Below are 57,671 nucleotides of genomic sequence, written 5' to 3'. Positions count from 1 at the left end.
TGCGGTCGCGGCCCATCAACTTTTCTTTCTGCCATTTGGCACAAGAGCTTTTTCCTCCTGTGGAGGCAAACAAATCCCAGCAGGCAACACCTTCCTCGCGGGCCACTCCCATGATTGTTTTTGCGGCAAGCTGAGTGTTCGCATTGCGGACATACGTCCGTTTCTTGTTGACATACGTCCGTTTGTAACATTCCGGCGGAGTGGTAAGCAAGATAGCCGTATCAGGCATATATTTCTTGACGAGAGAGACGAACGCGCGTACTTGCCCGCCAAACTCTTCCGAGTTAAAACGGCGACCGAAAGTTTCGTTCGTACCCATCGAGATGATCAGCAAGGAAGGCTTCAGCAAAGCCAACTGGCGCACGTAGGACTCATCCGTGTAATTGACATACATCGCCCCGTTCACACCGACCGAATGATAGAGGACGCCCGGATGGCCGTTTGTCAGGCTGAAACCGTAATAGACATTCTTGAAGGAAGAGGCTGGAAGCAACTGATCCGTTCCCTGTTTACGCCGGGTACTATGAAGTTGCAACGTGTCCACCTGATAAGCGATACGAAACGTATCGGCCAGGACACCACCGACAGCCGGAGCCGTAGCTAACGAGGTCTTTACGGAATCTTTTATCGAACCGGCCGGCAACATCGGCATGGACTTTTCCCCCCGGTACAAGATCGCTTGGTTGAACGAATAGCCGGCCCCGTTGTTCGGTGCAATCCGGACATCTAAATTGATAGAGGGGGAAACAGACTGGATGCCGATTCCTCCGATCCCGACCGGGCATTTTTTATTACTCTGGATGCAACGTCCCGTCACCCATTCACGGACAGAAGAAGAGATGAAATAGTCATCCGGCTCATTCGTTTTACTCAATTTGAACGGAGCGATCCATCCGCGTCCGGCATTCCCGAACTGTTCCTGCAAAAGACGCATCACCTGGCCGGAATAATAACCGGCCTGTATGTGGGAGTCGCCTAAATGGACGATTGTCAATACGGTATCTTTCCCCGCCCTGAGCGAATCCAATCCGGCGAAGAAGGGCTGCAACAAAGAGGGTGACTGGATCGAATCGACCTCTCGCCCGATCGAATAAGAACGGGAAGGGAGCGGGATCGTGTCGCTCCCCCCCATTTCCTGCGCTTGACGCGGGATCGCCAAAGAGCTGGCAGGATAAGGATCGTTCTTTTGCGATCCCGCGTCAAGCGCGGGAAATGGAAGTTTTCCTTTTGCACCGGCGGCGCTGACGGCCATTAACACCAGGCAAGCCGATAGGCTAACGAGCCACTTTGTCTGCTTCATCATAAAACTCTTTTTCTAATAATATTGCTTTCAACAAGGCAGAAGCGATCTCTTTTCCTCCCCTGAAACTCAAATGCGTATAATCTTTGCTGGCCCAGTTGTTCTCCACAAAACGAACCATGCTGTTCTCTCCTCCCATCGCCCCGAAGACATTCCAGAAAGCGACACCCGAACGACGGGCTGCCTGCCGCTGTGCGTGCAACAAGGCCAGTACGGCGGGCATCGTCTCGAATGTCCCGTCCACCTGCCGGCTCCTGTCCGAAACGCCCAACATCAGGATATCGGCATCGGGGAAACAGACGCGCACGTGGCGTACGGCTTCTTCCATCCGCTTGGCGTACCAGCCATACTGCAAGATGCTGTCGCTGACGATATTCAACCCGTACTGCAAAACGACCAGGTCGTACGGGCGAATCGCATTCAACTCCCGGCAACGGGCACTGTCCAGCCTCGAAAGGATCATGCCCGAATTGCCACGCAACGAATAATTGTCTACTGTCACCCCTGAATTATCTTCCAGTGCGACTCCGAGAACCCGGAAACCTGCCGTATCGGTAAAACTGAAAGAGGCTTCCGTAAAAGTCCCTGTTTGTTCGTATTGCGTGATAACGGATGTCGGTTCCAAGGTTTCGCGGATCGTATCCTGCGTACCGTTGCAAACCAAAGCCATCCGTGTGCGGGTATTCTTTTCATACAAGAGCTTGAGGGAAGAAACAGTTTTCAGTTCCGGGAAGCGGTCTGTCGTCTTGACCGAGATAGACGGCTTCTCTCCTTTCGGTTCGAACGTCATTCCGGAAAGCGTATACCGGTGATGGTGGTCTGTCAGCATGGACCGGGTGGTCCAGCCTTCCGCTTTTTGCTCGATCGTCGGACGGAACTGGGCGGCTACCGATGTAACCGGGACGAAACCGACTCCGCGACCTCCGAACTTCTCCTGCATTCCCGAACGGAAATCAGCCACCACGATATCTCCTTCGATAAACGAATCGCCCAAAAAGGCGACACGCACCGGGTGACCCGCCTGCCTGCTATTTCTTAAAGCGGCAAAGAACCGTTTCAGGCCGATGTGGCCGACGGAGTAATCCTCGATGCGCGTTCCCAGCGAATCGGCCCCCTTATCCGCGTACATAACCTTGTAGAGCGAATCGCGCAGTTCGAGGGCGACAGAATCGATACCGGTCGTTTTCAGGATCGAATCGCGTACGGCAGCCGAATCTATCCGGATCGTATCCGGTTGTTCAAGCTGCATACGCAAGGAATCCATAGACAGGGATTCAGGCTTTACCCTGAGATCGGAGAGCAAATCAACCTTTTTTATCTTCATCCCGAACAGCTGGTCCGGTAAATAATATAGCCCTAAACAGATACCTAATGAAATAAGAAGCAGGAGCAAAAGCCTGCCGAAATTATTATCTTTATTCATCTAACCTTTTCTTTTCGAAGGTACAAAGATAAGAAACAAACGCAATTTATTACTAATTCGCCCGTTTCATAAATATTCATTCATATTAAAATGATGATTTATTTTAGGCACGGATTACACGGATTAACACGGTTTTTGTTTTAAATCCATATATTATCCGCGAAATCCGTGTAATCCGCGCCTAATTATTGTACGATAAATCAACATTTTACAATGAATGGCTATTTAACAACAATAAAATAACGATAGAATGGAAACACCGAAAAACAAAAGTTGGAAAGTGCTGAAAAGTGAATACCTGTCCCGCCAACCTTGGTTTACCGTACGCAGGGAAGAAGTGGAATTACCGAACGGGAACAAAATTCCCGAATATTATATTTACGAGTATCCGGAATGGATCAACGTGATCGCAATCACCAAAGAGCAGAAATTCGTATTTGTAAGACAATACCGTCATGGCCTGGGTATCACGGCCTACGAACTTTGCGCCGGTGTCTGCGAAAAAGAAGACGCTTCCCCACTCGTCTCCGCCCAGCGGGAATTGCTCGAAGAGACCGGCTACGGCAACGGGAATTGGAGCGAACTGATGGTAATAGGCGTCAATCCGAGCACCCACACCAACCTGACTTATTGCTATCTCGCCACAGATGTCGAACCGGTCACGGCCCAGCACCTTGAAGCGACAGAAGACCTGAGCGTCCATCTCCTGACTCTCGACGAAGTAAAAGAATTACTCCTGAACGACCGGATCAAACAAGCGCTCCATGCCGCCCCGCTCTGGAAATACATGGCGATAAACCATTTGATTTGAGAAATCAGAGCGGCTGGCATTCCGGACAATAATAAACCGAACCTCCCATATAGGCTTCCTTTGTGATGATCCCTCCGCAACACGGGCAGGGAGAAGTGTACGTGTTTTTGGACAAGACGGACCGGTAACGGCCTTTGTCCCCTAAAAAATCGGTTTCCGTATCACGCCCTCCTCCATCGACCATTGCCTGCAAGGTATTTTTAAGGGATTGGAACAAGGTTGCCTTTTCGGGATCGGATAAAGAGAATATTTTCCGTTTCGGATGCAGTTTCGCATGAAAGAGAATATCCTGCAATACGCCGTTCCCAAGACCGGGAATCCGCTGTTCCGTCGCCAGAAACGCTTTCGCCGATATGTTCTTCTTTTCAGCGGCAAACATCTGTTCGAAACAGGCTTCATCGAACTGCTCGCTCAACGGAGAAACACTGTTCAGGCTCAAAGTCCGGTATTTGTTATCCAGCGTATGGCGGAAAACATAAATACCCCCGTACATACTGGTCGTGAAACTGACGAACGACTCGTCATCGAACGTGAGCAGCATCTGATACTTGGGCGGAACCGGATCGCCCGGACGCCCATAGCGCATGTTGATTCCGTCGAAAATGCTCAGAAAGACATCTTCATCCAAACTGACATCCACAAAAATACCTTTTCCTGTGGCCGACTTCACTTCCCTGCCAGCCAACAGATCCCTGTATTCATCCGGATTCCCATTGAAAAAGGTAAACTTGTGCAGATGGGTAGCGCCATACACATTTGTCACTTTGCGCCCGGCAAGAGTTTGCTCCACCTGACGGCCAATCGTAATCGCTTCGGGTAATTCAATCATAATCCCTCATTTTTAATGACGCTAAATATAAGACTATTTTCTTATCCGAAGCGAACATACGCGGACAAACCGTAAAAATAGTGATTAATCCGAGTTCTTATTGTTCATTTTTCAAAAAATACCCATTCGTCCAAATCGAAACACATGGGCATGAAAATAGATTTTCATACCTGTGAAAATAGAATTTCCCGCAAGGGTAATATTTTTTAATAATCTTATACAAGCTATAACGCTGATTTTCAACAGATGTCAAAATAACGTTTTCCAGGGGGATATTGTCATATTTTTCTAATTCTGCATAACGGCGTATTGCATAATCCCGAAAAAGCATTATTTTTGTTCGCATTAGCAACATATCACCAATGAAGTTCAAACTTAGTATCATATTCGCGTTATTTCTTACCATATTTTGCGCCAACCGGTTACAGGCCCAGGAGAAAGCATTTCCAAAGAAAGGAGAAGGCGTCACCCTGTTCCTCAAACGCCACAACCGTACAGGCGCCGCATATCAGACACAGTTCATCGAGCTGAACAAAAACAAGTTAGGCAAAGGAAACGCCCTTCGGATGGGAGTCAAATATACGCTTCCCCCCTTGCAGGGAAAAGAAGCTGCCGCAGCCGCCTCCAAACGGGCGAACTATGAACCGTTGTTCGGCAAAGAACTGGCATCCTATAAAGTGACATCGTCCGAACTGAAAGGAGCCTGTTTCTACCTGGTCAGCGGACATGGAGGCCCCGATCCCGGAGCAATCGGACGGATTGGCAAAATCGAGTTGCACGAAGACGAATATGCCTACGACATCGTGCTCCGCCTGGCACGCAACCTGATGATGAAAGGAGCCAAAGTCCATATTATCATACAGGATGCCAAAGACGGAATCCGGGACGATAAATATCTGAAGAACAGTAAGCGCGAGACCTGCATGGGCAGCCCGATCCCCTTCAACCAGGTTCGCCGGCTGAAACAACGGAGCGACAAGATAAACGCCCTGTTCAAACAAGACAGATACGCCTACAAGCGGGCTATCTTCGTACATGTGGACAGCCGGAACAAAGGCCATCAAACCGACGTTTTCTTCTACCACCAGGACAAGAATTCCGAAAGCAAGCATCTGGCAAAAACCATGCGGACGACTTTTACACATAAATATAAGAAGCACCAGCCGGGACGCGGATTTACCGGGACGGTGGACGGGCGCAATCTGTATGTGCTGCGACATACGACACCGGCCTCCGTTTTCGTCGAGTTAGGTAATATCCAGAACAGTTTCGACCAGCAACGGATCATCCTGAGCGATAACCGTCAGGCACTCGCAAACTGGCTTTGCGAAGGATTTGTCACCGATTACAACCGTTATAGGAAAAAAACACGGTAAAAAATGACATCCAATCGTTAAATAGATTACATTTGCATAAGAAACTAAATAAAACATCGTTTTAAACATACCATGAGTAATCCGTATATATCCCCGTTCGCGAAACCCGTATATGTAATGTTGAAGCCCGTCGGTTCGGTTTGCAACCTGGCGTGCGAATACTGCTATTACCTTGAGAAAGGGAAACTTTATCCTGAGGTGAAGAATCATATCATGAGCGAACAGTTACTGGAAAAATTCATCAAAGAATATCTGGAATGTCAGACGATGCCGCAGGTTCTCTTTACCTGGCACGGGGGTGAAACGCTGATGCGTCCGATCAGTTTCTACAAAAAAGCGCTCGAATTGCAACGCCGGTATGGCCGCGGACGCCAGATCGACAACTGCATCCAGACAAACGGGACGCTGCTGAATGATGACTGGTGCCGTTTCTTCAAGGAGAATAATTTTCTTGTGGGAGTTTCGATAGACGGCCCGCAGGAGTTTCATGACGAATACCGCCGCAACAAGCAGGGACTTCCCTCCTTCTATAAAGTGATGAAGGGAATCGAACTGATGAAAAAACATGGTGTGGAATACAATGCGATGGCAGTCGTCAATGACTACAATGTGGATTATCCGCTGGAATTCTATCACTTTTTCAAGGAAATAGATTGCCACTATATCCAGTTCGCACCGATTGTGGAACGCCTCGGATTCCATCAGGACGGGACATTACTCACCTCGCCGGAACAGCAGGATGCAAATATCAAACTGGCTCCTTTTACGGTCGATGCCGGGAAATGGGGAGATTTCCTCTGCGCGGTCTTCGATGAATGGCTGAAAGAAGATGTCGGTAATTATTATATCCAGCTTTTCGATTCCACGCTGGCAAATTGGGTGGGCGAACAACCGGGTGTTTGTACGTTAGCACGCACTTGCGGACATGCCGGAGTGATGGAGTTCAATGGGGATGTATATGCCTGTGACCACTTTGTATTCCCGGAATATAAGTTGGGAAACATCCATACCCAGACGCTTACCGAAATGATGTACAGCCAGCGCCAATTGAAGTTCGGGGCGGACAAATATGAAAAGCTCCCTACCCAGTGCAAGGAGTGTGATTACCTGTTTGCCTGCAACGGCGAATGCCCCAAGAACCGTTTCCTCCATGCGGCAAACGGCGAACCCGGATTGAATTATCTATGTAAAGGTTACAAGAAATTTTTCAAACACGTGGCTCCTTACATGGATTTCATGAAAAAAGAATTGTTGGCCGAGCGCCCGCCTGCGAATGTGATGCAATGGGCGAAGGGAGTTGATAATTAAAAATTAAGAATTAAGAATTAAAAAATAAGTTACAACGTGAAAATCAATAGACGTGATTTTATCAAAACAGGAGGTATGGTTATGCTTGGATCATTAGCGGCTCCCTCATTCCTGGGAAGTTGTGCCGGAAATGGAGCAGATCAGGCTACCGGTATCTCATTCGCCCAGAACCATTTTGGTGTCAGTGAAAGCGACATGAAGAAAGTGCTGACAGCAGCACTTGAAAAAGGCGGCGACTATGCCGATCTTTTCTTTGAACATTCCTACCGGAATAACATCGGATTGCAGGACGGAGCCGTAAACCGCGCTTCCTCCAATATCGATTTCGGTATGGGCGTACGCGTATTGGCCGGCGACCAGACCGGTTATGCGTATGTAGAAAACGTAACTCTCGACGAGATGCTGAAAGCAGCCCGCACGGCAGCCCGTATCGCAACCGGCTCGGCAGGAAAAGCTCCGGCGGGCCTGACGGAGGAACCGATCCTGAATAATTATTACGGCGTACAGACTCCCTGGGACGAACTCGCCGTAAACGCAAAGACTCCGTATCTTCAGAAACTGAACGACCAGATTTTTGCGCTCGACAAACGGGTACACAAAGTGATGGCTTCGTTGGGAGACACGACTTCCCACATCTTGTTCTGCAATTCCGAAGGACAGATGTACTACGACTATCGCCCGATGGTGACGCTCAGCGCAGTCTGCATCATGGAGGACAACGGGAAGATCGAAAATTCGTACGCATCCCGCGCTTTCCGTATGGGAGCGGAATTTCTGACAGACGATATCATTGCCGAAGTTGCCAAGGAGGCGGTGGAGAAGACCTCCATCCTGTTCCAGGCCATCAAGCCTAAAGGAGGCGAAATGCCGGTCGTAATGGGCGCCGGAGGTTCCGGTATCTTGTTGCACGAAGCAATCGGCCATGCTTTCGAAGCCGACTTCAACCGCAAGAATACGTCTATCTTCTCCGACCAACTGAACAAGAAGGTTTGTAACGAACATATCAATGTGGTGGACGACGGTACGATTCCTTTCAACCGCGGCTCTGTCAATATCGACGACGAAGGCATTGCCGGACAGAAGACCTACATCGTGAAAGAAGGCATCCTGACCAGCTATCTGCACGACCGTATCAGTGCCAAGCATTACGGTATTCCGTCAACGGGCAACGGCCGCCGCGAATCATTCCGCCAGATGCCGATCCCGCGTATGCGCGCTACCTATATGGAAGCCGGAAACGTGACGGAAGAAGAAATGATCTCGACCGTGAAGAAAGGTATCTATGCCTCCAGCTTCACCAACGGACAGGTACAGATCGGTGCGGGTGACTTCACCTTCTTCGTGAAAGACGGTTACCTGATCGAGAACGGCAAACTGACACAGCCGATCAAGGATATCAATATCATCGGTAACGGCCCGCGCGCATTGGCCGATATCACGATGGTCGGAAACAATTATAAGATGGATAACGGAACCTGGACATGCGGCAAGGACGGACAATCCTGCCCGGTAACCTGCGGTATGCCGTCAGCCTTAGTTAGTAAACTTACAGTAGGAGGAGAAAATTGATATGATAACAAACGAAAATAAAAAGCTGGCTCAGTGGGCCATGGAATTTGCCCTGAAAAACGGCTGCCAGGCTTCACGTGTAAGTATCTATAACGGATCGAGCAGTTCTTTCGAAATACGCGACATGAAAATGGACCGTTTGCAACAGGCATCGGAAAACAGCTTGGTGATCCATTTGTATGTCGACGGACGTTTCGGTTCCTTCTCTACCAACCGCTTGGATAAAAAGGAACTGGAAGGTTTCATCCGTAACGGTATCGCCTCCACTCGCTTTTTAGCGGAAGACAAGGCGCGTACGTTGCCCGATGCTTCCCTCTATTATAAAGGAGGAGGCGCCGACCTGAAGCTGATCGATCCGAAGTTCGACTCGATCCAGCCGGACGATAAAGTGGCGCTGGCTATGAACGTCTGCAACGAAATGATGGGAAAAGACGCCCGTATCATCTCTGCCAATTCATCCTACAGCGACGAAAAAGATTTCAAATATATGGTCGCCAGCAACGGTTTCGAAGGGGAAGCATCCGGTTCTTCTTTCAGCCTGGTTGCCAGCGTAAGCATCAAAGGCGAAGGGGACGCCCGTCCGGAATCTTATTGGTTCGATTCTTCTCTTTACTACGATACGCTGGTTAAGGAAGGTTTGGGAACAAAGGCTCTGGAACGCGTAATGCGTAAATTAGGACAGAAAAAGGTTGCCTCCGGCAAGTATCAGATGGTTGTGGACAATATGAATTCCTCCCGCCTGCTCTCTCCGGTAATCGATGCACTGTACGGTTCTTCCATCCAGCAGAAAAACTCTTTCCTGTTGGATAAAATCGACCAGAAAGTCTTAGGCGATAAACTGACGATCATCGACGAGCCGCACATGGTGGGTGCATCCGGCGCCCGTTATTTCGACGGCGAAGGTGTAGCGACAAAGCGTATGCCGGTGTTTGAAAACGGTGTCCTGAAAACCTATTATATCGATACCTATTCAGCCAACAAGATGAATATGAAACAAACGATCGCCTCCCCTTCTATCCTGACCATGCAGATGGGAAATAAAGATACGGAGGGTCTGATCGCTTCTGTCGATAAAGGTATTCTGGTAACGGGCTTCAACGGCGGTAACAGCAACAGTACGACCGGTGACTTCTCCTACGGCGTGGAAGGCTTCCTGATTGAAAAAGGCAAACTGACACAACCCATCTCCGAAATGAACGCAACAGGCAATATGATCTCCTTGTGGGGCAATTTAGCCGAAGTCGGCAACGACCCGCGCACATTCTCCAGTTGGCGTGTCCCTTCGTTAATATTCGACGGAGTGGATTTTAGCGGACTATAAGAAACAAAATATATCGTAAAAAGGCGGGCTAATGAAAGTCCGCCTTTTATTTTTCCTGATTATTTGTTTCTTTCGATATATTACTTATATTTGTATCATTATTAATCAATAAACGAATTAACTATGAAGCGTAAAACGGGACAAGTATCGGTAACTCCGATAATCATCAATGAGAAACTTGGTGATTTCTTTATCGATATTGCCAAATTGGTCTTTGCAGGAGTTGTATTAAGTACGTTGTTGGACATAACAAGTGATAAACTGTTAGTTTTGCTTTTAGGCATCGGAGCAACAATTGGTTTAATGTTGTTAGGTTTTAAATTTTATAAAAATAAAGGAGGTAAATAATGGAAGCAATATATTTATTCAGCGGTCTGATATTATTTAGTATAATAGGAATTGCTATTCTTTCCTATCGGGAACGAAAGTATAAAAAAGAGCATCCGGAAGAATGTAATTAATAAAAAAAGGAGAAAGTGGCAATCGCTTTCTCCTTTTTCTCTATACTAACAGGTATATCGAGATAAAATGGCAGATGCTGCCTCCCAATACGAAGAAATGCCACACGGGATGCATATATTTATATTTGTCTAAAAAGAAAAACAGGCTGCCTACCGTATAAAACAGACCTCCTCCGATCAACCAATACAGGACATCCATCGAATCGGTTTCACGAAAGACATGCAACAAGGGTTTAAAGGCAATTACAACTACCCACCCCATAGCCAGATAACAAACCGTTTTCAGATGGTCTTTCTTTCTCATCTTCCGGAAACTCAGCCAGACGCCTACCACTGCCGCAATCCATACGATAGCGAATAGTGACCAGCCCCAATAACCTTCCTGCCGGAGAGCTACCAATGTAAAGGGCGTATAAGTTCCCGCAATATGCAGATAAATCGCACTGTGGTCGAACCGCCGCAAGAGCCTTTTCTGACGTGCGCGGTTCGAAGCATGGTAAAATGTAGATGTCACATACGAAAGTGTCATACAAACGGAATAGACAGCAAAACTGCCGACCGCCCAGGGATTGCCGCTTCGAATAGCCGCCATCATCAGAACAACGATAGCGGTTATACCGAAGAGCATCCCGGCGCCATGTGTCAAGACATTGGCTACCTCTTCACCGTATGTTTGTCGTTTCCGGGCAATCATCCGCTTATAATTGTTCAGCCTTGAACCCGGCCTCTTTTACTGCTGCAATCACTGTAGCAGGAGCAATATCGACTTTCACTTCCAATACCTTATTCGGATCGGCCAGATCGATCGACCAGTCATCCGAAGCCATTACCGTATTGAGCTTTGCACCTATTGCCGCTACACATCCGCCACACTTTGCATTTGTTTTAAATTTTGTTGTTGCCATAATCATTCTAATTTTAAATTGTTATTTCATGAATTTTAATCGTAAACTATTCAATACCACCGATACGGAACTGAAAGCCATTGCAGCACTCGCCAGCATCGGATTCAACAGCAGTCCGTTTATCGGGAACAAAACGCCCGCAGCCAACGGAATGCCGATCACATTATATATAAATGCCCAGAACAAGTTCTGATAAATCAGGCGGACCGTCTGTTTGGACAAACGGATCGCATCGGGGAGCAGCAACAGGTCGGACGTGATAAGCGTGACCATAGCCACATCCATTGCAATATCGGTTCCTTTTCCCATCGCGATACTGACATCGGCCCGTGCAAGCGCCTGCGAGTCGTTAATGCCATCGCCGACCATCGCCACCTTCTTTCCTTGTTGCTGTAAAGATACGATATATTCCTCTTTATCGTTCGGCATTACCTCCGCCTTATAATGATCGATACCCAATGTTGCGGCAACCCGTTCGGCAGTCCGTACACCATCGCCAGTGAGAAGATGTATTTCTATTCCCTGTTTTTTCAGCTCTTTTACAGCTTCGGCAGACGTCGGCTTGATACGGTCCGAGATTGCCAGCACAGCCAACAGGCGGGCATCCTGACCATAAAAGACAACACTTTGCCCCTCTTCCTGCCATTGCTCGATTTGTTTTCGCCCCTTTTCCGGAATACCGGCCTGGAATATTTCAAGTAATCCCTGGCTCCCTACCCAGTAGGTGCTCCCTTCGACCTGAATGCGTACGCCCCGACCCGTCAGGCTCTCGAAATTTTCAGTCTCACAGACCTTTGCCCCGGAGTCTTCCAACCAACGGATAATAGCGGAGGCCAAAGGATGTTCGGACTTTTGTTCAGCCGTGTACAGGATATCTAAATAACGGGTATTATCGTCTGAAATCCAGTATGAATCCGTGACAACCGGTACACCTTCCGTCAATGTCCCGGTCTTATCCAAAACAACCGTATCGACCTTGCATAGATTTTCCAGTGCAAAGGCATCCTTTATCAGGATATGCCGTTCGGCTCCTTTTCCCATTCCGACCATCAAGGCTGTCGGCGTAGCCAATCCCAACGCACACGGGCAAGCAATAACCAGAACCGAGACGGCAGATAGCAAGGCATACGAAAAATAGCCCGCTCCCCCTATCACCAGCCAACAAACGAAAGTGACCAGCGAAAGCAATACGACGACAGGGACAAATATACCACTTATTTTATCTACAATCCGCTGAACGGGAGCCTTACTCCCCTGTGCCGACTGTACCATCTGCACGATTTGGGCCAATACGGTCGTACCTCCGACACCTGTCGCCTCCATCGTAAAAGCACCCTTCTGGTTGATCGTTCCGGCCAACACCCGGTCGCCGGCATTTTTCTCCACCGGAATCGGTTCTCCGCTCAGCATACTTTCGTCCACTGAAGAACTCCCCTGCAAAAGCGTACCGTCCACCGGTATTTTTTCACCCGGCCGTACACTGACTACATTTCCGACCTGAAGAGTCGAAATAGGCACTTCCTCTTCTTTCCCGTCCGTTACCAAACGGGCTGTTTTAGGCTGCAATCCCATCAGCCCTTTTATAGCTGAAGATGTACTGTTCTTAGCACGCTCCTCCATCAGTTTGCCCAGCAAGACAAACGCTATGATCACACCTGAAGCCTCATAATAAACATGCGGCTCCAACCCTTTTTCCAGCCAAAATCCGGGACATAAAGTATTGAAAAGGCTGAACAGGAAAGCGATCGAAGTACTGAGCGCAACCAGTGTATCCATATTGGCCTTTCCCTTGAGTGCATGCCGCACGCCGCTCACATAAAACGAGCGTCCGAAAAACACCATAATAGCCAATGCCAACACCATCATGATCCAATTGCCAAACGGCATGTGCATGAACACCATTCCTAAAAGAGCCAGAGGGATGGACAAGGCCCATGCTCCTATGGTATTCCTCCTCAATATCTTATAATGCTTTCGAGCCATCTCCTCCTGCATAGCAACAGGATCTTCCGCTTCAACTATCAGATCATATCCGGCAGCCTGCACAGCTGCTTGCATAGCCTCCAAGGTGATAACAGACGGATTATAAGTTACCGCCAACGTACCCGCGGCGAAATTCACGGCTGCCTTCTCCACACCGGGCAATGCCTGCACCGTACTCTCCACGTTGCCCGCACAAACGGCACAACTCATTTCAAGAACAGGCAATACCTTTGTTTCTGTTTCTCTCATATCGCGTTTAAATGTCAAATTTATTTCATTAGTATAACAAAGATACGGTTTATTCGGTTATTTCGTAACCAAATAAATATTCTTTGATTTTAATAGAATTATTTGCAGAAAGGGGCTATTATTTAACATTCGAATATGCGACCTTTGTCCGTTGATCAAACGATTGACCGAATTAAAAAATTAAGACGTATGATACTTGATTCATTGAACAACACAGAAAAGATCGAATGCCTGCATCCTCTATTCAAAAAAGCATTCGACTACCTAAAATCGACGGACTTCTCTAAAATGGAAGATGGTAAGTATGAACTGGAAGGTTCTCGTTTATACGTAAGCGTTGTCAGTATCTTTGGTAAGGAAAAGAAAGATGCCGCTATCGAAACACATAAAAAATACATCGACATCCAGATGCCTTTGTTAGGTGTGGAGAAAATCGGTTGGAAACCGGGATGTGAGCTACAGGAAGAGTCAACCCCTTATAACGAGCAAAAAGACATTGCTTTCTATATCGACCGTCCTACAGCCCACACTAAGATCTATCCGGGGCAATTCGCCATTTATTTCCCCGAAGACGGACATGCTCCAGGCATCGGCCAGGGTAATATCCGCAAGGTGATTGTAAAGGTGCAAGTTGAAGAATAAAAATAAAGGGGGTGTATCATAATTCACAATAGAGCACGCAGATGACGCATCCCCTTCATTTTTTATACGCGAAACAGGCGAAAAAGCATTGACTATACATCAACTAAAGGAACAACGAACCGGGAAAACCTTGAACAAACCACGGTTCCTGCAAAAATATTCTTCAATATACTTTAATTTTCAAAAGTTTTCTCTATTTTTGCATTGACATATTCACAAAGGCACATATTATTCCAATGAATTTATAAAATCTAACTCTACCCAAATTCCAAGATGGGTTAGAGTTTTTATATTTTATATATTCTTCAATGATAAAGCCAAAAGTGAAGAAGTCTAACGAGTTTTAAAGTCAAAAAATTGTAGGGTAACGCAAAATTGCCAATAATGAAGTCGATTCTAATTGTTGATGACAAACCGGAGATAGCAAAGATCATCATGATCTATTTATCCAGTTCTTATCAAGTGGTGTATATGGAAAATCCTGTAAAAGCCATTTCATGGATGAACGAGGGGAATATCCCGGACGGTATAATTTCTGATTTGAATATGCCGGAGATGAGTGGTGAAGAATTCGTATGTTATTTGAAAAGGAATAATCTTTTCAATAACATCCCGATTTTAGTATTATCGAGCGAAGAAAGCAGTTCAACTCGAATACGCCTACTGGAAGAAGGTGCTGAAGATTTTATAATAAAACCATTCAATCCCGAAGAGTTAAGGATCAGGATTAAAAGACTTGTAAAATAACAGATATGGAATATATCTTCTTTGGAAATCACTCTTCACTACCTGGCAGACTGGAGAGAGCCTTAAGTCAACACGTAGTAGAATGTCCGACGCTTACACAGTTTTGCCAGGCTATGATACATGTGAATCCTGTCAACTTTTGCGTATTTTTAGAAAAGGACGACGTTAAGGAAGACTTGGATACAATCCAAAAACTACGGCAACTTTATTCTGCCGCCTACATTATTTTATTTGCAAATTCTTTGGATAAAGAAGAAAAGATCGCATACATAAAAGTAGGTGTAAATTGTGTTATCACAGAAAGCATAACAAAAGAAGAGTTGCTTCGTTTACTTGCGATAGCCGAAGACTTCCTGTGCAAAAAAACAATATGTAATAAGAAAGACAAAGAACCGGACAGATTATACTCTTTCCACCTCCCTCTTTGGAAACGGGCTTTTGATATCGCTGCATCCTTAGGAGCCATACTGTGCTTATCTCCTATTTTCGTCATAACGGCTGTTGCTATAGAGTTGGAAAGTAAAGGTCCTATTGTCTATAAATCCAAGCGGGTAGGCAGCAACTATAAAATATTCGATTTTTACAAATTCAGATCCATGTATCCCGATGCGGATAAGAGATTGGCAGAATATAAAGCGCAAAATCAGTATAACGTAGAAGTAGAAGGGTTAATTAACCCTTCTACTTCTGCAGCACTGCAGAATCCATTAGTTAATGATCGGTCAACAGGTTCTCTTTTATATTCCGATAACTTTAGCACGACAGAACATGATTATTTAAAAAACAAATCGACAGAGCGCGCCAATACATTCTTTAAAATGGAAAACGACCCGCGTGTCACCCGTGTAGGCCGGATTCTAAGAAAATACAGCATCGATGAGCTTCCACAATTATTCAATATCTTAAAAGGAGACATGTCTGTCGTTGGTAACCGTCCCCTACCCATTTACGAAGCGGAACAATTGACCTCAGACAATTACATAGAACGCTTCATGGCCCCCTCCGGGTTAACCGGTCTTTGGCAGGTAGAAAAACGGGGAAATGGAGGCAACTTATCTCCTGAAGAACGTAAACAACTTGATATAAAATACGCACGGACTTTTTCATTCGGCTTGGATATGAAAATTATCTTCCGCACTTTCACGGCTTTTATCCAAGAAGAAAATGTTTAAATCCTAAGGAAAAACGACATGAAAACAACACTTATATTATTATTGATATTCAGCTCTATACACAGTATGGCACAAAAACGTAAAAGTTATACGGACAATGCCACAGTTGTAGAAGTCGGTGCCAAGTCCGACTCCGACTCCATACAAGCTATGCTGGATGATTACGAACGTGTCCAATTGCCTCCCCTTTCAGTGTTTCTCCAATCTGTCTATGACCATCCTTCCGTCAAAATATACGAAGCTAAGCGGGATGAGGCAAATGCGGAAAGGGAAATTACCCAACGGGAATGGCTTAGCTACCTAAGGCTACAAGGTACATATCAATACGGGCGAAATAATCTCTATTCCACATCTTCTACAGACGGGGATCCCATAATCAGTAATGTGGGAAACAATCAGAATTTATATAATGCAGGTGTATCCGTTAGTATCCCGATCGGCGACCTGGTGAGTAGAAAACAAAAAAACAAAGTAAAGAAAGCGCGATATGCTCAACTGCAATCTCAATATGAAATGTCGGTAGAAGAACGAAAATTGATGATTTTACAAGCATATAATAATGTACTCCAGCAATTGGCAACGCTAAAGGCCAAATCTGACGCCGCCGCGCTGTACAATGCCCAAATGAAAATTTCCGAACAGGATTTCATTAACGGGAAAATAAATATTACCACTCTTTCTCTTGAAAGAGGACGCCGTTCAAGCGCAGTAATTACCTATCAAGAAGGGCGTGCAGCCTTGCATAACGCTGTCACATTATTGGAAATGCTTACGAATGTAAAGATTATCAACAGAAGTAGCCAGGAAGAATAATGAACATCACATTATACATAATACGTTTTCTTTACCGGATTCGATATCAACTGATATTTGGTACTGCTATTGTCACAGGGTTAGTTATCTATTTTTCCCGTTTCATTCCTAAAACATATACCGTAAAGGCTACAATTTATACAGGTATTGTCTCCGATACCGGTCTAAATAGCGACCAACAACCGGCTAACTGGAAATCTGTAGAGAATATGTTCGATAACCTTGTCAAATTGACTCAGGAAAAAGGTATACAAAAAAACATTGCAATCAAATTACTCGCTATAAATCTCGTCCACGGCGATCTCGATCAAGATAACGTTTATATAAGAGCTAAGAATTACCAAGCCCTAATCAAAATTATACCGGAGGACTTATTACATTTGGTTGACAAAACCTCCGAAGAAAAAACGATCGATAATTTCATGAAATACATGAAAAATGATCCGGAAAATTTTTTGTACGGCTTGCTGAATGGTGACGGACCGTTTTATAGCTATAACAAACTATCGTCTCTTGAGGCAAAAAGGTTGGGTAATAGCGATCTTATAGAGATTTCTTACCAGACTACGGATCCTGGTATCACCTTAAATACAATCAAATTCATATATAACGAATTACGTGCCGCCTATGAAGACATACGCTATAAAACGACCAATGATATTGTAGCCTATTACGAAAAAGAACTCAAAAGGCAACAGACAAAACTATCAAGCCTGGAAGACAAATTGGTTAATTATAATATAGAAAACAGCATCATTAACTACTCGGAACAAACAAAAGCTATCGCTAATTCATATTCTAATTTTGAAAACCGATACGAAGCTACCCGAAGAGATTACGAAAGTGCAGACAAAATCGTTCAGGAAATGGAACAATATATGGATATTCGGAGTAAACTGGTAAAAACTAACGATGATTTTATTAAAGTTTTGAATGAGATTTCTACCATCAATGGAAAAATAACCGAAATCGAGACGTTCAGTTCAGAAGAAATGCAGGCTAAAAATACGGAGCTTCAAGAATACAAAGAACAATTAAAAAATGCCGAACAGAAAATCGCCTCTTTGACAACCATGATAAATAGCTACAAAGAAAGTAAAGAAGGAATTGCAATTAACGGACTTGTTGATGAATGGTTAAAACAAACGATCGTGAAGACAAAAGCGAAAGCAGAATTGGACGTTTTGGATCAAAGAAGAGAGGTTTACAATGAGCAATATAAGATTTATTCTCCTATCGGAACGCAGATAGACAGGCAGCAACGTGAAATTAAGGTATTGGAGCAATCCTATTTGCAAATGTTGCATGCACTGAATATGGCTAAAATGAAGCAAAAAGACATACAACTCACTTCTGCAACGTTAAGATTAATTTCCGAACCGACGTTTCCTATTCTTAGTGACAAAAGTAAACGTTTATTACTGGTTATGGCGTCTTTTTTTGGCAGTATACTTTTTATTATCGGATTCAATCTGTTGATAGAATTGCTGGATCGCACTCTACGGGATGCCGACCGTGCCAAACGGCTTACCGGACTTCCGGTTCTGGCAGCATTTACCGGGCATATAAATCTGAAATATCGGGGATTTACGAAGGCCTCGAACAGGGTTGTTGCCGCCTACTGTTGTAATCAATTAAATGTATTTCTACAACTTGGCCGTACTTCAATCATCAATTTGATCAGTTTTGGAGAGCAAGAGGGGAAAAGTTTTATTGCCTCCTATTTACAGGAATACTGGGAAGACTTAGGGTTCAGCGTCAAAATCATATCTTACGACAAAGACTTTAATTCGCAATCGATGGTATATGCTCAAGCAAATAGTATTTTCCATATTTACGAACCTCCATACGGACAAGAAAATCCGGATATCCTGATAGTCATATATCCTCCATTAAGAGATTATCCTATCTCCACAGCGTTATTACAGGAAGCACAAGTCAATCTGTTAGTCGCAGACGCTTGCCGGGTATGGACAACCAGCGATACACAGCTTTTGGAGCATTTCAAAAAACAGGTAAAAGACAAACCTCTTTATTTATTGTTGAACCGTACGGAACGAGAATTTGTAGAAAACTTTACCGGTCAACTGCCTCCCTATTCAGGATTGAAAAATTTGGTATTCCGGCTAAATCAATTCGGTATCACAGCCAATAAAGCATAAAAATGGAAGGTATAAAAGGAAATATCAATTCTTTCAACCCCTATTCATTAGTGGCAATAGGGCTTATACTGTTAGCCTATGCTTTGTTAAAGCAAATATGGCTGTTGGCGGCGATTGTTGTAATTATGCCTTTTCTTACTTTTTATATTGTTACCGTGCTGAATAAACCCTACTGGGGATTCATGACCTTATTTACGCTGAACTATTTCTTTATCGGAATACTGCGTTATGTAAATGTTCAAAACAGCAGTGTAATAATGGATATCTTTATTGTTTTCCTATTAGTCAGTATATTTCTTTATGCTTTATGCGGGGGTAAAATACCCTGGCAAAGAGCCAACAATAAACTGCTGTACATATCGCTTGTATGGATGATCTATGTTTTTTATGAATTATTTAATCCGTCCGCAGTTACAGAAGCTTGGATATTCACCCGCGGCTCTTTTTACAATTTCACACTATTAGTATTATTGACCTCCTTATTATTGAATAAAGTCGAAGATATCAAAAGAATATTATTCCTGCTGTCCATCTTCACCCTAATTGCAGTCAGTAAAGCACTGATACAACGCTATATGGGATTTGATTCCTTAGAAAGCGACTGGTTGATGAGAAGTGGAAGTTATAAAACTCATCTTTTGCGAACCGGTATCCGCTACTTTTCTATATTCTCGGATGCCGGAAATTTCGGTTCCAATATGGGAATGGCAACTGTCATTTATATGATTTTATCCTTTTATGTCTCGAATAAAAAACTCCGGTATTATTACAGATTCGTGTCTTTGCTTGCAGCTTATGCATTAATGCTCTCCGGTACGCGTGGCGCTATGATTGTCCCTCTCGGTGGATTAGCCATGTTTATTCTTCTCAATAAAAATATCCGCTATATCGCAGGAGGAGCCATCTGCTTGCTTTTCATTTATATCTTTTTTGCCCACACAAACATTTTAGATTCAAACCGGCAAATACGTCGTATGCGCACGGCTTTCCATCCGGAGAAAGATGCATCCTACCTGGTCAGAAAAGCGAATCAGAAACGACTTGCCGAATATATGGTCCATAAACCGTTCGGAGAAGGCGTTGGTCTGGCTGGAGGTGAAGGCAAGCGTTTTTCCCGTCGTTTTACAACCGAGATACCGACAGACTCGCACTATGTCAGTATTTGGGTACAGTTTGGAATTGTCGGATTATGCCTACACATCGCCATTTTATTGTTTGTCATTGCATACAGTGCCTATCTGATCATGTTCCGCATACGAAACAAGGAATTGAAAGGCATGTTGATAGCCATGAATTGCGGTCTATGGGGCATCATGCTCAGTGCATACGGCAACAACTTTTTCTGGCAGTACCCGACAGGATATATCGTGTATATATTTCAGACTTTTCTTGTTTTAGGGAAATCGTATGATAATGAATTGACAGAACAAACAAAGTTAGAACCCAATATAAATACATTATAATATGGATTTTGAATATGAAATAAACAAATGGTGGATCTCCAATGGAGATAAACTGATAGAATACGCAGATGCAATCATATTTCTTTTGTTTCTGATAGCAGTATTGTATATTTTCATTTTTTCACTGGCTTCATTAAAAAAGACGAGAAATAAATATCCTCCCGCCCGGAAGAAGCACCGTTTTGCCGTTCTCTTTCCAGCCTACCAGGAAGATGCGGTCATCGTTAATTCAGTCTGTTCATTTCTGGAACAGGATTACCCGTCTTATATGTATGAGGTTATTGTGATAACCGACAAGATGCAGGAAAGAACAGTTCAAACACTGAAAGCATTGCCATCCATCACAGTATTGGAGGCCGGATATGCTCAGAGTACCAAAACGAATGCGCTCCGTCTTGCCATGGATTATCTGAGCACGAAAACAGAAAAATGCGACATGGTAGTAATCATGGATGCGGACAATATCGTGAATGCATCTTTCCTGAACAAATTGAACGATGCTTATTACTCCGGATGCCTCGCTATCCAAACGCACCGGGTTGCCAAAAACAGGAATACCAATACAGCCGTTCTGGATGCGGTCAGCGAAGAGATAAATAATTCCATTTTCCGTTCCGGACATACCCGCCTGGGCTTCTCTTCAGCATTGATAGGTTCAGGTATGGCATTTGATTATGATTGGTTGAGACATTATATTTATAAAGCAGCCCATGTCGGAGTGGATAAACAACTTGAAAGCATGTTGCTTTCACAGAATATATATATCGAATTTCTGGAAGACGTTTATACTTACGATGAAAAAATTGAAAAGAAAGGGCAGTTTTACGAACAACGCCGCAGATGGATCGCCACGCAATTCACGAATCTGTTTTCCGGCCTGTGGAAACTACCTAAAGCATTCTTTTCGGGTAACTGGGATTATTGCGACAAACTCTTACAATGGATGATGCCTCCACGAGTAATTTTATTAGGTTTTCTGGTGATATTTTCATTTGTAACTACTTGGTATGACTGGCTTTTATCTCTTAAATGGTGGGGAATTACATTCATACTGATCGTCTCATTTTTTATGGCGATACCGGATTATCTGGTAGACAATCGTTTCCGAAAAGCCATTATCAGCCTGCCGATCCTATTCCTTTTGATGTTCTTCAATCTTTTCCGTTTGAGAGGGGCAAACAAAGAATTTATTCATACGGCACATAGTGACCATTCATCCGATAATAATTAATATAAAACCCGGCAAAATGAAAATCGCAATAGAAGCACAACGTATTTTCCGCCCGAATAAACACGGAATGGATTTTGTGGTTCTTGAAACCGTACGTGAGCTACAAAAGATCGATAAGGAAAATGAATATTTCATTTTTGTAAGTCCGGGAACAGACCACTGTCTGGAAGAAACGGATAATGTACATATCATCGAAGTGAAATGTCCGACCTATCCCCTTTGGGAACAATGGGCATTGCCACGCGCAATAAATAAATTCAAACCGGATTTGCTTCATTGCACAAGCAATACAGCACCTTTGCATACGCAGGTTCCTCTGATCCTGACTCTTCATGATATTATTTTTTTGGAAAATAGACAGAGCAGCAGTAAATCTCTATACCAGAATATGGGATGGTACTACAGGCGTCTGGTTGTACCGCACATTTTGCCTAAATGTCGAAAAATAATCACCGTATCTCATTTCGAATGTAACCGGATACGTGAAACGCTTCATTTGCCGGAGAATAAGATCATGGCTATCTATAATGGTTTTAGTAATCATTTTCAGCCATTGGATGACATAAAGGCAGTCACACAAAAATATATGCCGTCAACCGGCTATTTGTTTTTCTTAGGGAATACGGATCCCAAGAAAAATACGCCCAGCACATTGAAAGCCTATCATCTGTATCTGCAACGATCCGAAGAAAAACGCCCTCTATTAATTGCAGACCTGAAAGCGGAATATGTAGATGAGATTTTAAAAGAAACAGGTTTGGAAGATATTCGTCCTTATCTTCATCTACCGGGTTATATTCCCAACACAGATTTGCCTTTTATATACAATGGGGCTTTTGCTTTCCTTTATACATCTTTGCGGGAAAGTTTCGGCATCCCTCTGCTGGAAGCAATGGCTTGCGGCATCCCGGTAATAACCTCCAACACGTCATCCATGCCGGAAGTCGGAGGAGAAGGCGCTATTCTGGCAGACCCTACAGACGAACAATCGATAGCGAATCAGCTTCTTTTATTGGAACAGGATAAGGAACATTATCAAAAACAATCGGCTTATGGACTCGGACGCGCCAAATGTTTTTCATGGGAGCAAACAGCCCGTGAACTGTTAAAACTATATCAATCGACTGTCGAATCTAAATAATATCAGCATGAAAAATCGCGACTTTATCATTACCAGCCTACAACCCTGGGACATCGAAATAGGCAGTACCATCAAAAATACGGCTTTGGAAATTTCCAAAACGAACCGTGTCTTATATATAAATACACCGATGGACTATTCCACGCGTTTTCGAGGGAATAAGAATGCAGCATGGAAACACAGGATGGACGTGGTCAAGAAACGGGTATCCCCCATCCGCCAGATCAATGAAAGGATGTGGGTGGCAGATTGTCCTTTCTGTGTATTCCCGGTAGGCGGCCTGCCTACGGCCTGTCTGTTCGACACCGTAAACAGGATAAACAACAAAATGATCGCAGATTATATTTGCAAAGTGGCTTCCCGATTCGGATTCACAGACTACATACACCTGATCGATACCGACATCTATCGAAGCCAGTATCTAAAAGAATACATCAAACCTGCCCTTTCTATTTATTATTGTAGAGATTTCGTCATCGGGCAACCGTACTGGAAAAAAAACGGAGCGCGGCTCGAAGCCATGCTGGCGGCAAAGTTGGACATTGTTTTAACTAATTCTACACAGTTTGCCATACGCTTCAAGAAATATAACCTTAACACCTTCCCGATCGAAACCGGCGTTAACTTGGAGCTATATGATGCCCGAAAAAAATGGGAAGTTCCCGAAGACCTGAAACACATACCTTCTCCGATAATCGGATATGTAGGTAGTGTAATAGCTCTACGTTTAGATTGCAATTTATTAATGGATGTGGCACAAAGCCGCTCCCAATACAATTTCGTATTCATTGGGCCGGAAGATGAAACATTCAGCAATCATCCTCTCCATCGGTTGCCTAATGTATATTTCTTAGGAAAAAAACGAGTAGAAACATTACCTGCCTATATTACCGGATGCGACGTCTGTATCAATCCGCAAATTATCAATGATATTACAGACGGGAATTATCCGTTAAAGGTAGATGAGTACTTGGCCATGGGGAAACCCATAGTGGCAACCAGTACCCATACGATGAGAGATATCTTTGCCGAATATGCCTATCTGCCGGCAAATACCGAAGAATATCTTCAAGCCTTGGATGCCGCGCTGAAAGAATGCGGTGATAAAAATAAAGAAGAACAACGTATTCGTTTCGCCCATACACACAGTTGGCAACATAGTGTCCAGAAAATATATAACATCATCGAACAGTTTCAAGCCTTCTAATATGGTATCGATCATTACTATCAATTATAACGGATATAAAGATACATGCGAACTGATCAATAGCATCCGAAAGTATGAAACTTATCCGTATGAAATCATTGTCGTCGATAATTCTCCGACAAAAGAAGAAGCCTTGCGGTTAGAAAACGATTATCCTGATGCAACTATTATTTCATCGGAACAAAATTTAGGATTTGCAGGAGGCAACAATTTAGGATATGAATATTCCGCAGGAGAATATATTTTATTTATCAACAATGATGTAGTCATAAACGGACCTTTTCTCGAAACATTGGTTAATCGCATGCAATCTTCACCAGCCATTGGGGCTGTCTCTCCGAAAATCAAATACGAGGATCACCCCAATATAATCCAGTATGCAGGTTATACACCGATGAATCCCATCCGAATAAGTAATCGGAAGATCGGTACAAAGCAAATAGATCATGGACAATACGACCAAGCGACTCCAACTGCTTTTATTCATGGCGCCTGTGTTCTCACATCCCGCAAGGTATTGGAACATGCAGGACTAATGACCGAAATCTATTTTCTCTTTTATGAAGAATTAGATTGGAGTTTGCAACTTCAAAGAGCAGGATACCAAACCTGGTTTGAACCGGCAGTGTCCGTATTCCATAAAGAAAGTATGACAATCAAACGTGGTACTCCGCTTCGTTTATATTATCTGACACGTAGTAGAATCATGTTCACAAGACGTAACTATAAAGCATTTATTAAGATGTTAGCATTATCTTATCTATTGTTTATCGTCATCCCTAAAAATATTTTATTTTACAGTATACATAATGAAAAGGAAATGCTTATCGCTTTCATTAAAGGCTCTTTCCGTGGATTAAAAGATAATATAAAAGAGACCCATGCCTGAATCCCGCTTACATAAGAGTTTTCTGAATGCAAAAGTGAATGTCCTTTTCTATGTCATCACTTTATTCGTCTCTTTTTTCTCCCGGAAAATATTCTTAGAGCAACTGGGAGCCGACTTCATCGGGTTGACGGGGACATTACAGAACCTGCTGGGGTTCTTGAATCTGGCAAACTTGGGAATCGGTGCTTCCATGGGGTATATTCTTTACAAGCCCTTATTCGAAAAGGATCGGGAAAAACTACGGGAGATCATCTCCGTGTTAGGCTATCTGTATCGCTACGTAGGTTTGTCCATTTTGGTATCAGGCGGAATACTGGCTCTTTTCTTCCCGCTTATATTCAAAAATACGGAGATCGAACCGGGCATTATCTATTTTGCTTATTTTTCTTTTTTAGCCTCTTCCCTGATCGGCTATTTTGTCAATTACCGCCAAGTCCTTTTAGGAGCGGACCAGCGCAATTATGTGGTTACAGCTTACTCGCAAACCGCAAATCTGGTTAAAACGTTATTGCAGATGGCATTGGTTTGCTATACAGGTAGCTATTATTTGTGGATAGCGATCGAATTGATTTTCGGCATCTTGTATTCATTTATCTTGAACCGGAAGATCGATCAAGTCTATCCCTGGCTGAAATGCAGTGTTGCCGTCGGGAAAGAGAAATATGCGGAGCATAAGATTATCATACAGAAATCCCGCCAATTATTCGTACACGTGTTGGCAGGCACAGGCCGTTCACAGTTGCTCCCGTTTCTGATTTATGCATTTACGTCCCTGAAGTTAGTCGCTTATTATGGCAACTATATGTTGTTGATAACAAAGCTGAACTTACTGGTGAATAATTTTTTGGGAAGTACAGGAGCCGGAGTCGGCCATCTGATAGCCGAGGGTGACCAAAAGAGAATTCAACAGGTATTTTGGGAACTCAATTCCTTGCGTTTTGTGATAGCCGGTTTTTTCACTTTCGCCCTTTATCACCTGATCGATCCGTTTATCACCATTTGGTTAGGAGCAGATTATGTCTTGCCGCATTCTGTTTTGATTATTATCCTGGCTAATTTTTTTGTCAGCCAGTATAGAGGTACGGTCGATCAATTCATCAATGGCTATGGTTTGTATCATGACACCTGGGCTCCGATCGTGACTCTGACCATAACGGTTGTTGTAGCCTTGGCGGGCGGCAGCATATGGGGGCTTCCGGGCGTTTTATTGGGCGATATTGCCAGTTCGCTGACTATCGTTTGCGTTTGGAAAGTTTATTTCCTGTATAAACAGGGTTTCAGAATGCCTGTTTCCCTCTACTGGAAGAACATCGTGAAATATACGGCATTGCTTTTGTTATCCTGGTCGGGGACTGATGGAATATTATTCCTTTTGCCACTATTTAATCCGACAAACGGATACGGGAGCTGGATTCTTTACGCTTTCTATTCATCTACCCTATTTTTATTGATATTCATTCCATTGTTCTACATTTTTTCAGACGGGATGAAGTTTTTATCGAAACGGATCTGGAAAGCAGTCCAAAAACAGTAAACATATTTGTTCGTGTGCAAAAAGAGACTCCATCCAAGCGACTATTTTGATTAAAGCAAACTTATTGTACGGTTTTCCAAAATACCCATTGGTCTGGATCGAAACAGCAGCGCATGAAATTTGATTTTATACCCCATATATTTCAAATTTCATGCAAGGGTAATATTTTTTAAGAAACAAGATATTTTACAAAAAACTGAATATCAACAAAATATGAATATCCGCCTTTTTTGAAGGGGTTCTTGTATTTTTTATTATATATAAATCCGTTTAGAATAGGTTCAAATATTGGCAGATTTGAACCAATTTTAGGCACGGATTACACGGATTTCACGGTTTAAATATGTTTTGAAAAAACTTCTTGCCGTGTAATCCGTGAAATCCGTGCCTAAAATATAGGTTCAGTTTTTCTTAGATTATCCTCTAAATACCTCCTGGTTATTTTATTTAATCAGGGTTCACACTGTCCGGGAGACTCTGTAGATCAGCATGTTGCTGTGAACCCTGTGAATGCAAGATAAAAAAAGGCGGGATTGATCGATAGGATTGGCTGATCGTAAACCGGTTTCACAGCCTTCACAACAAATCGCTGGCCATTAGACTTTTACCGCCGTGAACCCTGTTTTCAATTTTCTCATATAAGGGTTCGGAATTGGTTCCTGTCCCATAAAATATAGGTTATAGGCTAAAAAACACAGCCTTTAGCCTGTCCGGGAAAAGCCTATAGGGTAGCAGGAAAAAGGTCGGCATCTATCCGGTAACCGATGCCTGTCTTTTCGGGAAGCGACAGGCATCTATAGGAACAACTTCACATAAGAGCTTTGAGTCTGATAGACGCAGATTAAAATAAATAAACAGGATTTCTTGACGCGGATTTCGCGGATAAGGCGAATTAAACACCTGATACATATTTCTTATCCGCGTTATTCGCGAAATCCGCGTCAAAATTATATTTGCGTCTATCAGACTCATATTTTAGCAAAAGTGAACCATTTATGCAATGGAATATTTTGTTGCGGTTACCCTGATAGAACTTGGGAGATTTGAAATTATGAATATTTTTTCGTTATCTTCGCAACAGAATAAAGCAGAATCGTATGAAATATCCTATCGGAATACAGAGTTTTGAGAAAATACGCCTTGGCGGATACGTCTATGTGGACAAGACCGCATTGATCGATATGCGGCATCACCCAGGAGGAGATTCACGCCAACTTTGAAAAGCCGTTACAACTACTTGCTGCGGCAAACAGCACCTCCTATGAAGATGTATGCCTCCGCCTGAAAGACTGCTATGACGGATATCACTTCGTGGAAAACGGTACAGATATTTACAATCCGTTCAGCCTGCTATGCACGCTTGACAGCCTGAAATTCAAAAGCTATTGGTTCAATACAGGTACACCTTCCTTTCTTGTGAAGCTACTGAAGGACAGCAACTTCTGCCTGCCGAACCTTACCGATGAGGGGGTTACCGCAAAGACTCTTACGGACGTGGAGTCGTTCAAGGACAATCCCATTGCTGTGATCTATCAAAGCGGATACCTCACGATAAAAGGGTATGAGGAACGATTTGAGACCTATCAGTTAGGATTTCCTAACAAAGAAGTAGCAGAAGGTTTCATCAATTATTTAGTGCCTTATTATACACCTGTCAAAGATACAGAATCCACCTATTATGTGGTGAATTTTATCAACGATGTTGAGAAAGGGAACCCCGAACAATTCATGAAACGCCTTGCCACCATGTTTTCCGACACGGACTATAAAATTGTGGGCGATGCTGAACTCTACTTCCAGAACGCTTTTTTCATCGTGATGCGCATGTTGGGGTTCTATACCAAAGTGGAGCGTCCCACGAGCGAAAGCCGCATGGATATGGTCATAGAAACAAAAGACTACGTCTATATCGTGGAGTTCAAATTGGACGGAACACCCGAAGAGGCCCTGAAACAGATTGAGGAAAAAGGATATGCCAAGCCGTTCGCCATGGACAGCCGGAAACTGTATCGCATCGGTGTCAACTTCTCGTTGGAAAAAAGATGCATCGACAGGTGGATAATTGAATAGGGTGTGATTCTGAAGAAATGGCCATATCAGTACTTATTGTATAAATCGAACAGAAAAACAGCCCAAAATCACGAAAAATTGCCGATAAGCCTTCTCCTGTCAATGAATTTTAAGCCTATGAAAAAGGTTAAATATGGGTTGTTGCCGTGAAGTGCGCAGTTTTTTCCCGCGACGACCGTCTTTATCGCCATGACGACCGTCTTCGTATAGGGTGAACCCGGCAACTCGGAGCAATGAAGACGGTTGTCATGGCGATGAAGACGGTCGTCGCGGAAACGAGATGCCGGTACTCAAAAAATACCCCTCGATCATTTACCATATTCCCCAACTCCCCGCCACACTCTCTCAAATATTCGATTCTCCGGAAGTTCGGTTTTTCCCGAATGTCGCAAATACCAGAAAACAGATTGACAAACGGCAGGCTATTTCCACTGTATCGGCAGATTATTTGCCGACATATCACAAAAGACACCATTCTCATGGACAAAAGTCAGTCCGGAACTGATCTCTTTTTTATCTGAAATAGATAAAAAGGAGGCTTATTGTAAAAAACGTTTCTTATCTCACTCCCGATTATAGAGCTAACGTCTGAACTTGGCTTTCAGCAAATCGGAAAACGTCTTATAGATATTTTCCCAACGCTCATGGCAAAGCAATATAGACAAAGCTTTAAAATAGCCTTGCCGACCAAAATATTTACGGCACTCCGTCACACGAAAATAGCTATATACATATTTGTCCTTACGTCCGATAATCCTTAAAAAACGATTGAGACGGCACGCAACAGATACGCGTGCAAGTAAGTTCTTCAGCACCGGAGCATACTGTAAAGAATCTCCCCTGACTGTGGCACAATAAATGGAGGTGGAGCAAGCCGTTACCTTATGAGCGTAGTAATCGACATAAGCCGAAAACATGACATCATTTGCTGCTGGGGTTTCATCAAAACGAATACGATTTTCCTGCACCAACTTCGTAGAAACCATTTTTGCCCACGGTATATCATTGCGATATTTCAAAAGTTCCAGATCCATATTTTCTGCAATAATTTCATAATTCCATTGACGTGATGGAACAGATTTCAATGTATTATCAGTACTTTCTGCACGAAATGTAATCAAATCATAATCCGTATTACAATACATATCCAAAGTATCCAGAAAATTTGGAAGGAAGAAATCATCGGCATCTGCAAAGATTAACCATTCGCCTTTCGCACGCTTAAGTCCGCAATTTCTGGCATAACCAGCTCCCTTTCCTTCCTTTGTCAAAATAATCTCTACATCATCTCTCTCCTTCCCGGGAAAATGCTCAAAATCCACTATATCGGGAGAACTGTCGTCATCTACAACAATAATTTGCACATCATTTCTTTGGGGAATGGAGTCTAAGCATCGTTGCAACAGTTGCGGGATGTTTTTGTGAGGAATAATCAGAGTATAAGCACAATTTAGCATAGTATCCATATTCATCAATAATCAACGATAATGTTTTGGTCCATAAAAGACCGGACTTATATTCCAACGATATAATGAAATACCTCTACGGTCCTCTAAATAAGGGGACAAAACCTACCTTAAAAAGACAACACATATAAATATCATACAAACTATAACAATGATACACTAAAAAGAATTTACCAACACAATCACCCTTACACACTGGATGATAAAAAAGACGGACTATCTCTTCATTTGTTTTTATGAGCTTCTTCAAATGCCGTAAACGTACTTTCCTATTGACTGCCGATTTATTATATATTTGATAATCGGTCTTCAAGGCACGCTGGAATACTTTCATCATTGCTGTAGTCACATTAGGCAGCATCGCCATTGGGATACCAAAAACTTTCGATAATATCCGCACTTTCTTTTGATATTCCATAAAACAAAGATACTCCATATCAAAAGGATGAAGTAATGCAGATAAAGAAGATGAATACTTAACATATGCATATTCCTGTGCACTACCTATCACCAAGTAATCTATATGTAATATATAATCGTACATGAAAAGAAGATCTTCACAAAAACTTATTCGCTCGTCAAAACGGATATCATACTGCATCAACAGGCTTCTATCATAAAGCTTCGAACACGAAAACCCAAATTCACCTAAATCATATTTTTCCCATATCTCCCCTATATGTTCGAAATCAACCGCAATAGGGGTAAAACATTTTCCGCCTTCCATTCGATTTCCTTCAGGGGTATATAAGACAAAACCTTGAATCACCAATCCACGCTTACCATCAGTTTTCCGAACATCATTTAACAAACAATACAGGTAGTCTTTCTCTACCCAATCGTCAGAATCCACAAATGCAATATATTCTCCTCTCGATTGCATAATGCCGTTATTACGAGCAGCACTCACTCCCTTATTAAGCTGATGAATCACCTTGATGCGATTATCTTTTTTCTTCCAGTCATCGCAGAAAACACCCGAACCGTCAGTGCTTCCATCGTCAATCAATAGAAGTTCAAAATCTCCAAAAGACTGATTAACAATGCTGCTAACACATCTGGACAAATATTGTTCATTGTTATAGACTGGAACAATAACAGACAATATAGGTATATCATTCTTCATAATTCTATTTCTCTATAGCCTTTTCCTAATAAACCTAATAATACTCTTATTTTGTGTATTTGCCATTTAAAAACTCTATTCAAACTTCTTGCCGGCTTGAATTTCTTCCAGGGAGACAACTTCAAGTATTTATAGTATTCGAAGCATAAAGGATTATCACACGGGTAAATCCATGGCTTCCAAGCGCAGGTGTAATGCACCACAACCCGTTTCTTTATTTCCATATCTATGGATTTAATCATGTCAGGAGTATAAAAAGGCAAAGGACGCATCAATGTATTCATCACATTCCAACGATAGGGAAGCGACATCCAATGGGCGTGAAACAAAATATTGAGTAGATCTTGATCGTGCCATAAAAGGATGTCAGCCTTGTTCTTCGTTATCTCCACCGCCTGTTCAAAGATATTTTCCTTGCGCCAATAATCCAAATTAATGAGCAACAACCCGGTATTGAAATAGCAGTCTGCAGATGGAAGAGACAACCTCTCAAATGTTTCAGGCATATAGCTGAGATTGTCCTTCACCGCAGCCAGAGCAAATCCGGACAAGTCCGTATTCCAAAGGGGATGCAAACTTCCCGTCACAATCATGTCGCAATCCAGATACAAAACCTTAGTCATCTTTTGAGGAAGTAAATCAGAAAGCATCAGACGATAATAAGCAGCTATCGAAATGTGGTCTTTGGCACGCACAGGAAAATCCTTGAATATATTCCGGTTCATTTCATAAAAAACTACATTCTGCTTATAGTTGTTTTCTATTATTCGAGAGAGTATTTCCTTTTTCTCCGCCGATATATTATCAGACAACAGATGTACCACAATACTTTCGTTTCTATTATTCTCAAAAATAGAAACCAACAAAACGCCCAAATGCTGCACATAGGCATCATCTGATGCCAAAACTATATGTATATCACCCGACTTCACTTTCACTTTTTCTGCTTTCCCCACATTCAACAAACAAATCATTCTCCTTTATGCTGTCCTTCCATGCTCCGTATGGATAAACTTCTTGTTAGCTCCCTTTAAGCGGAAAAGGTTCAGGAACATATTTAAAAACGTCTCCGGCAATTCCATAATAGCAACGAATAGTTGCCTTGTATATAAACTCTTTGGGATAGCTAACAACAAGGAAACTATCAGTAAACAGAATAAGCCCCACCACTTCAAAGAGACCGGTCTGGAAATACACGTAATAACCAAGGCTATGATAAACGTTTCTCCCAAGAGAAGCAGGCGGGGAATACTCATCTGTTGGAACAGTTTATCACAAAAATCCCAATTTCTACTCAACAAGGCAGCCGGCACATCGCCAATAAACTCTCCTAAGTAATGAATTTGTGCCGACAGCCACCGCCTGCGTTGGCTGGCAAAATCCCGGCAGTTCTGAACCTTCTCATCCAAGACATAGGTATCCGGCAAATAATCGATGCGTTTGCCTGCTTTAAACAAGGTAAGTTCCAAAGCCCGGTCGAAACCGCCGATCGCATGTATATCGGAGAGCACCTTCTTGATCAGCTCGAAATCAAAGACCATACCCGAACCGATCAGGGCGGCCGACAAGCCCAAGTTCACATGCCCTTGCCTGAAAATGCTGTTATTGATCTCCTCGCTTACGGCATCGAGGTAGGCAAGGCTTGTATTCTTATTCTTGGCAGTCCGGTGCGTCTGGTAGCCGACGATGTTTCCTGTGAAAGGAGCTGCATTGATTTGGTTGAGATAGTCGGGACCTATGACGTTATCCGCATCCAGGATCAAAGCCAAATCGTAGCCCGAAAGATGGCTCATGGCTAAATTCAACGCCTTCGCTTTCGTACTGTTCTCGAAACGGACAACCTCCAAAGTAAGGGGCAAGGCCGACAGCCTCTCGTTCGTTTCCGGCTCCATCCGATCGGAAATAACCACCACTTCATACCGGTCACGCGGATAATCCTGTCGCAGGCAAGATTCTACACATTCCATGATCACCCGGTCTTCCTTATAGGCCGGAACCAATATGGCGATACGGCGAAAAGAAACGGCCTCCTTCTCTCTCTTCCCTCTCTTCTCTCGTTTTCCGAACACAGAAGCAAAGCTGAAAACGATCACATACAATATGTTGACGGAGAAACATACAAACAAGATGATCTCCAGTATTCTTATCAGTAACATATCCTGTCTTTATAAATTTTGAAAATAGCTGATTGTCTTTCTTAGCCCTTCATCCAAAGAGACAGAGGGCGTCCACCCGTGGAGCTTTTCCTTGGCAAGCGTAATATCCGGCTTCCGTTGTTTGGGATCGTCGGAAGGCAAAGGACGGAAAACGATTTCCGAACGGGAACCCGTGAGGCGGATGATATGCTGCGCCAGTTCAAGCATCGTAAACTCGTCGGGATTGCCTAAGTTGACCGGACCCGTAAAACTGTCCTCGGTCGACATCATGCGGACCATCCCCTCTACCAAATCATCCACATACTGGAAACTGCGGGTCTGATGTCCGTTGCCGTAGACCGTTATATTCTCGTTATTAAGAGCCTGAATGATGAAATTAGACACGACACGACCGTCATTGATGGCCATATTCGGCCCATAGGTATTAAAGATGCGGATAATTTTAGTTTTCAGCTTCCTCTCCCGATGGTAGTCCATGAAAAGCGTTTCGGATGCCCGCTTGCCCTCGTCATAGCAACTGCGGAGACCGATCGTATTCACATTTCCCCAATACGATTCAGGCTGCGGATGGACGAGCGGATCGCCATACACTTCACTGGTCGAAGCTTGCAAAATACGGGCACGCTGTTCTTCCGCCAAGTCCAGCATATTGATAGCCCCCAAGATAGAGGTCTTGATCGTCTTAATCGGATCATGCTGATAGTGGATCGGCGAAGCCGGACATGCTAAGTTATAGATTTCATCAATCGTTGAAGTCGCTTTATAGGGAATGGTCACATCGTGTTCGACCAATTGAAATCCGGGATACTTAAGCAAGCCGTGCACAAAGTTCTTCGAGCCGGTAAAATAATTATCCAGGCAGATTACCCTGTTTCCTTCCTCCACTAATCGCTTGCATAAATGCGATCCTATAAATCCAGCTCCCCCGGTCACCAATATAGATTTCATGTATTTTTACCCTTTAGATTCGTTTATTTTTTAAATCGTCAACAAATGTAATGATTTGTTTCAAGCAAAATCCAAAACATATTGATTATTTTATATTATTAAAAACATTATCCCTTCATTTATAGGGGATGGAAGAAAAATTAAGTACATTTGCGGCATTTGGAGTAATATAATTTATGCAAAATACTGTATGGAACAGATATATCCCCTCTTCGCCTTCTTGTTTTGGTTCGGACTGTTTATCGTCTTTTATACCTATATCGGTTATGGAATCCTGCTCTACCTCTTAGTCGGTATCAAAGAAACAGTCAAAAAGAAGACCATCCGGGCCCTTCCGGACCCCCTGCCCGACGTGACGCTTTTCATCGCCGCCTACAACGAAGAAGATATCATCCTGAAAAAGATGGAAAACTGCCGCGCCCTCTCCTATCCTGCCGATAAGCTGCATATCGTATGGGTGACCGACGGGTCGAACGACCGCACGAACGAGCGGCTGGCAGCCTATGAAGATGTCACCGTCCTCTTCAACCCTGAGCGGAAAGGCAAAACGGCCGCCTTGAACCGGGGAATGCAATACGTCTCGACGCCCTATGTCGTTTTTACGGATGCCAACACGATGCTGAATACGGACGCCATAAAAGAGATCGTCCGCTGTTTCTCGAACCCCGAAGTCGGCTGTGTGGCAGGAGAAAAAAGGGTAGATACACAATCCGCCCAGGGAGCGACTGCCGGGGAAGGCATCTATTGGAAATACGAATCGGCCTTGAAAGATTTGGACGACCGCCTTTATTCGGCTGTCGGTGCGGCAGGCGAACTATTCGCCATACAAACCCGCCTGTTCGAGCAAATGCCGTCAGACACCCTGTTAGACGACTTTATCCTCTCCCTCCGCATTGCCGCCAAAGGTTATAAGATTGCCTACTGCAAGGATGCCTATGCCACAGAGACAGCCTCCCTGAACATGAAAGAAGAAGAGAAACGGAAGATACGGATAGCAGCCGGCGGCCTGCAATCGGTCTGGCGTCTTAAGGGCTTGTTCAATATTTTCCGCTACGGCACGCTTAGTTTCCAGTATGTCAGTCACCGTGTGTTGCGTTGGACGCTTACCCCGTTGATGCTTTTCTTGCTGCTGCCGGCAAATCTCGTCCTCGCCCTGACGGGAAATCCTTTTTATATAGGAGTACTCATCCTGCAACTGTTGTTTTACGCCGCCGCCTATGCCGGTTACCGGATGGAACAACGGAACCTGCGCAATAAACTGCTGTTCATCCCCTACTATTTCATCTTTATGAATATAAATGTTATCCGGGGATTCTTCTACCTGAACAAGAACAAAGGGAACGGGGCTTGGAGCAAGGCTAAAAGGGGACCGTCCACCCTGCAATAAGACGTGGTGATAAGCTGATAATAAACACTTTAGTCCTTAAGGAACTCTGGTTATTAATAGTGACAAAGATAAAAGATTTCTATTTATAATCTGTCATTTCCTCTTCTTATTTAGGGTCTATCATAAAATTTCCCTACGATTTTCATTCCCGGAAAGCCGGTACACCTATTTTTTCCGGTATTTCAAGCCCGATTTCAGAACAAAAATTATACTAAATAAAACCCCGAAGTTAACACAATTTTTAAAGCATCGCCTACAAGCAAGTAAATCAAGCTGTTTTTTATCATTCTTTCAAGGTTGCCAGAGTTCCTTAAGAACTCAAATAACAGCAACAATCATGGCAACTAACGAACCGAAGATGCGTAGTATCACCGGAACACTTACCCCCCTGATGCTTACAGAACGTGACGACGACTACTCTTTTAACGTTACCTACACGGCAAATCGTACGATTAAAGACATTTGCCAATTATGTGCAAAAAAGGGCAGCAAATACTCCGCCGCCGAATTGGAGGCGAATTATAACGAATTATTGGAAATGGCGAAGGAAGAACTCTACTCTGGTTCTACCGTAGAATTCGGTTTCACCAACAACGCAGTCGGCGTAGACGGGCCGCTCACCGGAACCAAGCCGAAGTTCGATCCGGCGGTCAACAGTGTCACGCTCCGTTCCACACCACGTGCGGAAATCAAAGCCGACCTGAAAAAGATCAACGTCATTGTCGGCGAGATTGCAGTCAGCCTGCCCACTATCAAGGGAATTACAGATATCACCAGCGGCCAGACAAACAGCAAACTGACTCCCGGAGGCCTTCTGAACGGTACAGGTGAACGCACCAAAATCGCCGGTGAAGAAGGCGATCCCATCGGATTCTTTTTCGTCAACAGCAAAACAGAAGCTGAAACAGCCGTGCCCACAACCTCCCTCTCCCGTAACGATCCGTCAAACTTCTCGATGCTCATTCCACAATTGACCGATGGCACTTATTACCTGGAAGTAGCAACACGTTACTCTACCGGGAAAAGAGGAACCTTGGTAAAAGAGGTGCGCCGTACCCGTTTCCCATATCTCCTTACAGTCGGAAACGGAGGAGAGGAGGAGCGGCCAGGGGAATTGTAAGCTCACCGCAGGCGTCCATCGCCGGTGTACGTCGACCGAAGCGTCGATGTACATCGACAGGGGCGTCGATCCATTCCGACCGAGGCGTCGATGCACGTCGACCGAGGCGTCGATCCGTATCGACAGTATCAGGAAAATCTTCCATCACTACTCAATTGAACAATACAACATGATACATCAACCAATATAACAGTAAGAACATGATTATTTCAGCAAATAAAAGGTATAGGGTTCTCTTTTTGCTAATCTTCCTATTACAGACATTTTTTATTAACAGGCCAGTCCTTGCCGGACGCACCGGCCAGCGACCCGCCACCACTAACGAATACACAGAACGCCCTTTGTTCATTGAAGCCTATCCGTTAGAAATCGCAGGCATCAGTTCCATAGCCCTACTCCTCTTTCTGTACATCCTGAAACAACGTAAACATAGAAAGGAACTGCGAAAGATCCGCGCCGAGCTATCGATCGCCCTCGACGCCGGCTTTATGGCAGTATGGCGGTACAACGTCAAAAACGACACGTTCAAGACCGTACACCGCAGCACCATACCGAGCAACGGCATGACAGTTGCCGAAATGGGAAAGCAGATACACCCGAAAGATTTAGAAAAGTATAAAGACTTCATCCGGACTCTGAGAAGCGGGCAAGAAGAGCAGAAAAACGGCATTTTCCGCCTTTATACCGACAAAGGGGAGCAATGGTACGAAGTATATGCCATCGGCCTGAAAGATAAATACGGGAAAGTCAGCCACATCATCGGCACGGAACACAATATCACGGATATGATGGAACAGAAAAACATGTATGAAAAAAACAAACAAATGTTGGATTTCATCTTCGAAGCAGTCAATATCATGCCGTGGGAGTATGATGTGGAAACACAGACGTTCAGCGTCAACAACGTCTTTGTCGAACGGCACAATTATCCCGGCAACTCCATCCGCATCGATAAGCTCACGCAATACTCGCATCCTTCCGACAAGCATCTCCTGAGCGAGGGGATTGAGAGCATGGTGAAGGGGACAAGCAATCTGATGATCATACAAATGCGGACAAAAGCCCCCAACAGGGACGAATACAGATGGTTCGAAATGCAGGGGGTCGTCTACCGCCGTAACGAAGAGGGTGAAGTGATTAAGATCATCGGCCTCAAACACGATATTACCGAACTGAAACACACGGAGGAACTAATCCGGCTGCGCGAAAAGGCAGAAGAGTCCAACCGCCTCAAAAGCGCTTTCCTTGCCAATATGAGCCATGAAATACGGACACCGCTCAACGCCATCGTCGGATTCTCCAGCCTGATGACCGAAACCGAAAACAAAGAGGATTTACGCGCATTCAATAAAATAATCCAGACAAATAACGAAATGCTTCTCCGCCTTATCAACGACATACTGGATATGTCCAGGATCGAAGCCGGACAATTGGATTTCAAATTCTCGGATGTCGACCTCAATGAGCTGGTACAAAACTTAGAAAAGACCTTCCGTTTCAAAATAAAACAAGAAGTCCTTATTGCTTTAGAACTCCCCCAGGAAACCTATTTCCTCCATACCGAGAAAAACCGGCTGACACAGGTTTTATCCAATTTCATCAGCAATGCCTGCAAATACACGTCCGAAGGAACCATAACCATCGGATACGAGGTTGAAGAAAAGCAGGTTTACTTCTTTGTCAGGGATACGGGCAAAGGCATAGCTAAAGAGAATCTTCCGCATGTCTTCGAACGCTTTGCCAAGTTCGACGCTTTTGTACAAGGCACGGGCTTAGGGCTCTCCATCTGCGAACTGATCGTTCAAAACCTCGGCGGCGAGATCGGTGTGGAATCGGAATTAGGGAAAGGCTCGACATTCTGGTGCACGCTTCCCATCGTGCATCCGAAACAGGAAAAAACACAGCGCAACGCTATCTGAATACAAATGACGCTATCCGAACACAAAATAGGGAGGCGTATCAAACCCGCCCTTTTTGATACGCCTCCCGATATCTTCAGGCCCCTATGCCTTCCTATGCATGCATAACCAGCAACGGCGTGTCGGTGTGGAACAGCATCTTACGGGCAATAGAAGGATTGAACATGCGTGCCAGGATATTCCGGCGATAGGTGCTGAGAGCGATCACGTCGATATGCTCGTCACGCACAAACTTTTCGATCGCCAACAGCAGGTCGCCATCGGCCAGCACCGTATGGGTGATATGGGCCTCCGGATATTGCTTCTTGAAATATTCGTTGACACCGGTCAGGCGTATTTCATTCCATTCGTCCTTGCTGGTCGAAATATTGAACAGGTGGATATGGGCATCGTACGGTTTGATGATTTCCATAAACTCATCGAAAGCCACCAGGTCGCGCTGGTTGAAGGAGGTGGCAAAAGCAATATTCTTAGCTTCGCTCAAATCTTCAAACGGCACGTTTTCAGGAATGGCCAGGACGGGAACCTTATTCACCTCGATCACTTCCCCCGTGACGCTGCCGATCAGATCCATGTCTTTCTGGCTCTTTCCACGAGTACCCATCACGATCAACGACGGATGGTATTCCTTGCTGTAAGCGATGATCTCTTCTTCCGGCAAACCTTCGCGCAGGACATAATTGTATTTCACCTTGGGGAGTTCGCCCGACCGCATCTTACGGTTGATCAACGTACAGATATTTTCCATGTCGATCTGAACACGCTTCAGGACATTCTGTGCCGTCTCTTCCTCGTTCACCTGATAGGCCAGCGTGTCGCCCATCGGGATAGCGGACGGGAAATAGGGACTGAAATAGGCGTGCATGATCATCACTTCGGCCCCGACTTTATGGGCATAATTGATCCCCAATTCACACGCTTTGATAGAGTAGTCGGAAAAGTCTATCGGTATCAATATCTTCTTTTCCTGAGGGCCGGCTTTTTCCTCCTGTTCGGCATCTTCGCTGAGCCATTTGCTGTCTTCGATGATACGCAAAGCATGAGGCAGATCGCTTTCTTTAATTCGCACACGTACACCAGCCGAAACTACCGGTTGGATTTGGTTTACATTATGTATGTAGACTTCAATCCCCTCTGTTTCAAGCATCGTCTTGAGAATCTGAGCTTTCTCGAACGTGTGAATCGCTAACGTTACTAATTTATCTTCCATACTCGTGTGTTTTTATGGATTAAACAATCGGAAATTACTAAATGTTGAGTAAAAAAAAATCCCACAGCGTCTTTTTATATTCAGCTATGGGATTTCTTTGTGAGAATGAATTTCTTTACGCCTGCTGTGCTTCCGATACTTCTTCGTTTTCAGCAAGTATCTGCAAAGCACGTTCGAATATTGTGGTATCGTCCAATACTACCAAACCTCCGTCAGGTCCGGGTTCAATATGTATTCCACAACTTTTGCCATCTTTAAAATTGTGCCCACCGAAATAATTACGAACAGTCTCTACAGAGATTCCTAATTCATCAGCAATACGGTGAGTACTTCCGTCAGGCAGGCTGTCTTTCAGTCTGCGAAGTTCATTAAATGTAATAGTTTTTGTCATGGCTTCCTTATTTTGAAGGTTAATACTTTGTTTAATTTCGTGCCACTAACTTAGTCATTATAAATTACAGCGACAAAATTATTCCGTGTAAATAAATATGCTTTACGACATGTATCACTTATGCAGGCAAGCCGCAAGCGGTACATTAAAAATGACAATAATCAGGATCGTCACATATATGGCATAGACTATGAGACGAATCCGTTTCTTCGAATACAACGGTTCATGGTTGTTCACTGCCGCAGGCAATAGCTTTGAACGGCTGAAAGAATAGAGCTTGTAAACCAGGTAGCCGAAGAACACGCCTGCAATGGCGCCCGGCACGATATCCGAAATGAAATGGACTCCGAGATAAACCCGCGTATAAGCGGTAAGCGCCGCCCACAGAAAGATCGTCCATCCGAACAACTTATCCCGCATTATCAATGCCATAAGAGTTGCAAAGCCGAAAGCGTTCGCTGCATGGCTGGAGATAAATCCGTAAAGTCCTCCCCGGTAACCGAAGACCGTTTTCACCTGATCCATAAAATCAGGATGATGAGTCGGACGGAAACGGGTAAAGACAGGCTTACAGATGTGGGAAGCAAACTGGTCGCACAACGTAACGACCAATACGATCGCCAACAAGATCAGCAACGATTCGCGCCAGTTCTTTTTATAAATCAGGACCAGCAGGATCAGAAAGGCTAACGGCAGCCAAACTGCCTTTCCTGTGAAGATCCACATAAAACGATCCAGAAAAGCAGAGTCACTGCCGTTAAGCGCAAAGAACGCGTCGCGTTCGTAGATTAGTATTTTTTCAACCATAGGATAGATTTCTGTGCCGGATATTTAAATGATTTCAATGTCTTTGCTCGGCATCCATCCTACATTTCCATCTTCCATTTCTATTTCATTCCAGTCTCCCAACTTGCTTTTGATGGAAACCTTTGTTCCTTCATGCAGAATAAACAAGTCGGTTCCGCTTGCATCGGGAGAACTTTTCACCGTGACCGTCGGAGCAAATACGATCGCACTCTTCCGGTTTACCAACTCGCTCTTCTGGTTTCCGGCAAAGATATTGGCAAAGATCACCAATACCAGGAATACCAGCCCCAGGTAAAACCCTATCTTTTTCAAATGGATCCACTTGGAGAAGAAGAACAGGATCAGGCAGCCGATAAAAAGGATAAAGCAAACGATACCGGTCTGTGCCCATGAATCGGCAGCCCCCATGTTCTGGACCTTGTCGAACCAACGATGGAGGAAGAAATCGCCCACCGGCTCGATCTTGTCGACAGACTTCTGGCGTGCCAGCTGCAAGTTGAAACGGATATCCCCGTCTCCCGGATCCAGCAGCAAAGCCCGTTCGTAATTCAGGATGGCCGGAGCAATCTTGTTCTCCTTATAATAGGCGTTCCCTAAGTTATAGTAGATCTCAGCCGATTCGCCATGAGTTTTCAGAAGCCCTTCGTAGAGTTCGATAGCCTTGCCATAGTCTTCTTTCGTATAGGCAGCTTCCGCTTCTTTGATCGCTGCCTCTTGGGCAAATGCTCCTAAGGCGACGAATTGAGCCAGGAGGAAGAATACGATCTTTTTCATATTTATATTCATCTTCATCGCGTTACTTTTTAATTGTATTTTCCATTTTGCCAATGGCATCTACTGTCAGTTCATATAACTTATCCATCGCATCCGAAGCCTGTGCCGGAGCATAGCGGGCAAACTCGCATGTGTTCAGGATATCCATAAATTCTTTGATCAACGCGTCGTCCACACCGTACTTGGACAATTCTACTTCAACATTATCCTTTGTCAGGTTGGCCTGCGGGATGCTCAGCTTGTCACTCAGGTAGCCCCACAAGGCGCGAAGCACTTCATCATAGAATTCTTCTTTCTTGTTTTCCTTCATCAGCTTGCCGGCATTTTTCAGACGTTTTACTGCCATCTTATTGGCTTTCTTCGTACGAACCAATGCCAGGTTGGAGTTCTCTTTCACCTGCTTGCGGTAGATGAAGAAGAAGACGATGAACAGGATTGCCGGGATCAGATAGCACATATAGTACATGAATGAACCGAAGAACAATTCATTATTCGGAACGAAATGAATGTTGTTCACCTTCAGGTAGCGGATATCCTTACCCAAGTATTTAACGCTTTCCTTGTTGCTGAAGTTAGAAACGACAGGAGACGTTCCCCCACCCTTGCCCTGCTCTACGTGTAGCTTGTACGGTTCGGATGTAATCGTCTTATAAGAATCGGTCTTCGTATCGAAATAAGAGAATGCGATAGCCGGAATTTCGAAATCACCTGCATAACGCGGGATTGCCATATATTCGATCGTCTTCGTACCGGAAGAACCTGCTGTGGTAGTCTTGATGTCTACCTCCACCTTCGGATCGTACACATCGAAATCGTTCGGGAAGACAACTTCCGGATTCTTTACCAGCTTGATGTTCCCATTGCCGGAAATTTTCACCTTCACAGTAACGGCATCGTCTGTCTTTACGTTATTGGAACTGATGCTGGATGTCATAGTGAAGTTACCTACCGCACCGGAGAATGAAGCCGGTTTGCCCGACGGCAACGGTTTAACATCGATCGTTACAGGAGGAGTAGTCAATTCTTTCTTTACATCTATATAAGACGACGAACCGAAGAAATCGTCGAATACACTGCTTCTTTGTCTGGCCGGTCCAGGCACACGCAAAATAATATCCAGTTTCCCGGAAGGGATCGTAATCTTCCCTGAGCGTTGCGGGTACAGCACTGTTTGTTTTATAATAGCAGTCCCGTAGTTCTTTCCCTTATAGTTTTCCATCACCAACTGCTTATTTTGCGGCAGTTCTACCTCTTGGGCAAGGAAGCCTGTAAATTCAGGGAACTTAGGCTGGTCAATACCTCCGATATCTTTTCTTACATATAATTTAAACGTAACCAAAATACCTTCCTGTTCATATACATTCCGTTTAGAAACATCAATTGTCAGAAAGGCATCGTCCTTACTGATTCCAGTACCGGTCGAACCTCCCTTAGTTGCCTCTTCCGCCTTATCGGGAGGAAGCACTTTTATCACTAATGCGTTAGATGTGTAATTGGCGCCTTTTACCTTGATTGTTGCCGGTGCGATGTTGAAAGTACCCTCTTTCTTCGGTTGGAGGATATAGGTAAACGTCAATGACGTTTCGGTGGTCATTTTACCGTTAATAATCTGGGTACTCATATTTGTGGAAGTAGACGGGCCTATCAATACCTCGAAGTCCGGTATTTCCGGTACACGTATATCCTTACCTTCCGCATTCACCGTGTACGACAATCTGAAAGTTTCTCCCATAACGACAGCTTCCGGAGCAGAAGCCTTGAACGTCACATCCGCCGCTCTGGCTACCACTCCGAAAGTTGCAAAGAGAACAAATAAGAAAACTAATTTCCTCATTCCTCAATCCTTATTTTTTAATTCTTAATTCTTAATTCTTAATTTTCAACTACCACTCCTTATCCGTGCGACGGCGCTGTTGCTGCTGAGCCTGCGCTTTCTTCACCTTCTCCTGAGTGTCTTTTTCATCCTGCAGGAAGGCATCCAACATCTGCTGGGCGTTATCCTTGCTCATCTGCTCTTGCTGCTGCGGTTGTTGTTCCTGTGTCTTATCCTGCTTCTTATCATCCTGCTGTTGTTGCTGATCCTGATTCTGCTGCTGTTGATCCTGTTTATCCTGATCTTCCTTCTTGTCTTCGTTCTGATCCTGATTTTGATCTTCATTCTGCTGATTCTGCTGATCCTGCAACAATTTTTGTGCCAAAGCCAAATTATAACGTGTCTCATCATCTTTCGGGTTCAGGCGCAAAGATTGTTTGTAAGCTTCGACACTTTTGGCATACTCTTTATTCTGCATGCCAATATTTCCGACATTATGATAAATTTCCGCCAGGCGGGCTTTGCCTTCGGGCGTTTCGACCATCTTCTCCCCCTGTCCGGCTATCAGCTGGTACTGCTCGGCAGCTTCAGGGAATTTCTTCTGCTTATACAGGGCGTTCCCCAGGTTATAAGTTCCTTCGGATGAACGCGGGTTCACTTCCAAACTTTTCCGGTAGGCGATTTCCGCCTCGGTAAACTTTTCCGTCTCATAAAGTTTATTCCCCTCCCGCACATTCTTACGTTCCGCTTTCTGGGCAAACACCGCTCCACTGCAGAACATGAATGCCGCCATCCATATAATCGATTTTCGCATACATTTCATCTTGTCCATAGCATTAAGAGAATAATTTTACTTTTCTGAATATACGGTTCTTGCGGTCCAGCGTCATGAAGTCCACCAAAAGCAGGATCAATGCGATCCAGGCAAACGTCTGGAAACGTTCGTCATATTCCGAATAGACTTTGCTGTCCAGTTCCGATTTATTCATTTTATCGATCTCCTTCTGAAGTGCACGAAGCGCAGAGTTCGTGTTGTCGGCACGGACATACGTTCCGTGGCCTGCTGCAGCGATCTCCTGGCACATCTCTTCATTCAGTTTCGTGATCACGACATTTCCTTCCTTGTCCTTCATATAATTGTTGCTGCCGTCTACGGGGATCGGAGAACCTTTCGGATCGCCCATGCCGACAATGTTCACATGAATGCCTTTTTCTGCTGCTGCAGCAGCGGCCTTCACGGCATCGTCTTCGTGGTTCTCACCGTCGGTAATCAGGATAATCGCCTTGTCCGACGTCTCGCTCGGCGTAAAGGAACGGACAGCCAGGTTGATGGCTGAACCGATCGCCGTACCCTGCGTGGAAACCATCGACGGGTTGATGGAGGACAGGAACATCTTGGCCGAGACATAATCGGATGTGATCGGAAGCTGCGTGAACGCATCTCCGGCAAAAACGATCAGCCCGACTTTATCATTCGAGAAACCGTCAGTCAGTTTGGATAGCATCTGTTTGGCCTTGGACAGGCGGTCGGGCGAAACATCTTCCGCCAACATCGAATTGGATACGTCCAGACAAACCATGATCTCCACTCCCTGACGTTTCACTGTCTCCAGTTTGGAACCGAACTGCGGCCCTGCCATAACTATGATAACCATCACGATGGCTCCGAACAACAGCCAAAACTTCAGATGCTGACGCTTGGGAGAAACCTCCGGCATCAAATCTGCCAACAATTCGGGATTACCATATTTCTTGATTGCCTTCTTCTTCAGGATGATTGCATACACATAGAACGCAACCAAAGCGGGAAGCAGGAAGAGCAAGTATAAAAAGTCCGGATGTGCAAAACGAAACATAAGCCTTTTATATTTACGGTATATTTCTTAACAATGTATTTCTCAATAATATCTCGACCAGCAACAATGAGAACAACAGGATCGCCCAATTCTTGTACTCTTCCTGCTTTTTACTATATTCCTGCACGCTGATCTTCGTCTTCTCCATCTTGTCGATTTCCGAATAGATCGCCTTCAGGCTGGCATTATCCGTCGCACGGAAATACTGTCCGCCGGTCGTAGCAGCAATCTGTTTCAGAGTCGGCTCGTCGATCTCCACGTCGACATCCATATACTGGACACCGAAGGCTGTCTGGAACGGATAAGGCGCCTTGCCCTGCGTCCCGACACCGATCGTATAAACACGGACCCCGAACGTCTTCGCAATCTCGGCGGCCGTCACCGGAGCGATCTCGCCCTGGTTGTTCACACCGTCCGTCAACAGGATAATCACCTTCGACTTGGCCTGGCTGTCCTTGATACGGCTGACTGCATTCGCCAACCCCAGGCCGATCGCCGTCCCATCCTGGATAATACCCGGCTGGACATCCTTGAAGAGGTTCAGCAGAACCGTATGGTCGGTTGTCAACGGGCATTGCGTGAAACTCTCCGCCGCGAATACGACCAAACCGATATTATCGTTCGGACGGCCGTTGATGAAGGCGGACGCCACGTCTTTGGATGCCTCCAGGCGGTTCGGCTTCAGGTCCTGCGCCATCATACTGGTCGAGATATCCATTGCTAACACAATGTCGATACCTTCCGTCGAAGAATTCTGCCAACTATTAGTCGACTGCGGACGCGCCAATATCACGATCAGGACAGCTACCGCCGCCATACGCAAGATGAAGGGGACGTGCCGGAGCCAGACTTTCCAGGAGCTTGCCCCCGGAGCATCGAAACCCTCCGTAGACGATACCTGCAAACTTGCCTGATTCTTGCTCAGTTTGTAGACGTACCATCCGATCATCGGGATCAGCAACAATAACAAATACAGATATGTAGGATTTGCAAATATCATCTTATTCTTTACTTATATTTGAATCATTCTTTTCTACAGGCTTTTCTTCGCCTTCACCCTTTCCATCTTCTCCGGGAACAGGAATCTCTTCGATCTTCGTCTGGTTGATGAACAGGTAAGCGTTCATCAAACTCAAATCGTTTTCATCGGGCAGCGGATTCATCTTAGCGAACTTCACGAAATCGGCCAGTTGCATGATCTGTTTCAGGCTTTCATAAACAGAAGTCGCCTCCTGCTGCTTGCGAATGATGTCGAGTATCTCGCCGGAAGTCATTTCCATCGCATTGATGCCGAAACGATCCACGATATAGCGGCGCAACGTATCCGTAATCAATGTATAATACTCCTTGCTGCGACCCTGTTGCCAGAGTTTCTGCTGCTTGATCTCGTCGAGTTCCTTGATCGCCTGTTCGTGAGGCGGAAGTTTCGGTTCCGGCTTTTTGAACGGTATGATGGACTGGCGGTTACGCATACGTTTGATCACGTAGGCAACCACACAGATCAGGAACAGAGTCAGCAGCACGCCGAATATCCAGGGATAGTAATCGGCCAATACAAAAGGCGGCTTCCAGACGCTCTTGATATCGTAAAACTCCTCCGGCTTGTCTGTATTGACAGGAACTGTCGACACCTTCAAGGCCACTTGGTTGGAGTAAACGGTATCCGCCCCGTCGATCACCATGAATGGAGGCAGCAGGTAAAGAGACGAGTCGAAAGATGTCACCAGCAAGTCCTGCTTGATCAGCAAACGGTCGTTTTCGATCAGGGTAGAATCTGCCTTCGGTATTTCGAGCACCTCCACTCCTGCCATCAACGTGTCGCGCGGAATCACCAGTTGGACAGCTTTATCTTTGTCTGTCGTTACCGTCAAATGTAAAACAGTCTGCTCTCCGATCAGTATGGCGGCAGAGTCGACACGAACGTCAACAAGAGTCTGCTGCGCATACGCTTTCCCACCGGACAGGAATGCTCCGGCAAGGGCAAGTAACAGAATGCTTTTCTTTATTAATTTCATTTGTTTGCTTTAATTACGTTTGTCAAAAAGAGCAATTAATGCTTTCACATAATCATCTTCCGTACGGACGGAGACCGAATCGACACGGCATTTCTTGAACGAATCGCTCATGGCAGCCTGCCGGCGGTCCCACCACTCTTTATAGGCGGCACGCACATGGGCGGACGAACTGTCTATCCAGCGTTCCTGTCCACTTTCAGCGTCTTTGATCTTTATCAAGCCGACAGCGGGAAGTTCCGTCTCCCGGCGGTCGTAGACCTGGATGGCAACAACGTCATGCTTGCGGTTGGCGATGGTCAAGGCATCCTTGAATCCGTCCTTGTCGATAAAGTCGGAGATCAGGAAAGCCGTGCAACGCTTCTTGATTGCATTGGTCAGATATTTCAGCGCTTGTGCGATATTGGTCTGTTTTTTATCCGGTTGGAAGTCGATCAGTTCGCGAATGATATACAAGATATGTTTTTTCCCTTTCTGGGGAGGAATAAACTTTTCTATCTTGTCGGAGAAGAACACCACGCCGATCTTATCGTTGTTCTGGATAGCCGAAAAGGCCAGTGTCGCTGCGATCTCCGTAATGACTTCTTTCTTCATTACATTCACGGAACCAAAGTCCCTACTTCCCGACACGTCGATCAGCAACATCACCGTCAATTCACGTTCTTCTTCGAACACCTTCACGTAAGGACGGACGTAACGGGCGGTCACGTTCCAGTCGATATCGCGGATATCGTCTCCGTATTGATACTCGCGCACTTCGCTGAACGCCATACCGCGTCCTTTGAACGCCGAATGGTATTGCCCTGCAAAAATATTGCGGGACAAGCCGCGAGTCTTTATCTCAATCCGTCGGACCTTCTTTAATAGTTCACTTGTTTCCATATTATTCAGTTGAAAGTTGACAGTTGAAAGTTGAAAGTTAAGAAGACAGTTAAGAACGAGTCGCTTGCGCAACTCTCAACTCTCAACTCTCAACTTTCAGCTATTTAGGGTACTTCGACTTTGTTCAGAATTTCGCTGATCACCTCTTCGGATGTCAGGTTATTGGCTTCCGCTTCATAGCTCAAGCCGATACGGTGGCGCATCACGTCGTGGCATACGGCACGGATATCTTCGGGGATCACATATCCCCTGCGTTTGATAAAGGCGTACGCACGGGCAGCCAATGCCAAGTTAATGGATGCACGCGGAGATGCACCGAAGGCGATCATGTTGGACAGGTTTGCCAAGCCATGTTCCTGCGGGAAACGGGTGGCAAATACGATATCCACGATATAGCGTTCGATCTTTTCGTCTAAATAAACTTCGCGTACGATCTTGCGGGCTTCGAGGATTTCATCTTTGGTCAGGATCGGTTTGATGTCCGGTCTTACTCCTGATATATTCTGGCGGATAATCAGCTTTTCTTCTTCCTTCTTCGGGTAATTGATGATGACCTTCAGCATGAAACGGTCTACCTGCGCTTCAGGCAGCGGGTATGTACCTTCCTGCTCGATCGGGTTCTGGGTCGCCATTACTAAAAAAGGGGACGGCAACTTGTATGTATTTTCGCTGATTGTCACCTGGCGTTCCTGCATGGCTTCCAGAAGCGCGCTCTGAACCTTTGCCGGTGCACGGTTAATTTCATCCGCCAATACAAAATTAGCGAAGACGGGACCTTGTTTAACTTGGAATTCTTCGCTTTTCTGACTATAAATCATCGTACCGATCACGTCGGCCGGCAACAAGTCCGGCGTAAACTGAATACGGCTGTATTTCGCATCGATCAATGATGCCAGCGTCTTAATGGCCAATGTCTTTGCCAATCCCGGAACACCTTCCAGCAGAATATGGCCATCTGAAAGCAGACCGATCAATAATGATTCAACCAAATGTTTCTGTCCAACAATTACCTGGTCCATACCCATCGTAATCATGTTCACAAACGAACTTTTACTTTCAATTCGCTCGTTCAACTCACGAATGTCTACTGTCTGACTCATAGATTTTCTTCAATTATATTGTTATTATTTTTACTCGCTTTTTTGAGATGCACAAAATTAGAAATGTTAAATTCGTATTCTGCACTTTCGCAGTTAAATAATACTAACCTCCGCAGAACTATTTTGTTTTATTTTGCTTAAAAGGGAGAGTTTTCGTTACAATTTGCCATTCAGAATCTCAGTCTGGCGGGCAGCGGCTTTTTCGACGGAAGAGCGGTCACGACGGTCGATGCCATACATTTCCGGAGCAGGCACTTCGATCATTGTACCGATAGGCACGTTGTTCGGGTCTTTTATGATGGCTTTATTGTATTCATACAGATAGACCCAAAAGATCTTGCTTCCGTAATATTTCAAGGAGATCAGCGTCAGGCGGCTTCCCGGCTCGATCTTGACACGGGCGATCACTTTCGGAGAGGCGGCGGCTTCCGGCTTAGCTGCCGTATCCGGAATATCGACATGTGGGGCTATTGCAGGCTCCTCCGTCAAAAGAATGGCATCATCCTCGGTGACAACAGTATCTTCTATCAAAGAGGCGGAGTCTTCTACGGCAATACCATTCTCCCAAACTGCCACTTTCTTCTTCAAATCAAGCATTTCACTGTCTTTTTTAGAAAAGAAGAAAATATTCAGGGACAAACAGATGCCGAAACAAGCCAGAAAAACAACAACTACCCAAATAATCAATTTCAGCTTATTCCGGGACATACCCATATCTACGCTTGTTCCCGAATAGCGGGCTGTTTCGTCCTCCTCCTTGGCTGAGTGTACAGGCTGGCTGACTTCAGGTGTTTCAGATGCCTTTTCCGAAAATCCGAGAATCCCCAAAGTTTCAGGAACATCTTCAAACGTTTCAGGGGTTTTAGGGGTTTCAGGTGTTTCAGTAGACTCCAAAACCTCCGGTGCTTCAGGGATTTCAGGTTCATCAAGAATCACCCTTTCTTGTGGTTGGGGCTTTTCTTCGGGCATAACCTCTTCAACCGATTCGTCTTCCGCCTCCTTTTCTTCCGGTTCGCCGGGTATGACATCCATATCCGTAAAATCGACATTCTCACCCAGTTCGGTCGTTTCAAAAAAAGAGAACGGCTTATTGACTAATTCCCGCAACTCTTTATCCGGCAGGAAGGAAAATTTATAATGTTCCGGGATTACGAAACGTTCGCCCGTATTCACATGGATGCTTTCGCGCTTCTCTACCGGAATGATTTTAAAAGTTCCGAGACCTTTGACCTTTACCTGCTTATCCGTATAGACACCTTCCGACACGACCGCTATAAATTCCCTCAAAAAGCGCTCGGTGCTATTCTTGTCTTTTCCTGTATATTCGGCCAACAAACCGGCCAAATCCTGTATGGTCAGCCGGTTATTCATGATCACCTAATTCTTTAAGTTTATTCTTGACGGTCGTGCCCGGTTTAAACACCGGGACAAGTTTGGGAGGGACTAAATACCGTTTGCCGTTCGAAGGATTGACCGAGATCCGTTCCGCTTTCTGTTTCACTTCGAACTGACCGAAGCCTTGCAGGTATATGGTATCGTTATCTACCAGACGAGAACTGACTACGGAACTCAGGACAGAAAGCGCTTCAGCAACTTCCTGTGCGGTCCACCCCATACGGGCGGCAAGTTCAGTAACCAGTTCCTTATTTTTCATATCCGCATCCATTAATAGATTATGCAGCTATATTAGTTATTTTTTTGTAAACCAACAAATATCTTTGCAGTTTTTATATCAAATTAAAGTACACTTCCATACAGATCGAAAGCCTGAGCGTCGTCAATCCGTACGTCATAAAACTTTCCGGGGATCAACGGTTTCTCTTTAGAAACAAGGATCTCCGGATCGACCTCCGGTGAATCGAATTCCGTACGACCCACATAGAAGTCTTCTTCTTCACGATCGATCATCACCTTGAATTCCTTTCCGATCTTGGAGTTGTTCACATCAGCCGAAATGCCTTCCTGTATACGCATCAAATAGTCCAACCGGTCTTGTTTGACATCGGGGTCGATATCATCGGCATAATGTTTAAAAGAATACGTACCCTCTTCATGGCTGTAGGCAAAAGCGCCCATACGTTCGAAACGGGCTTTCTTTACGAATTCGACCAGCTCTTCAAAGTCCTGTTCGGTTTCTCCCGGATGGCCGACCATCAAAGTCGTACGCAGATGAATGCCTGGGACTTCTTCCCGCATCCGGCGTATTAAAGCGTATGTTTCTTCTTTCGTGATGTTCCGGCGCATTTTCTTCAACATCGGGTCGCTGATATGCTGAAGGGCGATATCCATGTATTTGCAGACATTATCGCGTTCACGCATAACCCTGAGCAGCTCATAAGGGAAATGGGACGGATAGCCATAATGCAAGCGAATCCATTCTACTCCCGGAATATCGGAGATGCGTTCCACCAACTCCGGCAACGCATGGCGTCGATACAAATCCAGGCCGTAATAAGTCAAATCCTGTGCGATCACCTGAAACTCTTTTACTCCCTGTTCCACCAACAGTCGGACTTCCTTCTCGATTTCCTCCATCGGAACAGACTGGTAATGCCCCGTGCTGATCGGAATAGCGCAGTACGAACAGGTACGGTCGCATCCTTCGGCGATCTTCAGGTATGCGTAATGCCGGGGAGTCGTCAAAACACGGTCGGCAGCCAGTTCCCGGTGGTAGGATTTGCCTAAATCGTTCAGCAACTCTTTCCAGTTAAACTTTCCGTAGAAACGATCGACTTCCGGCAATTCGTTTTCCAGGTCTTTCAGGAACCGTTCGGAAAGGCATCCCATGACAAAGAGTTTGCCGATCTTCCCTTTCTTCTTGGCTTCTCCCAGATCGAGTATCATATTAATCGACTCTTCCTGGGCATCACCGATAAAACCGCATGTATTCACAACGACGATTTCACCGTTAATCTTGTGAGGATCGTGTTCGACGGCATATCCGTTTGCCACGAACTGGCGCATAAGCTGTTCCGAATCCACCAGGTTCTTCGAGCACCCTAACGTTATAATGTCTACTTTATTTTTTCTCATATATGGTACAAACTCCCTTTTATTCTCCGAAGAGGGAGTTTACAAATTCTTTTTTGTTGAATACCTGGAGGTCCTCCATGCCTTCACCCAAGCCGATGTACTTGACAGGGATGCGGAAATGGTCCGAGATACCGATCACGACGCCGCCCTTAGCCGTACCGTCCAGTTTGGTAACCGCCAATGCATTTACCTCGGTTGCGGCTGTAAACTGCTTGGCTTGTTCAAACGCATTTTGTCCGGTAGAGCCGTCCAATACCAACAATACTTCGTGCGGTGCATCGGGAACTACTTTCTTCATCACATTCTTGATCTTGGTCAGTTCGTTCATCAGATTGATCTTGTTGTGCAGGCGTCCGGCGGTATCGATGATAACCACATCCGCCCCGTTCGCCTTTGCCGAACTCAACGTGTCGAATGCTACCGAAGCAGGGTCAGAACCCATCTTCTGCTTCACGATAGGCACTCCTACCCGTTCACTCCAAATCACCAGCTGCTCTACGGCTGCGGCACGGAAGGTATCGGCAGCTCCCAGACACACATTCTTACCGGCTTTCTTGAACTGATAAGCCAATTTGCCGATCGTGGTCGTCTTGCCTACCCCGTTCACGCCTACGACCATGATGACATACGGCTTCTTGTCTTCCGGAACCGTAAACGACTCCAGATCTTCCGTATGGTTCTCCGTAAGCAGGGAGGCAATCTCTTCACGCAGGATCGCCGTCAACTCAGCGGTTGTCACGTATTTGTCTCTGGCTACGCGGTCTTCGATACGGGAAATGATTTTCAGCGTAGTATCTACTCCGACATCGGAAGTGATCAGCACTTCTTCCAGATTGTCCAAGACTTCGTCATCCACCTTGCTCTTGCCGGCAATGGCTCTGGTAATCTTAGAAAATACATTTTCTTTTGTCTTAGATAACCCTTTGTCCAGAGTTTCCTTTTTTTCCTTACTGAAAAAGCTAAAAATACCCATATTTTATACTGCTTAATTTATTTCTTTTCTGAATGAGTGCGCTAAATTACTAAATAATTGACAATTTTCAATTCTCAATTCTCAATTTTCAATTTCTCAGTCCATTCTCGCCTTGTAGTCTTCGTAACCGAACTCCCTGTACATCACGAGTCGATCCTCCTTGCTCCACAAAGCCAGGGAGGGATGCGGGATCCCGTTGAACATGGTCGTTTTGACAACGGTATAATGGATCATATCTTCGAATATCAATTTATCCCCCACTTTCAAGGGTTGCTCGAAAGACCAGTCGCCCATATAGTCACCGCTCAGGCAACTGTTTCCTCCGATACGATAGGCCGGCTTCCCTTCCTCCGGCTCTATAGCCCCGCGAATCACCGGTTTATAGGGCATTTCCAGGCAATCCGGCATATGGCAAGTGAAAGAGGCATCTATAATCGCGGTCTTGATGCCATGATTCTCCACGATATCCACCACCGTCGTCAACAGGAATCCGGTTTGCCACGCAAATGCGCTTCCCGGCTCCATAATAATTTCAAGGTTGGGATATTTGGCTTTGAACGACTGCAACAGCCCGATCAGATGCTCCGTGTCATAGCCTTTTCGTGTCATCAGGTGTCCGCCTCCCATATTCAACCATTTGATATGCGGCAGGAAACGGCCGAAACGTTTTTCCACTTCTCCCAACGTCTTTTCCAGATCATACGAGCTCGATTCGCAAAGGGTATGAAAATGCAAGCCTTCGACACCGTCGGGCAACTTGTCGCCCAAAAGGTCGCTGACCACTCCCATCCGGGAACCCGGCGCACAAGGATTATACAAATCCGTTTCGACATCCGAATATTCAGGATTGATGCGCAGACCGCACGATACCCGGTTTCCGTCCGCCTGCACCATCGGATAGAAACGTTCGAACTGCGTGAGCGAGTTGAACGTCACATGGCTGCTGTATCTTAAAATCTCCGGGAAATCCGCTTCCGTATATGCCGGCGAATAGGTATGTGCGCGGCTCCCCATCTCTTCAAAAGCCAGCCTGGCTTCAAACTTCGAACTTGCTGTCGAATACGGGATATATTCACGCACGATCGGGAACGCTTTCCACATCGCAAACGCCTTGAAAGCCAAGATTATATTAATCCCTGCCCTCTCCTTCACGCTCTTGATCAGTGACAAATTACGGCGGAGCAACTCTTCTTCCATCACATAACAGGGGGATGGTATCATATTGAAGTCTATCATCCGGTAAGTATTTTTCTTTGATTCTGTCGGGCAAAGATACATAATAAAAAGCGAAAAACAAGAGAAGGGCTTATCGCCTCCTTCCTCCTTATTGTACTTCTTTCCAAAATATCCGTTAGTCTAAATCGAAACACACAGGCATGAAAATCGATTTTCATACCCGTGAAAATGAAATTTCCCGCAAGGGTAATATTTTTTAATAATCTGACACATATTATAACGCTGATTGTCAGTATATTGCAAAACAGCTGTTTTTAGATGGGTTATTGTATGTTTTAACATTTAAAAATAGATATTCTCCCTCTTTATCCTCCGCAATACCGGAGGCAAGAAGGCAAACGGCTTCCCAAAAGCCTCTTTCTTCTTCATTAACAATTATTACCACAAAACGCGCATCTTTGTCTACTAAAATAAAGTAGATTTGCGAAAAGATAGTAAACTGAAATTCAAAAACAACAAAGCAATGGAAAGACTGACAGCACAAGAAGAAAGTGTCATGTTGTATATCTGGAAATTAGAATCGTGTTTCATCCGTGACATACTGAACGAAATGCCCGATCCGAAACCACCCTACACCAGCGTGGCATCGGTGGTCCGGAATCTTGAAAAAAAGAAGTACGTCACCCCGAAGAAATTCGGAACGATCACACTCTTTTCTCCACGTGTAAAAGAAGCGGAATACAAACGGACCTTCATGTCAAATGTCGTACAAAATTATTTTACAGGTTCTTATAAGGAAATGGTTTCCTTCTTCGTCCGTGACCGCAAATTGTCCAAAAGCGATTTGCAGGATCTGATGGACCAGATCGAAAAAGAAGAATAATCAATTATAAAGATATCGATATGATAACTCCGATACTTATCTATTTTCTAAAGGTAAATCTGGCGTTGGCATTTTTATATATCTGTTATCGCCTGCTATTCCGTGACGATACGTTTTTCCGGTTACGCAGGGATGTGCTGTTGTCAATTTACCTGATCGCATTCCTCTATCCTTTACCGGACTTAAGCGGTTGGTTGTCCACCCAGACAAGCGTAGCGGGTATAGTCGGCTATTATTCAGGGTTGCTACCTAAAGAAACGGTTCTGGCGGCAGGCAGTGAAATAGCCGCCTCAGATTGGAAAGAAACCGGACTCAGGGTTATGCAAATAATCTGGCTGACAGGAGCCGGTATGCTGTTGTTCAGATGTGTGGCGGAGCTGTTCACTGTCTTCCGTTTATACAGGAAATGCAAGAAAATCACTTTAAACGACACCGAAGTTTGTATCCTGCCGGAAGCGGAAGCCTCCTACTCTTTCTTCAACTGGATTTTTATTTCATCCGATCCGAATCAACGGGAAAGACTTGATGACATCTTGATCCATGAACAGACACACGTCCGCCAATGGCATTCGATCGATATGATGGCCAGTGAAATCGTCTGTATTGCCTGCTGGATAAATCCGTTTGCCTGGTGGTTAAAGAAAGAGATCAGTATTAATCATGAATTTATTGCAGATGAACAGGTCATGCTTTCCGGATTCGACAAAAAAGAATACCAGTACCATTTGATCGGCGTGAAACATCCCAATAAGGCTATTGCAAATTTATATAACAATTTCAGTGTCTTACCACTTAAAAAGAGAATTACTATGTTAAACAAAAAAAGAACGAACAACGCCAGAAAAGTGAAATACCTGGCATTGGTTCCAATGGCCGCAGGCTTGCTATTGCTCAATAATATCGATGCAATGGCACGTGTATTGAATGGAAAGGTATCAGAGGTAATCCAACAGCCGGCTTCTCTCGCAGCAACCACTGTTTTCGAAATGGAGACTGCCGATCCGCTTCCACCGGACAAGGACAAGATTCATGAAACGTGTGATATCATGCCCGAATTTCCAGGTGGGCAAAGTGCATTATTGCAGTTTCTTGCTAAAAGCATAAAATATCCGGTAGAAGCCCAGCAACAGGGAAAGCAGGGAAAAGTGACTGTCACATTTATTGTTGAAAAAGACGGAAGCATTACAAATGCCAAAGTAATACAGGCCCTATATCCCTCATTGGACGAAGAAGCTTTACGGGTTATCAACTCAATGCCCAAATGGACTCCGGGAAAGATGAAAGACGGAAAAGTTGTCCGTGTGCAATATACCGTCCCGTTAACTTACCGGTTGCAGTAGCCTGACAGTATTTCCCTTTTTGAGCAGGACACAAAAAAAGGCACGTAATCTTCAAAAATGCTGCCAGGCGATAAACGAAGATCACATGCCCCACGCTCCTCTCAGAGAGGGAGATATTTTTTTTATAAATTATCAAGCCAACGTTTACCTGCCGGAGTATGCAGGAAAATATAAAAACCGACTGTCGCAACAGATAAAAATCCGAATGTAAATATTGCTGCATTCATAACTTATGACTTATTCGTTAATGCCTCAAAGATAAGGGATTCATCCCGGAATATCAATTGATTCAGCCGATTTATTCAACAATTGTCAAGCGTGCAAACTTCAAAAGCAGTTGTTTTTGACCGAAATGAGCAAATGAAACAGTTGCTTTAGCATTGCCACCATCGCCTTCAATGGCAGTCACTTCTCCTTCTCCAAAGCGGTCATGCCGGACTTTAGCTCCTACATACAAGCCCGACAGATCGGATGCCGGAGCAGAAGACGGAGACGAAGAAGCCGTTTCCATCCGTGTCAGACGCCCGGCAGCCTGAGCGACCGGAGAAACATAAGTATCTTCTTCCACAGCTTTCGGTTGTTGGAAGGAGGAAGAAAAAGCCGATGGACGACGAGTGACGGTTAATAAACCGTCAGCAATGGCATCTTTCGTCTTATAAATATATTGGGTATCGATATCCTTTAAGAAACGGC

Annotated in this window: 52 protein-coding genes (2 of these 52 cut by a window edge); 24 read left to right on the top strand and 28 right to left on the bottom strand. The window is 44.7% G+C overall.

Annotated elements, in window-relative coordinates; genetic code table 11:
* Both H8S65_RS05530 and H8S65_RS05525 read right to left on the bottom strand, forming a co-directional pair.
* Positions 1 to 1,303, bottom strand: partial view of a GDSL-type esterase/lipase family protein gene (locus H8S65_RS05530; protein WP_186929010.1) — the 5' portion only. The gene continues 101 nt to the left of window position 1, outside the view; 1,303 of the gene's 1,404 nt are visible here — the first part of the coding sequence; it begins with the start codon at positions 1,301 to 1,303; the stop codon falls past the left edge of the window.
* Complete coding sequence (locus H8S65_RS05525; protein WP_186929009.1) at positions 1,275 to 2,723, bottom strand: SGNH/GDSL hydrolase family protein; 1,449 nt, start codon at positions 2,721 to 2,723, stop codon at positions 1,275 to 1,277. The genes H8S65_RS05530 and H8S65_RS05525 overlap by 29 nt, the downstream gene beginning before the upstream one ends.
* Before the next feature lie 250 nt (positions 2,724 to 2,973).
* Between H8S65_RS05525 and H8S65_RS05520 the strand changes: the two genes are divergently transcribed.
* Positions 2,974 to 3,534 carry an NUDIX hydrolase gene (locus H8S65_RS05520; protein ID WP_186929008.1) on the top strand — a complete coding sequence of 187 codons (561 nt, stop codon included), beginning with the start codon at positions 2,974 to 2,976 and terminating at the stop codon, positions 3,532 to 3,534.
* Positions 3,535 to 3,538: 4 nt separating this feature from the next.
* On the opposite strand, the gene H8S65_RS05515 is transcribed toward H8S65_RS05520, so the two are convergent.
* Complete coding sequence (locus tag H8S65_RS05515; RefSeq protein WP_186929007.1) at positions 3,539 to 4,363, bottom strand: endonuclease VIII; 825 nt, start codon at positions 4,361 to 4,363, stop codon at positions 3,539 to 3,541.
* 362 nt (positions 4,364 to 4,725) lie between these two features.
* On the opposite strand from H8S65_RS05515, the gene H8S65_RS05510 reads away from it, so the two are divergent.
* The 5 genes from H8S65_RS05510 to H8S65_RS05490 all read left to right on the top strand — a co-directional run bounded on the left by H8S65_RS05510 (position 4,726) and on the right by H8S65_RS05490 (position 10,285).
* A complete protein-coding gene (locus H8S65_RS05510; protein ID WP_186929006.1) occupies positions 4,726 to 5,739 on the top strand; it encodes an N-acetylmuramoyl-L-alanine amidase family protein in 1,014 nt (337 codons plus the stop codon).
* A 72-nt stretch (positions 5,740 to 5,811) separates the two neighbouring features.
* On the top strand, positions 5,812 to 7,047 hold the full coding sequence (locus tag H8S65_RS05505; protein WP_186929005.1) for an anaerobic sulfatase-maturation protein: 1,236 nt from the start codon (positions 5,812 to 5,814) through the stop codon (positions 7,045 to 7,047).
* An 81-nt stretch (positions 7,048 to 7,128) separates the two neighbouring features.
* On the top strand, positions 7,129 to 8,616 hold the full coding sequence (locus tag H8S65_RS05500; RefSeq protein WP_186929028.1) for a TldD/PmbA family protein: 1,488 nt from the start codon (positions 7,129 to 7,131) through the stop codon (positions 8,614 to 8,616).
* A 1-nt stretch (position 8,617) separates the two neighbouring features.
* A complete protein-coding gene (locus tag H8S65_RS05495; protein WP_186929004.1) occupies positions 8,618 to 9,937 on the top strand; it encodes a TldD/PmbA family protein in 1,320 nt (439 codons plus the stop codon).
* A gap of 123 nt (positions 9,938 to 10,060) precedes the next feature.
* Complete coding sequence (locus H8S65_RS05490) at positions 10,061 to 10,285, top strand: DUF6722 family protein (protein WP_186929003.1); 225 nt, start codon at positions 10,061 to 10,063, stop codon at positions 10,283 to 10,285.
* Between the two features lie 153 nt (positions 10,286 to 10,438).
* Here the strand turns inward: H8S65_RS05490 and trhA are convergent, their stop codons facing one another.
* Genes trhA through H8S65_RS05475 form a run of 3 tightly spaced genes read right to left on the bottom strand, consistent with a single transcriptional unit; the run spans position 10,439 to position 13,535 of the window.
* Entirely contained in the window at positions 10,439 to 11,092 is a 654-nt protein-coding gene (gene trhA / locus H8S65_RS05485; protein ID WP_186929002.1) for a PAQR family membrane homeostasis protein TrhA, read from the bottom strand.
* 4 nt (positions 11,093 to 11,096) lie between these two features.
* Positions 11,097 to 11,303, bottom strand: a complete 207-nt coding sequence (locus H8S65_RS05480) for a heavy-metal-associated domain-containing protein (protein ID WP_186929001.1) — start codon at positions 11,301 to 11,303, stop codon at positions 11,097 to 11,099.
* Positions 11,304 to 11,324: 21 nt separating this feature from the next.
* The gene (locus H8S65_RS05475) at positions 11,325 to 13,535 is read right to left on the bottom strand and encodes a heavy metal translocating P-type ATPase (protein ID WP_186929000.1); all 2,211 of its coding nucleotides are present in this window, start codon (positions 13,533 to 13,535) and stop codon (positions 11,325 to 11,327) included.
* 189 nt (positions 13,536 to 13,724) lie between these two features.
* On the opposite strand from H8S65_RS05475, the gene H8S65_RS05470 reads away from it, so the two are divergent.
* The 13 genes from H8S65_RS05470 to H8S65_RS05410 all read left to right on the top strand — a co-directional run bounded on the left by H8S65_RS05470 (position 13,725) and on the right by H8S65_RS05410 (position 28,606).
* On the top strand, positions 13,725 to 14,177 hold the full coding sequence (locus H8S65_RS05470; protein ID WP_186928999.1) for a NanQ anomerase/TabA/YiaL family protein: 453 nt from the start codon (positions 13,725 to 13,727) through the stop codon (positions 14,175 to 14,177).
* Positions 14,178 to 14,558: 381 nt separating this feature from the next.
* Positions 14,559 to 14,924 (top strand): response regulator transcription factor, encoded by a 366-nt coding sequence (locus H8S65_RS05465; protein WP_186929027.1) that lies wholly within the window; start codon positions 14,559 to 14,561, stop codon positions 14,922 to 14,924.
* Between the two features lie 5 nt (positions 14,925 to 14,929).
* Positions 14,930 to 16,096, top strand: a complete 1,167-nt coding sequence (locus H8S65_RS05460; protein ID WP_186928998.1) for a sugar transferase — start codon at positions 14,930 to 14,932, stop codon at positions 16,094 to 16,096.
* A gap of 18 nt (positions 16,097 to 16,114) precedes the next feature.
* On the top strand, positions 16,115 to 16,909 hold the full coding sequence (locus H8S65_RS05455) for a TolC family protein (protein WP_186928997.1): 795 nt from the start codon (positions 16,115 to 16,117) through the stop codon (positions 16,907 to 16,909).
* Positions 16,909 to 19,071: a GumC family protein gene (locus H8S65_RS05450; RefSeq protein ID WP_186928996.1), complete on the top strand. Its 2,163-nt coding sequence runs from the start codon at positions 16,909 to 16,911 to the stop codon at positions 19,069 to 19,071. Before H8S65_RS05455 ends, H8S65_RS05450 begins: the two co-directional genes overlap by 1 nt.
* Positions 19,072 to 19,073: 2 nt before the next feature.
* Complete coding sequence (locus H8S65_RS05445; protein ID WP_186928995.1) at positions 19,074 to 20,534, top strand: O-antigen ligase family protein; 1,461 nt, start codon at positions 19,074 to 19,076, stop codon at positions 20,532 to 20,534.
* 1 nt (position 20,535) lies between these two features.
* The gene (locus H8S65_RS05440; protein ID WP_186928994.1) at positions 20,536 to 21,765 is read left to right on the top strand and encodes a glycosyltransferase family 2 protein; all 1,230 of its coding nucleotides are present in this window, start codon (positions 20,536 to 20,538) and stop codon (positions 21,763 to 21,765) included.
* Between the two features lie 16 nt (positions 21,766 to 21,781).
* Entirely contained in the window at positions 21,782 to 22,906 is a 1,125-nt protein-coding gene (locus H8S65_RS05435; RefSeq protein ID WP_186928993.1) for a glycosyltransferase family 4 protein, read from the top strand.
* Between the two features lie 7 nt (positions 22,907 to 22,913).
* The gene (locus H8S65_RS05430; RefSeq protein WP_186928992.1) at positions 22,914 to 24,113 is read left to right on the top strand and encodes a glycosyltransferase; all 1,200 of its coding nucleotides are present in this window, start codon (positions 22,914 to 22,916) and stop codon (positions 24,111 to 24,113) included.
* A gap of 1 nt (position 24,114) precedes the next feature.
* Positions 24,115 to 25,002 carry a glycosyltransferase family 2 protein gene (locus H8S65_RS05425; protein WP_186928991.1) on the top strand — a complete coding sequence of 296 codons (888 nt, stop codon included), beginning with the start codon at positions 24,115 to 24,117 and terminating at the stop codon, positions 25,000 to 25,002.
* Positions 24,995 to 26,536, top strand: coding sequence for a lipopolysaccharide biosynthesis protein (locus H8S65_RS05420; protein ID WP_186928990.1), 1,542 nt, complete (start codon positions 24,995 to 24,997; stop codon positions 26,534 to 26,536). The genes H8S65_RS05425 and H8S65_RS05420 overlap by 8 nt, the downstream gene beginning before the upstream one ends.
* A gap of 1,097 nt (positions 26,537 to 27,633) precedes the next feature.
* Positions 27,634 to 27,756, top strand: coding sequence for an AAA family ATPase (locus H8S65_RS21295; RefSeq protein WP_293730340.1), 123 nt, complete (start codon positions 27,634 to 27,636; stop codon positions 27,754 to 27,756).
* Positions 27,757 to 27,847: 91 nt separating this feature from the next.
* Positions 27,848 to 28,606, top strand: coding sequence for a PD-(D/E)XK nuclease domain-containing protein (locus H8S65_RS05410; protein ID WP_302430624.1), 759 nt, complete (start codon positions 27,848 to 27,850; stop codon positions 28,604 to 28,606).
* 581 nt (positions 28,607 to 29,187) lie between these two features.
* Here the strand turns inward: H8S65_RS05410 and H8S65_RS05405 are convergent.
* The 5 genes from H8S65_RS05405 to H8S65_RS05385 all read right to left on the bottom strand — a co-directional run bounded on the left by H8S65_RS05405 (position 29,188) and on the right by H8S65_RS05385 (position 34,302).
* Positions 29,188 to 30,072 carry a glycosyltransferase family A protein gene (locus H8S65_RS05405; protein WP_255489040.1) on the bottom strand — a complete coding sequence of 295 codons (885 nt, stop codon included), beginning with the start codon at positions 30,070 to 30,072 and terminating at the stop codon, positions 29,188 to 29,190.
* Between the two features lie 76 nt (positions 30,073 to 30,148).
* On the bottom strand, positions 30,149 to 31,198 hold the full coding sequence (locus H8S65_RS05400) for a glycosyltransferase family 2 protein (protein ID WP_186928989.1): 1,050 nt from the start codon (positions 31,196 to 31,198) through the stop codon (positions 30,149 to 30,151).
* Positions 31,195 to 32,172, bottom strand: a complete 978-nt coding sequence (locus tag H8S65_RS05395; protein WP_186928988.1) for a glycosyltransferase family 8 protein — start codon at positions 32,170 to 32,172, stop codon at positions 31,195 to 31,197. Before H8S65_RS05395 ends, H8S65_RS05400 begins: the two co-directional genes overlap by 4 nt.
* A 6-nt stretch (positions 32,173 to 32,178) precedes the next feature.
* A complete protein-coding gene (locus tag H8S65_RS05390; RefSeq protein WP_186928987.1) occupies positions 32,179 to 33,354 on the bottom strand; it encodes a glycosyltransferase family 2 protein in 1,176 nt (391 codons plus the stop codon).
* A 9-nt stretch (positions 33,355 to 33,363) separates the two neighbouring features.
* Positions 33,364 to 34,302: a UDP-glucuronic acid decarboxylase family protein gene (locus H8S65_RS05385; protein WP_186928986.1), complete on the bottom strand. Its 939-nt coding sequence runs from the start codon at positions 34,300 to 34,302 to the stop codon at positions 33,364 to 33,366.
* Between the two features lie 190 nt (positions 34,303 to 34,492).
* On the opposite strand from H8S65_RS05385, the gene H8S65_RS05380 reads away from it, so the two are divergent.
* The 3 genes from H8S65_RS05380 (at position 34,493) to H8S65_RS05370 (ending at position 38,728) form a co-directional block, all read left to right on the top strand.
* Positions 34,493 to 35,689, top strand: coding sequence for a glycosyltransferase family 2 protein (locus H8S65_RS05380; protein ID WP_186928985.1), 1,197 nt, complete (start codon positions 34,493 to 34,495; stop codon positions 35,687 to 35,689).
* A gap of 337 nt (positions 35,690 to 36,026) precedes the next feature.
* Positions 36,027 to 36,809 carry a DUF4469 domain-containing protein gene (locus H8S65_RS05375; protein ID WP_186928984.1) on the top strand — a complete coding sequence of 261 codons (783 nt, stop codon included), beginning with the start codon at positions 36,027 to 36,029 and terminating at the stop codon, positions 36,807 to 36,809.
* A gap of 341 nt (positions 36,810 to 37,150) precedes the next feature.
* On the top strand, positions 37,151 to 38,728 hold the full coding sequence (locus H8S65_RS05370) for a PAS domain-containing sensor histidine kinase (RefSeq protein WP_255489039.1): 1,578 nt from the start codon (positions 37,151 to 37,153) through the stop codon (positions 38,726 to 38,728).
* Between the two features lie 94 nt (positions 38,729 to 38,822).
* Here the strand turns inward: H8S65_RS05370 and H8S65_RS05365 are convergent, their stop codons facing one another.
* The 16 genes from H8S65_RS05365 to nspC all read right to left on the bottom strand — a co-directional run bounded on the left by H8S65_RS05365 (position 38,823) and on the right by nspC (position 54,815).
* Entirely contained in the window at positions 38,823 to 39,938 is a 1,116-nt protein-coding gene (locus H8S65_RS05365) for a universal stress protein (protein ID WP_186928983.1), read from the bottom strand.
* A gap of 115 nt (positions 39,939 to 40,053) precedes the next feature.
* Positions 40,054 to 40,329: a hypothetical protein gene (locus H8S65_RS05360; RefSeq protein WP_008153583.1), complete on the bottom strand. Its 276-nt coding sequence runs from the start codon at positions 40,327 to 40,329 to the stop codon at positions 40,054 to 40,056.
* 114 nt (positions 40,330 to 40,443) lie between these two features.
* Entirely contained in the window at positions 40,444 to 41,136 is a 693-nt protein-coding gene (locus tag H8S65_RS05355) for a phosphatase PAP2 family protein (RefSeq protein WP_186928982.1), read from the bottom strand.
* A gap of 24 nt (positions 41,137 to 41,160) precedes the next feature.
* A complete protein-coding gene (locus H8S65_RS05350) occupies positions 41,161 to 41,928 on the bottom strand; it encodes a tetratricopeptide repeat protein (protein ID WP_186928981.1) in 768 nt (255 codons plus the stop codon).
* A gap of 4 nt (positions 41,929 to 41,932) precedes the next feature.
* Complete coding sequence (locus H8S65_RS05345; protein ID WP_186928980.1) at positions 41,933 to 43,744, bottom strand: BatD family protein; 1,812 nt, start codon at positions 43,742 to 43,744, stop codon at positions 41,933 to 41,935.
* A gap of 49 nt (positions 43,745 to 43,793) precedes the next feature.
* Positions 43,794 to 44,546 carry a tetratricopeptide repeat protein gene (locus tag H8S65_RS05340; RefSeq protein ID WP_186929024.1) on the bottom strand — a complete coding sequence of 251 codons (753 nt, stop codon included), beginning with the start codon at positions 44,544 to 44,546 and terminating at the stop codon, positions 43,794 to 43,796.
* Between the two features lie 13 nt (positions 44,547 to 44,559).
* A complete protein-coding gene (locus tag H8S65_RS05335) occupies positions 44,560 to 45,579 on the bottom strand; it encodes a VWA domain-containing protein (RefSeq protein WP_186928979.1) in 1,020 nt (339 codons plus the stop codon).
* 13 nt (positions 45,580 to 45,592) lie between these two features.
* Positions 45,593 to 46,579: a vWA domain-containing protein gene (locus tag H8S65_RS05330; RefSeq protein ID WP_186928978.1), complete on the bottom strand. Its 987-nt coding sequence runs from the start codon at positions 46,577 to 46,579 to the stop codon at positions 45,593 to 45,595.
* Between the two features lies 1 nt (position 46,580).
* Positions 46,581 to 47,594, bottom strand: a complete 1,014-nt coding sequence (locus H8S65_RS05325; protein ID WP_186928977.1) for a hypothetical protein — start codon at positions 47,592 to 47,594, stop codon at positions 46,581 to 46,583.
* A 9-nt stretch (positions 47,595 to 47,603) separates the two neighbouring features.
* Positions 47,604 to 48,473 carry a DUF58 domain-containing protein gene (locus H8S65_RS05320; RefSeq protein WP_186928976.1) on the bottom strand — a complete coding sequence of 290 codons (870 nt, stop codon included), beginning with the start codon at positions 48,471 to 48,473 and terminating at the stop codon, positions 47,604 to 47,606.
* 104 nt (positions 48,474 to 48,577) lie between these two features.
* Positions 48,578 to 49,573 (bottom strand): AAA family ATPase, encoded by a 996-nt coding sequence (locus tag H8S65_RS05315; RefSeq protein ID WP_186928975.1) that lies wholly within the window; start codon positions 49,571 to 49,573, stop codon positions 48,578 to 48,580.
* Positions 49,574 to 49,729: 156 nt separating this feature from the next.
* Entirely contained in the window at positions 49,730 to 50,944 is a 1,215-nt protein-coding gene (locus tag H8S65_RS05310) for an HU family DNA-binding protein (RefSeq protein ID WP_186928974.1), read from the bottom strand.
* A complete protein-coding gene (locus tag H8S65_RS05305; protein ID WP_186928973.1) occupies positions 50,937 to 51,227 on the bottom strand; it encodes an HU family DNA-binding protein in 291 nt (96 codons plus the stop codon). The genes H8S65_RS05310 and H8S65_RS05305 overlap by 8 nt, the downstream gene beginning before the upstream one ends.
* Positions 51,228 to 51,310: 83 nt before the next feature.
* On the bottom strand, positions 51,311 to 52,606 hold the full coding sequence (gene rimO, locus H8S65_RS05300) for a 30S ribosomal protein S12 methylthiotransferase RimO (protein ID WP_186928972.1): 1,296 nt from the start codon (positions 52,604 to 52,606) through the stop codon (positions 51,311 to 51,313).
* 19 nt (positions 52,607 to 52,625) lie between these two features.
* A complete protein-coding gene (gene ftsY, locus H8S65_RS05295; RefSeq protein WP_186928971.1) occupies positions 52,626 to 53,579 on the bottom strand; it encodes a signal recognition particle-docking protein FtsY in 954 nt (317 codons plus the stop codon).
* Positions 53,580 to 53,675: 96 nt separating this feature from the next.
* Positions 53,676 to 54,815 (bottom strand): carboxynorspermidine decarboxylase, encoded by a 1,140-nt coding sequence (nspC, locus tag H8S65_RS05290; RefSeq protein ID WP_186928970.1) that lies wholly within the window; start codon positions 54,813 to 54,815, stop codon positions 53,676 to 53,678.
* A 463-nt stretch (positions 54,816 to 55,278) separates the two neighbouring features.
* Between nspC and H8S65_RS05285 the strand changes: the two genes are divergently transcribed.
* Both H8S65_RS05285 and H8S65_RS05280 read left to right on the top strand, forming a co-directional pair.
* Positions 55,279 to 55,638 carry a BlaI/MecI/CopY family transcriptional regulator gene (locus H8S65_RS05285; protein ID WP_186928969.1) on the top strand — a complete coding sequence of 120 codons (360 nt, stop codon included), beginning with the start codon at positions 55,279 to 55,281 and terminating at the stop codon, positions 55,636 to 55,638.
* Positions 55,639 to 55,658: 20 nt separating this feature from the next.
* A complete protein-coding gene (locus H8S65_RS05280) occupies positions 55,659 to 56,978 on the top strand; it encodes a M56 family metallopeptidase (protein ID WP_186928968.1) in 1,320 nt (439 codons plus the stop codon).
* Positions 56,979 to 57,276: 298 nt separating this feature from the next.
* Here the strand turns inward: H8S65_RS05280 and H8S65_RS05275 are convergent, their stop codons facing one another.
* A protein-coding gene (locus H8S65_RS05275) for an ATP-dependent helicase (protein ID WP_186928967.1) crosses the window boundary here: on the bottom strand, positions 57,277 to 57,671 show its 3' end. It continues 1,915 nt past the right edge of the window; the window shows 395 of its 2,310 coding nt (coding positions 1,916–2,310); its start codon lies off the right edge, out of view — the gene reads right to left on this strand; the stop codon is at positions 57,277 to 57,279.

It is taken from the genome of Parabacteroides hominis (assembly GCF_014287585.1).
Lineage (GTDB): Bacteria > Bacteroidota > Bacteroidia > Bacteroidales > Tannerellaceae > Parabacteroides > Parabacteroides hominis.
Note: the sequence above shows the minus strand (reverse complement) of the source record. Positions and strands in the feature narration are given on the sequence as shown.

Coding starts and splice junctions, on each gene's coding strand:
- H8S65_RS05505 (WP_186929005.1), top strand. CDS start 5,812: ATGAGTAATCCGTATATATCCCCGTTCGCGAAACCCGTATATGTAATG.
- nspC (WP_186928970.1), bottom strand. CDS start 54,815: ATGATAGACTTCAATATGATACCATCCCCCTGTTATGTGATGGAAGAA.
- H8S65_RS05375 (WP_186928984.1), top strand. CDS start 36,027: ATGGCAACTAACGAACCGAAGATGCGTAGTATCACCGGAACACTTACC.
- H8S65_RS05325 (WP_186928977.1), bottom strand. CDS start 47,594: ATGAAATTAATAAAGAAAAGCATTCTGTTACTTGCCCTTGCCGGAGCA.
- H8S65_RS05390 (WP_186928987.1), bottom strand. CDS start 33,354: ATGTTACTGATAAGAATACTGGAGATCATCTTGTTTGTATGTTTCTCC.
- H8S65_RS05420 (WP_186928990.1), top strand. CDS start 24,995: ATGCCTGAATCCCGCTTACATAAGAGTTTTCTGAATGCAAAAGTGAAT.
- H8S65_RS05425 (WP_186928991.1), top strand. CDS start 24,115: ATGGTATCGATCATTACTATCAATTATAACGGATATAAAGATACATGC.
- H8S65_RS05330 (WP_186928978.1), bottom strand. CDS start 46,579: ATGATATTTGCAAATCCTACATATCTGTATTTGTTATTGTTGCTGATC.
- H8S65_RS05355 (WP_186928982.1), bottom strand. CDS start 41,136: ATGGTTGAAAAAATACTAATCTACGAACGCGACGCGTTCTTTGCGCTT.
- trhA (WP_186929002.1), bottom strand. CDS start 11,092: ATGATTGCCCGGAAACGACAAACATACGGTGAAGAGGTAGCCAATGTC.
- H8S65_RS05500 (WP_186929028.1), top strand. CDS start 7,129: ATGCTTGGATCATTAGCGGCTCCCTCATTCCTGGGAAGTTGTGCCGGA.
- H8S65_RS05335 (WP_186928979.1), bottom strand. CDS start 45,579: ATGTTTCGTTTTGCACATCCGGACTTTTTATACTTGCTCTTCCTGCTT.
- H8S65_RS05405 (WP_255489040.1), bottom strand. CDS start 30,072: ATGGATACTATGCTAAATTGTGCTTATACTCTGATTATTCCTCACAAA.
- H8S65_RS05520 (WP_186929008.1), top strand. CDS start 2,974: ATGGAAACACCGAAAAACAAAAGTTGGAAAGTGCTGAAAAGTGAATAC.
- rimO (WP_186928972.1), bottom strand. CDS start 52,606: ATGAGAAAAAATAAAGTAGACATTATAACGTTAGGGTGCTCGAAGAAC.
- H8S65_RS05315 (WP_186928975.1), bottom strand. CDS start 49,573: ATGAGTCAGACAGTAGACATTCGTGAGTTGAACGAGCGAATTGAAAGT.
- H8S65_RS05475 (WP_186929000.1), bottom strand. CDS start 13,535: ATGAGAGAAACAGAAACAAAGGTATTGCCTGTTCTTGAAATGAGTTGT.
- H8S65_RS05525 (WP_186929009.1), bottom strand. CDS start 2,723: ATGAATAAAGATAATAATTTCGGCAGGCTTTTGCTCCTGCTTCTTATT.
- H8S65_RS05350 (WP_186928981.1), bottom strand. CDS start 41,928: ATGAAGATGAATATAAATATGAAAAAGATCGTATTCTTCCTCCTGGCT.
- ftsY (WP_186928971.1), bottom strand. CDS start 53,579: ATGGGTATTTTTAGCTTTTTCAGTAAGGAAAAAAAGGAAACTCTGGAC.
- H8S65_RS05380 (WP_186928985.1), top strand. CDS start 34,493: ATGGAACAGATATATCCCCTCTTCGCCTTCTTGTTTTGGTTCGGACTG.
- H8S65_RS05450 (WP_186928996.1), top strand. CDS start 16,909: ATGAACATCACATTATACATAATACGTTTTCTTTACCGGATTCGATAT.
- H8S65_RS05515 (WP_186929007.1), bottom strand. CDS start 4,363: ATGATTGAATTACCCGAAGCGATTACGATTGGCCGTCAGGTGGAGCAA.
- H8S65_RS05490 (WP_186929003.1), top strand. CDS start 10,061: ATGAAGCGTAAAACGGGACAAGTATCGGTAACTCCGATAATCATCAAT.
- H8S65_RS05385 (WP_186928986.1), bottom strand. CDS start 34,302: ATGAAATCTATATTGGTGACCGGGGGAGCTGGATTTATAGGATCGCAT.
- H8S65_RS05495 (WP_186929004.1), top strand. CDS start 8,618: ATGATAACAAACGAAAATAAAAAGCTGGCTCAGTGGGCCATGGAATTT.
- H8S65_RS05455 (WP_186928997.1), top strand. CDS start 16,115: ATGAAAACAACACTTATATTATTATTGATATTCAGCTCTATACACAGT.
- H8S65_RS05510 (WP_186929006.1), top strand. CDS start 4,726: ATGAAGTTCAAACTTAGTATCATATTCGCGTTATTTCTTACCATATTT.
- H8S65_RS05400 (WP_186928989.1), bottom strand. CDS start 31,198: ATGAAGAATGATATACCTATATTGTCTGTTATTGTTCCAGTCTATAAC.
- H8S65_RS05280 (WP_186928968.1), top strand. CDS start 55,659: ATGATAACTCCGATACTTATCTATTTTCTAAAGGTAAATCTGGCGTTG.
- H8S65_RS05340 (WP_186929024.1), bottom strand. CDS start 44,546: ATGAAATGTATGCGAAAATCGATTATATGGATGGCGGCATTCATGTTC.
- H8S65_RS05285 (WP_186928969.1), top strand. CDS start 55,279: ATGGAAAGACTGACAGCACAAGAAGAAAGTGTCATGTTGTATATCTGG.
- H8S65_RS05440 (WP_186928994.1), top strand. CDS start 20,536: ATGGATTTTGAATATGAAATAAACAAATGGTGGATCTCCAATGGAGAT.
- H8S65_RS05445 (WP_186928995.1), top strand. CDS start 19,074: ATGGAAGGTATAAAAGGAAATATCAATTCTTTCAACCCCTATTCATTA.
- H8S65_RS21295 (WP_293730340.1), top strand. CDS start 27,634: ATGAAATATCCTATCGGAATACAGAGTTTTGAGAAAATACGCCTTGGC.
- H8S65_RS05395 (WP_186928988.1), bottom strand. CDS start 32,172: ATGATTTGTTTGTTGAATGTGGGGAAAGCAGAAAAAGTGAAAGTGAAG.
- H8S65_RS05310 (WP_186928974.1), bottom strand. CDS start 50,944: ATGAATAACCGGCTGACCATACAGGATTTGGCCGGTTTGTTGGCCGAA.
- H8S65_RS05435 (WP_186928993.1), top strand. CDS start 21,782: ATGAAAATCGCAATAGAAGCACAACGTATTTTCCGCCCGAATAAACAC.
- H8S65_RS05470 (WP_186928999.1), top strand. CDS start 13,725: ATGATACTTGATTCATTGAACAACACAGAAAAGATCGAATGCCTGCAT.
- H8S65_RS05480 (WP_186929001.1), bottom strand. CDS start 11,303: ATGGCAACAACAAAATTTAAAACAAATGCAAAGTGTGGCGGATGTGTA.
- H8S65_RS05460 (WP_186928998.1), top strand. CDS start 14,930: ATGGAATATATCTTCTTTGGAAATCACTCTTCACTACCTGGCAGACTG.
- H8S65_RS05345 (WP_186928980.1), bottom strand. CDS start 43,744: ATGAGGAAATTAGTTTTCTTATTTGTTCTCTTTGCAACTTTCGGAGTG.
- H8S65_RS05320 (WP_186928976.1), bottom strand. CDS start 48,473: ATGGAAACAAGTGAACTATTAAAGAAGGTCCGACGGATTGAGATAAAG.
- H8S65_RS05430 (WP_186928992.1), top strand. CDS start 22,914: ATGAAAAATCGCGACTTTATCATTACCAGCCTACAACCCTGGGACATC.
- H8S65_RS05360 (WP_008153583.1), bottom strand. CDS start 40,329: ATGACAAAAACTATTACATTTAATGAACTTCGCAGACTGAAAGACAGC.
- H8S65_RS05305 (WP_186928973.1), bottom strand. CDS start 51,227: ATGAAAAATAAGGAACTGGTTACTGAACTTGCCGCCCGTATGGGGTGG.
- H8S65_RS05365 (WP_186928983.1), bottom strand. CDS start 39,938: ATGGAAGATAAATTAGTAACGTTAGCGATTCACACGTTCGAGAAAGCT.